Raw genomic sequence first — 42,186 nt, 5'->3', positions numbered from 1 at the left:
TTGGCCTTTGAGAGAAAGTCACCCTGCAAAGGATAGTCCGCCAGCATGTGACCGAAGACGAGAAGGCTGAACAGTTCCAATTCACTCGCCATGACGGTCGCCTCCTGATGGGTGGCCAGAAACGTCGATAGCGAATACCTCGACAGGATCAGGCCCGAAATGTGGATGGGTGATTTTCTTGCGGGTAAAGCCGAGCCACGGAAGCTCCAACCGGCGTTCGGCGTCGTCGCGCTTCGGGTAGCCTTTGGTCAGGACGATGCCGTCAAACGAGCGATGAAGGATGCCACGCCTGCCACCGACGATGAGCCGCTTCGACCAGTAATCGTTCGCGAGCCGGTATTCTTCCTTCTTGGTGCCATCGCGGATTGCATCGAAGTATTCGGCTTTCAAGGGGAGGATAAGCTTACTCATTCCGCGCCCTCCGATGGTGCAGAGGGGAGTGGACGCCAGTGGGTGGGGGCCTCACTGCCTTCTAGGCGTAAGGCTTGCGGCCACTGAGTGAACCAGCCTTCCTTGAACAAGGTTTCCTCGTCTAGAAGGTCAAGTTCAGCTTCTGACATTGGGAACGCGCTACAGCTCGTGTAACTGGCAATGAACTGGCCACAGTCTTTGCGCCACGCCAATATCTCTGTTCCATCCTTCGGCGCACTTTCAATCGGCAACCACCCATCCCCCTCGACCTTACCGGCGTCGGCATGGAGAACGCTGGCAACTTCCTGCCAAATCGGGTTGTGATGTTCGCCGCCGCGCATGATTGTACCGGCAGTGATGCCCTCAATCACATAGTCACGGAAACGGGCCAGCACGTCCCGCGCCTGCGCGTGAACGGCGTCGGCATGGTCCGGGGAGGATAGGGCGCGGATGGCGGCGGCATCTTCCAGCGAGCAGTTTCCCGGGAACTGACACTCGCCTTTTCCATGAGGCAGGGCTTTACACCCGCACTCAATCAGCTTTGCAGCTGCTTCAATGCCCTGCCGGTATCCTTCCTCCAGCACAGCCGCTCTGCCAGCGGATGGCTCAAGCGCGGAGAGGATGCGAGCCATGAAGTCCTGATACTGCCGTTTGCAGTCACCTGGAACAGACTTGTTGCTTTCTGTGGTGATTGAATGCAACGGAGAAAGACGTTCCGTGGCTTCACGAGCCTTCGCACGATACCAAGACTGATCTGCCCCTGATGTTCCTGAAATATGGCAGAGCTTCTCGAACATGACTTCATAACCAAACGCCATCCGCTCGATAAGCTTTATGGCGTCGGCCTTCACAGCCCCTTGCACGGGGAGGAAGGGGAGAGCGGCGGTTATGACTTCCTTGATATCATTAGGGCCGATTGGCTGCCATTCGCCATTGATCCGGCAAAGATGATCGTAAACAGCGTCAACGACATGTTCTGTTAAATTGGGCGCGGTCATACTCGCGATCCTCCGACGATTTCTCCGGTGCGACGGTCAACTACCTCGCCGGATATGAGCTTCTTGAAGCGGGAGTTCTTGGAACCGGCCATTGATGGCTCTTTCCTGATCCCGCGATGCTTTTTCCTGATTTTGTTGACCTTTGACCGAACTGTGGCTTCTGCCTGGGTCTTGCGCTTGTGCGCGGTATCCAAAACAGCCTGAAGGTTTCCCTCTCGGTTCTCGCCACCCAGCCAAAGCGGAATGATATGGTCGTACTCGACCTTATCTCCAGGCATGAACGGGCGTCCGGTGAGGGCGCACTTGTCGCCCTGTCGGTCTCGTATCCGGTCCTTTACCTTGTCCGGTGGCATGGAGTTGTCGGACTTGCCGACCCATTCAGGTACGGTCCTCATTATTCAGCCCTCGGGAGCTCTGGAATGTCGGCAATATCAAGCCCGGTCAGATCGGCAATTGTCTGCTGATCGAACTCGACTTCCGCCTTCATCACGGACGACAGGAACTTTGAGGTTTCCAAAGCCTTCTTAACGGCTGGGTCACGCACGGTAGCCGGTGCCGACTTCAACAAACCTGCATACTGGTCACGCAATACCTGCACGTCACCATTTATAGCCGTGGCAGCAACCAGCATTCTGACAGCAGTTTTCAGCCAGTTCTTTTCCTCATCGGTTGTTTCGTCGGCTGGAATATCTTCAGACGCACCCTGTTCGCCCGTATCCGGCTCGCTGGCTGGCGTTTCGGGTTCTTCGGTAACAATCTCCGCTTCTTCGATTTTCGCGCTCTGTGGTTCGTCTCCGAATGGGTCGGCAACGGTCTGAACCGGCGTGATGTTCTTGGCATTGTCAGCGCCTTGGAACTCCTGCGCTTCTTCGCGGTCATAAACACCAAGCAGAACTTCCGGCACATACCGGCGCGCCCAAGAACGAGCGGCGAAATAGCCAAGCTGCTGCTGCGGGTCTGACTTCCAAAGCGGGCTGTTCTTGGTCGTGATCGATCCGATTGAAGGGGAGGTGTATTCATAGGTCTCGCCGTCCAGTACGCCAGAGACGGTGCACGTCATGTCGTTGCCGGTTCCGTTGTAGGCGTATTTCAACCGACCCTTGATGCCGGATCGGGTATTGACCACGGCAGCGATAAGCTGGGCCTCATAAGCAATCGTGCCGTTGACCGAATAAGACTTTGACGCCACCGCAAAAGGCGACATCTGCCATTCCAGCGCCTGCATTGCCACCGCCATACATGCACCGGCGTTATTCCGAAGGTGCTTTGGCAGGGCGATATCCGCTTTGCTCATCACTTCTGCAAATCGAACGACTTCGCCAAGGTTCTGCGGTGCGATACTTGATCCAGTCGCGCCAGCGGAGACAGAGACGGTATTGATAGACGTTTCACGTGTTGCGAGTTGGTTCATTCTACAGCCTCCAGCGCCTTCTTAAGCGCGATGTTCAGTTCTCGGATTTCTGACAGCCCCAGGGGCTTACGGTCATTATCGGTATCGCCTATGGCGGCGTTGAAACCGCACACCCAGCAAGCAATGTCTGATAGGCCGTTCTGCGCCCACTCTGCTTGCTTCTTGGTCATCCTAATGGTGACAATCGGTTCGCCTATCTCGGCATAATCTGCATCAAGGATCATCGTTCACGCTCCGATAAGCTTCTGCTGGTACCAGACCGGGAATGCGGTCTCGTCAGCCTCTTCAAGTGGTGTGGATGGAACCCATGCCGTGTCTGTACCGAACTCGCCCATGAATAGGCGGTAGTTCTCGACGGCTTGGGCAATTCGTTCTGCGGCCCTGTCGAATAGCGGGTTACCCGGCGACAGCATGATACCGTGCGATATCGGCGCGCCCTTTTTCTGCCAGAACACGAATACGAAGGCGAAAACCGGGTTGCTGACTACCTTTGACAGCCAGTCCTCTTGACCTTCCGGCAGACCGAAAACCTTCCCGGCCCTGAATAGTCCCTTCATCTGGCGGCGACCGTCCGAATAATGACCGGCGGAAACGATATAATCATAGCTGGCCATCGCATCCCGGCAGGCCTGCTTGAACTCCTTATCGCTCCTGTTCTCGATAGACTTCAGATCGACAATCGAATTGATCTGGAGGTAATCGAAGCGAGCTTTGTAGCGGATGCCATTCACGGTCCAGAACACCGAGACTTCCGGCTGCCCGCCTTCGAATGCCCGTGCCAGTGTCTTGTTCGCCTTGATGAAGGCCGATGCCGCAAGGATTTTCGAATAGTCCTTGAACTTCACCGGCACTTTACCGGCGGCGACAATCGCGGCAATTTCATCCTTCCCGGCCTTAACATTCCCTGGGTTCACGTATGCAGCGTGGTTCTCCTTGAACTTCTCCACGCCTTCGAGAACGCACATGTGAAGCTGGCGACCGAATATCTTTGCCGGTGTGTCGTCGTCATCGTCACGGGCCGGGTTCATCGGGCTATCCCACCAGAAATCCGGTGCGTTACCGATGAGCTTCTTCAGACCCGTTGAACCAAGGGCCGGATCGGCGTGATATTCTTCGTCGGACATACCGAAATAGATGCCGTCCTCATGCAAGGTGTCAGTCACGATCACCTCCACGGGCTGCTAGCATGGCGTCTGCCATACGATAAGCCAGAGCGGAGTAGTGGTTTTGGGCACAATCCTTTTTGTATTGCTCTTGGTCTTCATAAGCGTACGAAGACATGACTTCGATGGTTACTTCCTTCGGCATGAAACCATTTGTCAGCATCCCTTGCAGGGCAATCGCAGCAAAATAATCACGAAGCGTCATGCCTTCATGCGCGAACTGGAAATCTACTGGCACTGAAACGGGAAACGCCGGTCCACCTGTCTCAATCTTGCTCACATCACTCTCCCGAAAAATCTGCCAGCCCGACTTCCAGAGCGCGGACGTATTCAGCGTCTATCGCTGCCCAAAGCTTGGCGGCTGTGTCGATGACTGGCTGGGTAAACCGTGGGCGCTTCTCATCGCCCTTGACTGACTGGCGGCGCACATAGCCGCTTACTTGGAGGAGGGCGGTCATTTTGCTGGCTCCTGCTTTGCTGTTGAAGCTGGCTTGCAGTAGGCAACCGTTGACCGGCGTGTATCTCCTGGTGCGTCGGTATCGAAACGCATACTGCTAAGTATTTCAAAACAGTCGGCCTTCGGCATTGGCGGTGTGTTATCCCACGCTCCGCAACCCCATCCAGAAATACCCATGCAGACGAAAAGTATGTATGCGGGTTCCATAGCCTCACACTTTCTCGGCCAGATACCCGGCCCATACTGCAAACGTTGCGATGAAGGTTGAAACGGCTACGAAGGATGCGATGTCATGGAGAAGGTCACGCATTGAAAAGCTCCACGATTAGACGCCAGATCAAAGGTGCGCCGAAAAACAGAATGATGGCGTAGAAGGAAACCATCGGGTGAACCCCGGCCTGCGAACACCATTTCCCGAACCAGAATGAGAGCGGTGAGAGCATGAAAGTTGTCAGGCACCAGAGGGTAAAAATCTTGTCTGTGCGGCTCACGGCCTCGTCCTCTTGCTCTGGCACAGCGCGATAAAAGCGACGATCAGTGCCATGGTGATTAGGTGATCGAATGGGGAGAGTGTCATGCTTCACCTCGCGCTTTGGCGAGCAACGCATCGACTTCAGCGTAGAACCTTTTGCCCCAAGCCCCCTCGGCATCGATGTTGGTCCACCCCCGGATTTTGGCCAGTTTCTCGTAAAGCTCTGGCGCTGCGGCGATCAGGTGGGCGTTGGCCTGGGCGTTTGTTATCGCCCCCTGATGAACGTATGCTATGGTTATCCCTAGTCCGTCCGTTCTAACCGGAACACTTTCGTCGCCACGGGGTTGCCATGCCATCCAAGGCCCCGGAGTGAATTTCGTCTCAGTCATTTCACCCTCCGCTGACACACAACTTCCGTGGTCATCAGGCGAAGCGCCTCATCAGGTCCGGTCTGGTATGGCCGGAAGATCAATTCAAAGGCGTGGTTCACGATGCCCTTGCCGACGAACTCGCAATCTTCACGGTCCCAGAATGGTCCGATCTGCTCGACTACCCGGTTTTCAATCAGGACAAATCCGATATGTGGATCAGGCAATCGGGTGGCTGGCATCACGGACAGAGCCGTGGAAATCATCAGTGCAGAGAACATTAAGCCGCCCTCCCATGGACGTAATCATTGATGCGTTCGAAGGCGTCACTGGTCATATCCAGCAGGTCATCTGCGCGGTTTGCGCGGTACTGCGAGCGTTCCAGCTTCGACATTGCTGGTTGATCACCGAAGCCCCGGTAGAGGTCGATCAAGCGCATTTCAGTATCACAGCGCTGTTCGACGTACTTGCCAAGCAACCGGCGAACCTCAAGCCCGCTGTCGCCCTGATCCTTCAGCGTAAAACACGTCAGGCTGATCGAACCGAGTTGGCCAACAAGAGCTTCCAACTGCGCGATATCGTTCTTCAGAATGGCTTCGATTTCGGCTTTCGTGGACATCGCTCGATCCTTTCGGTGAGCAGTTTCACGACTTACTCAGGTCCAGTGTTCTAGTTCTTCCGGTCAAGTTGCGCGCACCGCGCTGCGGTTCACATGGCAACCTCCATCGCCTGTTTCGGCAGTGGTTGAAATCTCGCGGTCCAGATCGGCAGAGCTTCTTCGTGAACAGCTTTGACACGCTCAATGTTGCATAACTTGCAACTAACGTCAATCAGTAAAATTGCATAACTTGCAACTTTCTTGTTGCGCCGATGTGGGAGAGAGGTCTATGTCTATAGGCACCGGATCAGTTTTTCGTACCGGTTCACCATGGAATGCCTATCCCGAAAGGGACGGCCTCACGGTAGTTCGGAAGCTTCGACTTCAAGTCGCCTTCTGGTCTGTTTGTGCAGTAGGGGTGTGGTTTGCCGATCCATGGCGAATGTCGCAGGCAAGGGACACAAGCGGCTCACCGGCAATCAGGTGAGAGGGAAGGCGCAACGACAAGGGCACCGTGATAAGCCCCGCGCATGAGGCTCCTGAGCCAATAGAAACACGGCATGAACCGGACAGGCTATGCGCCGACATATGGCGTACCGGGGATGCATGGAAACCTCAGGTGCTCGTCCGAGCTTCAAGTGTTCCGGTGCAGTAGTCCTTGGGCTGGTTCGTTCCGGTCCCAAGGGATTACTGCGTCGTTTCCTAGGGTCTGAACCGTCTTCAAGTGAAGAGCAAATCCTGAAAACAAACAGATAGCGGTACGTAGAAAGGTAAGCGCTATGCAGGGATGGAAAGACAAAACACTGACGATTGATCAGCATCCACGATGCAAGGCGTACTTGGCATCGATGTGGATAAAGCAGTTTCAGGGCATGAACGATTATTGGTGCGCGGCAGCAATCGCGGAAAGCTTTTCGGACAAGCGCCTGAAAAAACTCGGCACCGTGAATTTCAACACAATGACCGGAACGCAACTGCTGGATGCGTTTGAAGCCATTCTGGCAGGATCGGCAAAGAAGCCGAAACGTCATGCGAAGAAGTCATTAAGTCCGAGACCGAAATATCAGAAACAGCAAGCCAACCAGCCCAAAGCGGCGTAGGAGGAAGTGATGATTGAAAAATTCACAAAGCACTTTGAAAAATATTTCAGGGAGCACCACAATTGCAGGCTCCCTGATAATTGCACTTACGCACCTTTGCCAGATGACTTAACGCCTAAGCAGGCTGCCGCCCTCACATGGATGCTTTTAATCGTTTGCCGAATTCCACTGCGAGAAGGGATTTCCATTTGTGAAGAGCTTCTGTGCTCAGGGAAGACGAACGAAGCTCTTGAAGTTTTTCACGAGCATTTGAGAACTGGCGTTCCAGCAAAGGCTCCTGAAGCGCCTTGTCTCTGAACATGGTGTTTTTTGTTTTTTCAAACATCTGTTCGTTGAACTTAACCAAATCGAAATCGGCGTCTCTGAATAACACAAGATCAAGAATTCCGATGATGGCAGCGCAAGCCATAGGGCCGTTGTCATCTTCGGACATTTCATCGAATATTTTGATAAATTCAGCACGATAATCGTTATCGTCATATGGAAGCATGCGGCCAAACGCCAGACACACCTGCGGAATTACCAATTCAGAAACCATTGTCGGCAAGTCATCTATGAATTTAATAATCTCTTCTTTTGGTGTCATTCTAGCCCCCTATTCACCCTTAATCCGTTCCCACTCTTCCGGCGTTAGTGCCGCTTTCAAAACCGTATCCACCTCATCCAGATAGCTTTCCCACATCGGACGGCCTTCGAACTTGATATCCGGCGGATTGTTGTGAAGCTCACACAAAGCACGGGCGGCTCGTTCGCGGGGAGGTTTCTGGCGTGGCATGGCTATCCGTCTGTGCCCGTTTTCTGGTCGTTGAACAGCAGCCTCAACATCTGGATTGCTTTCTCGCGCTGCTCCTCGGTCTTGTCCTTGAACATACGCGCTATCCAGTCATCGTCTGGATGGCGGAATAAGGAGCTTATGTCGTCGGCATGGAATAGCTCGCGTAACTTCTCCAGGTATTCCGGTTTCGGGACCGTGCCCTTAAACCACCGAGAGACCAGCCCTTTATCGGCCCCGATCTCATTCACGATATCAACCTGTTTCAGTCCGCGCTTTTCCGCCCACTCAGCAATGAAGTGAACGCGTGTCGGGGTCTTGCCTGCGTGAATTTTGATCGTGTTGTTCATGTTGCAACCATAGCGAATTGCGAAAATGAACTCGTTATCGCGACATGCAACTTTTTTGCTTGCGTTAAGTTGCAAGTTATGCAACTAATAACAGCCATGGAACGCACATCTGAAATCACCAAGTACCGCGAAGAGAACGATCGAATGAGCCTTGAGCAGTTCGGGAAACTGTTCGATCCGCCCGTCGATAAATCGACCGTACTACGCTGGGAGCGCGGACAGATTACGCCGCGCCGAGCAATCGAGATTGAGGCTGCTACTGGAATTTCTCGGTGCGCACTTCTGCCAGAGCTATTCAAAGGTGTCGAATGATCATCGAACTCGAAATCAACGGCGCTCGTGTGATTATCAGCGGCGATAATCTTACCGTGAACCTTACGCAGGACGATCAGGTAAAGAGCAACGTAATCACGCCACGAATTGTCCAGCCAAAAACGCCTTCCGCAGAGACGATCAGAGAGCTTCGCAAAAAGCTGAAGCTTACTCAGTGCGGCTTTGCGAGAATGCTTCGTGTCAACCAAGCGACAATTTCCAGATGGGAAACTGGAGCTGACGAACCGCACGGTGCCGCCGCTGTCCTGCTGGCAAACATGATCACCGATGCCGGTAATTCCTCCGGAGCGGTCGGGTTGATCGCCCTTCGAGAATGGATAAAGGCCGGACATGGCCGTCAATCCTCCCTCGCAGAGGCTCTTGGCATCACAACTCCAGCAATTCCGCAGTGGCAGGAAGTCCCCGCAGATAAACTGGTTTTGGTCGAGAAAATCACAGGAATTTCGCGTCAAGTTTTGCGCCCTGATCTGTTTGACGGGATGCGCGCCTAATCATCATTGCCTGCCGGGGACACCTCGCCCCCGCCTGTTACTCGGTAGGTAATAAGCCCGGAGATTTGATCTCCCTGACGGGTCTCCGGGCAACCCATTTCACAAAGGACTAGACCGATGAACATCACCGGAAAGGATCGAAAGGATTGTGCGCTGCAACGCTTATCCCCTTCGGCTTTCGTGGTGAGTTTTCAGGCCAAGTCCACAAGACGAGTTGGACGCCAGTGTCAGTCTTCCAGGCTTTCCGGGCTGTCCGTTTCATCTTCATCACAGTGTCCTCTTTGTAACCGGTAGCGGCTTCATCGCCGCTGACCACCGACAATCTAAACGTACTGAAGGGATTGTCGGAAATGTCCGAAAAGTTGTCGGAGAAATCAGAAATGTCTGAGTTGGTCTTTGCTTCTGAAATTCTGAAAAGCCACATCGCGCCGCCTTCTCTGGCGAGCAGCGTAGGCGCTCGAATTCTAGCTGCCTCTCGGAAACTCAAGTGGTCGTTCAATCGCACTCGTGACGTTTGGTACGCAGATCAGCGTGTCTCGATCAAACCGAAGGAGCTTCGCAAGCTAGAGGAGGTGTCCGGTGTCGAATACGGACAGCAGGAACTCAACGAAGTCGACAGGCTCATCAACAACGCAACAAAGCTCTTGGGTCACAAGGACCCGCATATCAGTGGCTCGGTCTTTGCTGCGCTCCGCTCGCTCATTGGCGCTGTGGATCGCCCCGGAGCTTAAGGAGGAAGGCCGATGACGGTTTACTTCATCCGCGAAAGAGAAAGCCGCCACGGCTACGTAAAAATTGGCGTCAGCAAAAATGTTGATCGGCGGTTGCGCGAAATGGCAACGGCCTCTCCAAGCGGATTTGATGTCTTGGGGCAATGCGTCGGCGGCATGGAGTTGGAAAAGCGCCTGCACAAGATGCTCGAAAGTGATCGAGTAAACGGTGAATGGTTTAAGCCAACAACCGATGTGCTGGCGGTAATAGATCGCGCTATTGCAGGCGAGTTCTCTGGAGTGGAGCAGTCTAACGGCCTGCCCATAACCATCAAACCAGAAGACGAATTCAGCGACAATATTGTTGTTGAAGCTCGGTTCTATCTCAATGAACTGATGAAGCGAGAATGGCGAGGCATAGGCGATACGGATGAAGGTGTCCGAAACCGCGTTGCTGACGCTTGCGGCATTAGCCACAGTTACGCTTTCCGTATCAGCTTCAAACATCAAGAGATCAACGATATTTCGGGGTCGGTCTACCGCTCTCTTCGTATCAATTATGCTGAAGCCTTAGAGGCTGAAGGCCGTCTGAACGACGGTCAGCGCAGGTTCTTGAACCTTGTCAGACGCAATGTGCCAACGAGCAGCCGAGCGGATCGCGTCTGCCCGGAGTTGGCCGATTACCCGACCCTTGAAGAAGAGTTCAACATTCCAGCACCGGGAGAAGTGAAATGAACGCAGGCCATAACGTCGATCAGGAAAAGCTTGACGAACAGCGTTTCCTCAACGGTTTCCGCGAGATCAAGGAATTGAAGTCTGACATCGGCGGAACGATGGGCACGATCAACAGTGTCTATAAGACGCTGAAAGCCGCCGGGTTTACCAAGGCAGACGTGAAGTGGGCTTTCGAGCTTGAAGAGAAGGACAGTGGCGAAGTCATAGAGACGATGAAGCGCCGTCTACGCATCGCGGCAATGCTAGGTCACGGTCTGGCTCGCCAGATTGATCTCTTCGATGAAGACCGCACCCCACTTTCCGAGCGCGCCTATCTCGAAGGGATGGCTGCAGGGCGTCTTCGTAAGGAAATGACCAACCCGCACGATCTCAGCACCGAAGCAGGTCAGGAATGGCAGCGCGGATTTAATGACGGAACGTCGCTGGCGAACATCGATCTGTCCGCATCACTGGACGGTGTCTCCGACCCCGACTTTCCTGACGTGGAGGCTGCCTGATGCTCTCCATGACCCCACGCCAGAAACAGGCATACGATTTCATCCGTTCATTCATCGACCAGAAGGGCTACGGCCCTTCGTATGAGGAAATCCAGGAGGCGCTTGGCTTGCATTCCAAGTCTGGTGTCCATCGCATCATTGAAGGGCTTGAAGAGCGAGACTTGATCGTCAGACGCCCCGGAATACGCCGGAGCATCGCTCTGAAGCCAGCCTTCAACGCTGACTATCACCTTCGGCGGGTCCTATCGGTTCTGGATGGAACGACTTACAGCGATCACCAGTCAGTGCAAGAAGCTGCTCGTTACATGGGGAGGGCTGCGTAATGTCAGAACTCAGCCTCACACCCGGCAGCCGTCGCAAACTATTGCGGCATATCGAGGAAGTCTCCGGCGTGAACGAACTGGCGAAACTGATGCAGATCAGGGTTGCGCTCCTCCGAAAGATCATCCTTGCCGATGGAGAACTGAAAGAAGCCTGCCTCGAAAGCGGTATTCTGTCTCCTGCTGGTTTCGTTCTGCCCGGCGTCGAGCAGCAATGGGTTCCTATCGGAATGAACCCGTCATTCGTCAAAAAGGTCTGGGCAAAGCGCAGGAAAGAAGAGCAGCTTCGGAAGCTGATCGAGAAAGAAACCAAGGCCGAAAAGGTCACTGCTGCATTCAAGGCAATCACTGTTCGCAACGATGAGCCTCCGAAGCCATTAATCAGCACGTCGGGTGAAACGATTGTCCTGAACAGCAAGCCAACCGTTCGTGACATTATCGAGCGGGTCATTGCCGGTACTGAATTTACCTATGAGGACATCATCGGTAAGCGCCGGACTAAGGACCTCGTTCCGTTCCGTCATCGTGCAATGGCCGACTGTGTAGCGATCCGCACGGACCTGAGCCTTCCGACCATTGGCCGTTTATTCGGCGGTCGTGACCACACCACGGTCCTTCACGCCGCCCGCAAAATGGGTGTCACTGACCGGACTGCGGCAGCCGAAGGCCGTCAGAGCGTATCCAGCAAGATCGGCATCAATTCGTATCCGGTCCAGTCCCTGGATAACAGCGCGAGGGCAGCATGAGCCAACGTATCGGAAACGCCCTCATCATCACCGGCTGTGTGCTTTTAGCTCTGGCTTGGATTTTCACCCCGGTTGCCTGCGTTATGGGGAGGTATTGAATGCTGATCCTCGGAATGGACATAGCAACCACTACCGGCTTCGCTTGGTACGATCCAAGCGCGCCAATGAGCACGATCCGCACCGGGATCATTACGGCGACCGGCGAGAATGCCGAGGAGAAAGCATCGTCTATCGGTCTCCAACTGGTCGCGATGTTGAAGGCGGAACGGCCTGACTTCGTGGCTATCGAGCAGCCAATGCGCAATGTCGTCACCTTCAAAAAGAAGCGCAATGACATGGCGGGCGAGAAGGAAGAGCAGACTATCAACCCGAACGCCTTGCAACTCTCCAGCCTGTCCGGTGCTGCCGTGGCGATCATTTCGGCCTACCGCATACCGTGGCTGACCATTCCTTCATCCACATGGCGCTCACAGTTCCTTGGATATGGCCGCAAACCAGGGTTCGCAAGTAAGGACTGGAAGAAAGCAGCAATGGAACGCTGCCAGATGCTGAAAATCCCGGTGAAGAAGCATGACGCCGCCGAAGCGGTCGGGATTGCCTTCGCTGCCACAGCTTCCCAGCAATACAAGATGCTTCAGATGAGGGCGGCATGAGCTACCACGAACGAGAAATCAGGCCAGAGCCGCCAACGTCCATCGAAGCCGAGCAGGCGCTGCTCGGTGCCATCATGATCGACAATGCATCGTATTGGCGCGTTGCTGGTATCTTGCAGCCGAAGCATTTCAGCGAGCCACTTCACCGGGAAGTTTATGAAGTGGCCGGGAAGATGATTGCCGAGGGCAGGGCGGCGAACCCCGTCACTATGAAGCAGTACCTGCCTGAGAATGCAAAGATCGGTGAACTGACGCTGAAAGAATACCTGATGCGCCTTTCGCTTGAAGCGGTCGGTTCGTTCCACGCCTACGACAATGCCCGCGTGATCCTTGAACGATGGTCCCGGCAGGAGCTTGTCAATCTCGCCTATGATCTTCGCGACATGAGCGTGAACATGCCGGTCGATATGACGCCAGAAAAACTCATTGGCATGGCATCGGATCGGCTGACCGAAATTGCGCAGGAAGGTAACGAGCGCGCCGGTTCGATGAAGTACGGCGTCCTATTGCCCAAGGCTATCGACCGAGTAGCAAAGGACAGCCTGAACGGAAACAAGCTCATCCCGTGGTTCCTGCCAGAGATTACCCAGGCAGTGGGTGATATTCGACACGGCAACCTTATCGGGTTCATGTCAGATAGTGGCGGCGGCAAGACATCCTTTTCCCTCACACAGTGCCGTCATGCCGCCTTGGCTGGATATCGAACCGCATTCTTCTCCATTGAAATCACCGATGAAGAGGCAGCTTTGCAGGCGGCTGCGCAAGCAAGCCGGATTAGCCTCGACCGTTTGGATGCCTTCGCCCTGAACACGACCGAGAAGGAGCGGATCGAAGGCGAGATGATGAAATCCACGAATATCCCATTCGACATCGTTTCGTTCGCTGAATGCAGCCTGTCTGACATTCGTATCAAGATGGAAGCGATGAAAAAATCAGTCGGGCTTGATCTGGTATTCATCGACCACGCCAAAATGATCCAGTTACCCGGCAAGGCAGGCGAGATATTCGCAGAGCGCGTCAATGCACTCTATCGGGGCCTGAAAGCCATAGCGAAGAGCCTTGATGTGGCAATCGTGATCCTGATCCAGCGTAATGACGAATGGAAGGCACGTTGGAAGACCGGCGGCAGCCTACGGCCAATGATGGGTGACGCCTACGGCGGCGGCGGCGTCAAGCAGAACCTGGATGTGTGGTTCTCCCTGTACCGGCCCGAACCGCTCTACAAGGAACTGATCCCACAGGAGTACCGGCAGGAAAAGCGCGACGACCTTGTGCGCCGATACGAAGGAAGCAAGGGCAAGGCATGGATCATCAACCACAAGCGCAGACGTGGCGAGCCGGGACAATCCGCTGAAATCGAGTTCGAAGCCGAGTTCACCCTGTTCAAATCGGGCACTCCTGAGATGCCAGCAGCTTTCGAAGGGTTCCTGCAATGAATTGCTTCGCCGCCTACCTGAAAGAAGTGCCTATGGGCTACTACGTGATGCTCCGCTTCGCCCGCGACGGCAGACCGAAGCCCGTAATGGGAGAGGGAGACAAGCCCATTGTGTACCGATCCAAGCTGGAAGCCACAGAACGGGCGCTGCAAGACCTTCTCGCCTATATGAACACCGAATACCTACGCTGCGGTGAAACAGCGTCAGCGGCCCGCACAGAGGCAGAGAAGCTATTCCCGACACTCCAGCCGATACGGAAGAACGGGAAGGTTATCCAGGTTGAGAGAAAGAAGGCGGCAGCATGACTGACAACGTGAACCGTCCAGCCCACTACACCGGCCATCCAAGCGGGATTGAATGCATCCAGATCACGGAACACATGGGCTTCAATCTGGGGAATGCCGTGAAATACATCTGGCGTTGCGATCTGAAACAGGACGCGATTGAAGACCTGGAGAAAGCCCGTTGGTACATCGACCGGGAAATCAAGAAGCGCAAGCGGGTGAGGGTGACGGAATGACAGTTGACCCTCGTGTTTATTCGATATGCGCAGAGTACGGCATCAAGATCGTGGATGCTCACCGATACCCGGATATTGGCGAAACACGGGCGGTCGCCACACTAGACCGGATACTGCGCAACCACGGAGAAGGTCATTTCCGCTTGGTCATGACCACATTGGCGGAAACCTCCAACAATCGGGCGTATCTTGATGAATACTCGTGGTGGATGGCCTCGGATATGGTGATTGCCAACCGTGGCCTGATCGAGCGCGATCCGTCCGCATGGCTTGAATTATGGGATGCAATACCGCTAGGACGCCTTCAATTCATGATGAACGACCTTTCCGGCGTTGTCCCACAAAGACACGCATTATCTGGCGTGGTATTTGAACGTATATACCGACGCTTTGGACCGAATGCAGATCAATTAGATTTGCTCGATGACAGGAGGACAGCATGACGCCGTTGGAAATAGCTGAACTGTTCATCCGAGGCGCAGAAGTTGACCGGCGGTTGCCACAGACAGCGAAGCCGAAGCAGTTGAAGGCGCAGAGCCTGGGATATGTCCATAGCTGGGCTGAAATGCGTGAATGGGGCGATGAGCGGCATAAAGAGCATCGCGCCGAGATGTTCGCCAAGACCAAGCTGACGACGCAAGACGTATCAGAGTGGGAACGGTGCAACCAGCTTATCCTTTCAGTGAAGGACGATATGCGCCGCCGTTGTCTCTGGGCATGGGCCAACGCACAAGCTGGCGGGACGCCGTTTGGCAAATGGTGCACCAAGCATTGCTTCACCAGAGAAACGGGAAGAAAGCGAAAAAACCGGGCGATTTTAGAGATTTTCGGTGAGATTGCCCGCATTAACGGCCAAAATTACAAAAAAGGCCTAGAAGGGGTGTTGCATGTTTGCCCTGAAACCGGGCAGATTGATGTCACAATCGGAGACCATGCGGGCAGCGAAAAGGTGCTGACATGGCGGGATGATTTCTCGCTAACGCACGGTGAAACCGGACCGGATTTCAGTTGGGCAGAAGCCCGAAACGAAAGACGCCGCCAGAAGTACGCTGAAAGGCGTAAGGCGGCATAAGCGGGTGCAAGTAGCAGGCGACCGAATGTCCAACCGGTTGCCGGGAGGTGCAAATCCTCCCACAGCGCCAGACACGGTGAAAGTCATGATCGCCAAGAGAGCAAGACGCATCGCTGACAAGTTGCGCATGAAGGCGAAAGCCAAGCGGGTTTATCCGCGTGATGAGAAGGCACGGAACGCCGATCATCTGAAGTGCTGCTCTTGCTTCATGTGCGGCAACCCTCGGAAGTGGTGGAAGCAGAAGACCATAGCCGAGAACATGGCCGACGACTGGCAGCGCCTACAACGTGACTGGTCGAAGGTTTACGGATAGAGGCAGCGCCTCAACAGAATGTGCGAGACGCGGTGAATGCCAAGGCCGTCCTCCCCGCAAGGGTGTAGAGTTACCGAGAGATTTGGCGCTCGGCGCACACAGAATGCGAGCAGCAAGGCGATTGCAAGGCCTACCGTGGGATATAGCAAACAGCGATAAGCCCCACGGCTCGCATATAGCTGGCGGCCAGCGAAGATAGCCGTAGTCGGTTAATGGTGGCGTAAAGACGTTGTGAGAGCCTCGCCCGAAAGGGTCCGACTAGCGCACATATCCGCCCTCATGCAGTACCGCCCCACTAATCCGGGTAGCGCGAGACATGAGGGCAAACAAATCAGAACGGCGGTCATGCGTCTGGTGTGTTTCCAGAGGGGCCGAAATAGCGGTAGCCGCGCCCATATAGCGCGGAGCCTTGCAAGCCTGCCGTAGTCCCGTTCTGACCTATCCGTATGGTGGTAGGCCACCGTGTATCAGAGGTCGCCCAGATGAAACGATGTGTCCACTTCGTCGGGTTTTGTGGTGAGGAATACTGGTCAGCGGTCAAAGCTTTCGGGCCACCACACTTCATTCATCGCGGATGGGACTTGAGGGCGCGCCGAGAAATAGCCGACGGTGACATGGTTGTCTTCGCCAGAGGGCCGCACGATCAAGCGCCGCGTACCAAGTCATTTGACGATATTCGCGAGTAATTCAGCCGTCGCCTTCGGGTGGCGGCTTTTTCATTGGAGAGAGGCACGAAACTAAAATGGGATGGCTTCATCCTGCGGCATAGACCGGAGTTTCAGGAAGTCGTCACGATCAAAGATACCGTACTTTTCTATCCAGACCTTCAAGTCGAAGGTTGCGTGTCTGACGAAATCCTGAGCAGTTTCCATTTCGGTGAACTCATGTGGCCGTGACGTACCGTCTGCGAGAAGTTCTAATACCTTGATCTGGTACATTGCTGCCCTCCTGTTTTCATCAGGATAGCGCATCTGTCTAAATATGCGACCAGCAATCAGCCCCGCCATCGTGCGGGGTTTTTCGCATCATAGGGAGCGACATCTTTCACCTAGCTCCACCGGGCGGCTAGACCATGGCTTTCACTCGCGGGTGTAGAACTCAACACTGGTCGCTCCGGGGCTGCAACCCTGCATTAAGCGGTGTGAAGTGGGCAGGCCCGGAAGATACCAACAGAGGAACGGATATGAACTGGCAGCCGATAAATATGGCAGCGACGGTCAGCTACGGAACGGTTGCCGTTCTCAAGATGAAAGACGGCACTGTCGTTAAGGCCGTATGGGGCTTCAACGGTAACGAATGCGCTTGGTGGCCGAAGACAGGCAAGCGAGAGCCGATATCTAAGTACAAACCGTCAGCATTCGCAATCATCACCGAGGGCGATGTCCCGAGCCATGATTGGCGCACCGGGTGCATTGCAAACCACGCTGGAGAAGCAGCATGAACCGTAGACGCTTCCTTTCATTCCTCGGCCTCGCTCCTGTAGCAGCTGCCGTTCCTGCAATGGCGCTGCCAAGGGCGGAGAAGCCCACCGAGATTGTGCCGCTTGATGAGGTGCACACCAACATCAAGATGGCTTATGACGACGGCACCGAGTTCATTTTCCCGGTCAGTATGCCGCAACATCAGTTCGACCTGATAATGGCGAACGCCCGTAGCTATGCGGATGGCGGGATTGTCTGACCATGCCCAAGCCCATCCAGTTCATGCAAGCCACATGGCAGGACATCGTAGGATCAAGGCATCTCCATCTCGCAGCGGTAATGCGCGGCAACATGGACATAGCCGATGAAATCCGAGACCAGATGCATGCCAGCCTAGACGCATACCTGGATCACCAGACCGAGGCAGCAGTAGCAGCAGAGCTTAAGGCGAAGGGGTAGGGATGGGTTACACACCGCGAGTAGCAGTAGCGTCATGCCCAGCTTGCCAAGGCGATCCCGATCTGAAGTACAAGCTCTTCAGTCCATATGTACGGCTTGTTTGCCAGTGCGGTGTATCCGGGCAGTGGGTGATAGTAGACGGGAGCGGCGACCAGTTCAATGTAGCTGGCCGAGGATGGGAGAAGATCGCAGGTCAGCCATTCAGCACCGTACCAAGGCCTAAGCCTTCATGCTGGTAAGCAAATATGGCTAAAATCAAAACCCTCAAGCCTCTCGTATCCACGATGAAGCCAAGGCTGACAGTGGACCGGAAGCAGCAAGAGGCAGTACGCCTTAGAGAGCGAGATCAGAACACCGAATGGAGAGCCTGGTATAAGACCAGCAAGTGGCAGCGGTTGCGTGAGCAGGTGCTGGTACGAGACGGCTACAAGTGCCAGCGTACCGGCGTCCTCCTGATCGGCAAGCACCCAGCGCCCAATAGCCCTGTAGTGGACCATATCAAGCCGCACAGAGGCGATGCTGCCCTGTTCTGGGATATGGATAACCTACAGTCTGTGTCCAAGGAGTACCACGACAGCATCAAGCAGGCGCAGGAGAGAGCGGACAAGGTAGCGGCCATTCATCCTAAGTGGTTACAGCCCTCGTTCATTCCTCTGACCATTGTGTGCGGCCCAGCCGGATCGGGCAAGAGTACCTACGTGGCTAGGAATAAAGGCCCGTTCGATCTTGTCATAGACCTGGATGTGATTGCATCGGAGATATCCGGCGAACCTACCCACGGATGGGACCGTGACAAGTGGCTTAATGCTGCGCTCTACAGGCGCAATGACATGCTCGGTTCCCTGTCTCGACCATCTAACCACCGTGCAGCTTGGTTCATAGTAGCAGAGCCAAAGGCAAAGCACCGCGACTGGTGGCAACAAACGCTCAAGCCGGAAGCCATCATCGTTCTAGAAGTGGATGAGCCTACCTGCATGGCGCAAGCAAGCCGTGATCCAGACCGAGATATGGCCAGAACCGAACAGGCAATAACCAATTGGTGGGCCAATTACGAGCCAAGGATAGGCGATAGGGTCATTCGAGGGGCGATAAACAGGAATGTCGCCCCATAATAGGATCAAAGTCCTACCGGGGGGCATCGAAAAGTCTGGAATAGGAATGCTTTCAGACCCGCGCATCCCCTTAAGGCACACAATTTTTTTGGAGCACTGAGTTTCAGCCATGGCCGGTAACAAAAACAGCGGTCGTCCCGAATTCGCGCCAACGGATGACGAACGTGAGAAAGTGCGCGTTCTCAAGGCTTGCGGCATGTCGAATGAGGCGATTGCCGAAGTTATTGGCATTTCAGAGCCAACTTTGCGTAAGCATTTTTCTTATGAGATCGACATCGCAACGGCGAAGGTCCGCGCAGACATGATAATGGCGCGCTACCACGCTGCCAAAGGCGGGAATGTTCAAGCCCAGAACAAGATGATTGAGCAGGTTTCGGCTGTCGATGTGCAAGGCCGCCGAGCGCCCGACAGGCCAGCAAAAGAACCGAAGCTTGGCAAGAAGGAAGAGCAGCAGATGGCGGCTGAGAAGGTCGGCGGTCGCTTTGCTACGCCATCAGCGCCGAAGCTTGTTGTGAGCAATAACGGATGATGTGGGATACGAGCTGCCCAGATTGGGAGAGCCGGATTGTCGAAGGTCGTTCGCTTATCCCGTTCGATCCTTTGTTCCCTGAAGAGGCTGAAGCCGCCCTTGATGTGTTCAAGTCGCTAAAGATCGTAGACGCGCCAGGAAGCCCGACGTTCGGAGAAGCCTGCGAAGAATGGGTGTTCGATTTCGTCAAGGCAATCTTCGGCGCGTATGACCATGCGACGGCCAAGCGGAATATCCGTGAGTTCTTTCTTCTGATTAGCAAGAAGAACTCGAAATCCACGATTGCAGCCGGGATCATGCTAACGGCACTGATTAGGAACTGGCGTCCATCGGCGGAACTGCTGATTTTGGCTCCTACGCTCGAAATCGCAAACAACAGCTATAAGCCTGCCGCTGACATGGTGAGGGCCGATCCAGAACTAAGCGACCTTCTGCATATCCAGGACAACTTCAAGCAGATCACCCATCGCGTGACGAGGGCCAGCCTGAAGGTGGTAGCAGCCGACACGGACACGGTAGGCGGCAAGAAGGCTGCCTTCGTCCTTGTGGATGAGCTTTGGATTTTCGGGAAGAAGAATAATGCAGATGCGATGTTGCGGGAAGCTACCGGCGGCCTTGTATCCCGCCCGGAAGGGTTCGTAATCTACCTGTCAACCCAGAGTGATGCCCCGCCTGCCGGGGTATTTAAGGCGAAACTGGACTATTTCAGGGACGTTCGCGACGGGATCACGGTAGACCGAAAGAGCCTGGGCGTTCTGTACGAATATCCCAAGGCAATGATCGAGAACCAGTCCTTTCTTGATCCAGAGAATTTCTACATCACGAACCCAAATATGGGGCGTTCGGTAAGCAAGGACTGGATTGAGGACGAGCTTCGTAAGGAGCTGGCCAGCGGGCCTGAAACCCGGAATGTCTTCCTTGCAAAACACCTAAACGTCGAAATCAGTGGCAATCTGCGCGCAAATCGCTGGCCAGGGGCTGAGTTCTGGGCTGAGCGCACTGACAAGTCGTTAACCAGTCTCGATGCTTTGTTGGATCGGTGTGAGGTCTGCGTTGTCGGCATCGACGGCGGCGGTCTGGACGACTTATTCGGAATGACAATAGTCGGACGTGAGAAAGGCTCATGGAACTGGCTCTCATGGTCACATGCATGGTGCCACACAAGCGTTCTTGAACGTCGGAAGTCTATTGCATCTCTGCTTCGTGATTTCCAGCGAGCAGGGGAATTGACGATTGTCGATGATGCGCTGGAGGACATCTCGGACATCATTGGCAAGATCGACTACGTGAAAGAGCGGGGCTTGCTCGCTTCTGTAGCCGTGGACCCGGCGGGCCTTGGCGACATGATCGAAGCTCTCGATGAAATCGGCGTATCGCAGGAAAATGGCAATCTGGAAGGCGTAGCGCAGGGCTGGCGGATGATGACTGCAATCAAGTCATCTGAGCGCCGCCTTGTGAACGGCACGTTGAGACATGCACCGTCATCGCTGATGGACTGGTGTGTGGGAAATCTCAAGATTGAGCCAACGGCAACCGGGATCAAGGCAACCAAGCAAAACGCGGGCGATGCGAAGATTGACCCGGTGATGGCGCTATTCGATGCGGTGACGGTGATGAGCCGGAACCCGGAAGTGAAGCGCGCAAAAACGTATCAGATGATGTTCGTCTGATTTCACTGACAATTTGAAAGATGGAGGTCCGTCATGGAAATGACGCGGCGCGCCTATTCGTGCATCGAAGTCAAAGCGGTGAACGAAGAACGGCGCATCATTCGAGGCGTGGCGACCAGCCCAGCCGTTGATCGTGTGGGCGACATCGTTGACCCGATGGGCGTCAAGTTCCAGAACCCACTTCCGTTGCTCTGGCAGCACAAGCACGACAAGCCGATTGGCACCGTGAAATTCGATGCCCCGACCGAGAAGGGCATCAACTTCGAAGCAGAATTGCCGGTTGTTTCCGAAGCAGGAACGCTTCGGGACCGGATCGAGGAAGCATGGCAGAGCATCAAGCTTGGCTTGGTGCGCGCCGTGTCCATCGGCTTTCGGCCCATCGAATACAGTTTCATGGAGGAAGGCGGCATTCGCTTCATCGAAAGCGAAGTGTTCGAGCTTTCAGCCGTGACCATCCCGGCCAACGAACAGGCCGTGATCTCCAGCGTTGGCAAGAGCCTTGATGCTGATGCCATCGCCCACATCAAGAAATTCGAGTTTCCGACTGAGGAAAAGCAGGCTCCGGCTCAGATGAGCAAGAAGGTGCATGTGGCTCGCTTGGCGGCGGCGACCCAGAAGCGGGTGCCATTCACCATCAACAAAATCAATCATTAATGGAGGTAGCAATGGCTACTTACGCTGAACAGATCGCCGCTTACGAAAACAAGCGAGCGGCAAACCTGAAGGCCATGGAAGACATCATGTCGAAGTCGGCAGAAAAGGGCGAAACGCTCGATGCTGCACAGCAGGAAGAGTTCGACGGTCTTCAGGCAGACAATGACGCTATCGACAGCCATCTGAAGCGTTTGCGCACTCTGGAAAAGGCTGCCGCCGAAAAGGCGGTGCCTGTTGCCGGTGGCCGTGAAGGTGATGGCGCACAGGCTCGTGCCGGTGTGGTCGTTGTCCCTCGCGCTGAAAAGCTCGACAAGGGCATCGCATTCGCCCGTATCGCCAAGGTGAAGGCACTCGCCAAGCTCGACGGCGAGAGCGTCCGCACGGTAGCAAAAGAGCTTTACGGCGAAACCTCGTCCGTTTTCGGCTTCTTTGCCAAGGCTGCCGTACCTGCTGCAACCACCACTCACGCAACTTGGGCTAGCCCACTGGTTGGTGACGAAACGTCGGCTTTCGCTGACTTCGTGGAATATCTTCGTCCCCAGACCATTCTCGGTCGTTTCGGTGCGAATGGCATTCCGTCCCTTCGTCGTGTGCCATTCCGCGTCCCGCTGATTGGCCAGACTTCCGGCGGCGAGGGCTATTGGGTAGGTGAAGGCAAGGCCAAGCCGCTGACCAAGTTTGACTTCGAGCGCAAGACGCTGGAACCGCTCAAGGTCGCCAATATCGCCGTTGCCACTGAAGAAGTGCTTCGCGATAGCTCGCCTTCGGCTGAAGCGATCATCCGTGACCAGCTTGTTGCGGCTCTCCGCGCTCGCCTGGATACGGACTTCATCAACCCGGCCAAGGCTGCGGTTGCTGGTACGTCTCCGGCATCGATCACGAATGGCGTCACGGCTATTCCGTCGGCAGGCGGCACGGCTGATGATGTTCGCGCCGACATTCAGAAACTGTTCGGAGCCTTCATTGCTGCGAACAATGCTCCTACCTCCGGCGTCTGGATCATGTCGGCAACTGTGGCTCTTGCCCTTTCGCTGATGCAGAACCCGCTTGGTCAGGCTGAGTTCCCAGGTATCAGCATGAACGGCGGCACTCTGTTCGGCCTTCCGGTTATCGTTTCGGAATACGTTCCGGTCGTGACTGGTTCGACCGATCCGGCTGATGACGGTGCATATGTCGTCCTCGTCAATGCTTCGGACATCTACTTCGCTGATGACGGCGATGTGGCTGTGGACCTGAGCCGTGAAGCATCGCTGGAAATGGCCGACAATCCGGCTCACAACTCCGGTACGCCGACCCCAGCACAGCTTGTTTCCATGTTCCAGACGAACAGCGTGGCCTTCCGCGCTGAACGTACCCTGAACTGGATGGCTCGCCGTGCAAACGCTGTTCAGGTGCTCTCCGCTGTTAAGTGGGGCCAGTAAGCCAATAGGGCGGGGCGCATCACGCGCCCTGCCTACTCTTCCATGGAGATCACCATGAAGCACCTTTCCTATTTCGATAGAGCGATGAAATCCCCGGATCGCCGGTATCTGCGCATCTTCGAAAAGATGGGCTATCGGGAAGAACCGAAGCCAGTTGAACAGCCAGCGCCGAAGCCAAAGGCAAAGCGGAAGGCGGACAATCATCAGGACGATGACGAATGATCGGCTTCATCGGTGCAACAGAGTTCATTCAATTCATCGGTGATGGTGGCGGAGGGTCAGTCGATCCGGCGTTTCTCGTCACTGTGAATGGTGAAACTGTGACGAACAGCGGCGCACCGGTCACGTATGGAACGGACATAGACCCCGCCTTACTGGTGATGAACGATGGTTCTGTCGTCACGAATAGCGGAGCGATTGTTCTGAACGGAGCATAAGAAATGGCTGAATTATCTACGCTCGGATCGGTCATCAAGACCGCTTATGAAGCTGAGGCGAACACAAATGCCTACACCGATGCTGAAAAGACGAAGCTGGCAGGTGTCGCGACTGGCGCTACTGCGCTGACAATCGGCACCACCGCGACAACGGCTAAGGCTGGGAATTATCAACCGACTTGGGCGCAGGTAACGGGAAAGCCGGTGGGTGTTGCCGTTCCAGATGCCGCCGAAGGCACGGAAGTTGCCACGATCAACGCACTCCTAGCCAGCCTTCGCACTGCCGGTTTTATCGCCACCTAAAAGGGGCTAACGATGAAGATTTTTGGCTGGGAAATTGGCCGCGCAAAGTCGCTTTCGCAGCCTACCGCAAACCGAGGCGGATGGCTGCCCATCATCCGTGAAAGTTTCAGCGGGGCATGGCAGCAGAATGTCGAGATCAATCGCGATCTTGCTCTGACATATTTCGCCGTGTTTTCGTGCATGACGCTGATTGCCAGCGACATTTCCAAACTTCGCGTCAAGCTTATGCAGCGTGGTGAGGGCGGCATCTGGCAGGAGACATCCAACCCTGCATACGATCCAGTCCTGCGCAAGCCCAACTCGATCCAGACACGCATTCAGTTCTTCGAGAACTGGCTGCTGTCGAAACTATCAAACGGCAATGCTTACATCCTGAAGCGGCGCGACGGTCGCGGCGTTGTGACGGCGCTGTATGTGCTTGACCCGCAGCGTGTTCAGCCCTTGGTGTCCGAAAGCGGAGATGTTTTCTATCGTCTTTCGACCGATAATATCAGCGGCATTGAACAGGATGTGACCGTACCGGCACGTGAGATTATTCACGATCGATACAACTGCCTATTTCATCCGCTCATTGGCCTTTCTCCGCTGACGGCGGCTGGCCTTGCTGCGATGCAGGGGATGGCGATCCAGAGCGACAGCACGAACTTCTTTGCTAATAAGGGCGTTCCTTCCGGCATCCTGACCGCGCCGGGCGAAATATCCCAGGTTACGGCTGATCGACTGAAGACTGAATGGCAGGCCAACTATTCGGGCAAGAACTCCGGCAAAGTTGCCGTTCTTGGCGACAGCCTTGATTTCAAGGCTATGGCATTCAACGCTACAGACAGTCAGCTTATCGAACAGTTGAAATGGTCTGCCGAAATGGTCTGCTCCACGTTCCATGTGCCGCCCTACAAGATCGGGATCGGACAGATGCCGACGTATAACAACATCCAGGCGCTAAACATAGAATATTATTCTCAGGGCCTTCAGAAGCTCATTGAGGATGCAGAAATCTGCCTTGATGAAGGTCTTGGCATGAAAGACGGCATCGGCACTGAGTTCGATCTTGACGGCCTGTGGCGGATGGACAGCAAGACCCAGATGGAAGTTCTGGAACAGGCGAAAAGCGTCATGACGCTGGACGAACGCCGCAGGCGCATTGATTTGCCGAAGATGAAGACCGGCGGCGATACCGTCTATCTCCAGCAGCAGGACCATTCACTGGAAGCAATCGCTGCCCGTGACAAGCAACTGATCGAGCAGGCCGATAATCCGCAACAGCCTGCCAATGACAATCCAGTTCAAGCCGAAGCCGACAAGGCCATGATTGAAATTCTCAAAGGGTTTAACCGATGACATTTGATGGCAAGGCTTTCGGCAAGGAAATCGTAGCTGTGGTCAAGGGGTTCGTCGCTGACGAACTCAAGCCAATCGTCAAGCGTCTTGATGATCTGGAACAGCAACTCAAGAGCCTGCCTACACCGAAAGATGGCAAGGATGCAGACCCTGAAACGGTTGCCGACATCGTTAAGGGTCAGGTTCAATCCGATCTTGCCGAAATTCGGGCCGCAATCGAGGCGTGGAGCGCTCCAGAGCCTGACCCTGATGTTATACGCGGCATGGTCGAAACGGCTGTCAGTGAGGCTGTTTCGGCTATTCCAGCGCCAAAGGACGGTAAAGACGGGCGCGACGGCGTTGACGGTAAAGACGGCCTGCCGGGTGAGCGCGGTGAAAAAGGCGAATGCGGGGTTGGCGTTGCAGGTGCATTTATCGAACGCGACGGTAGTCTTGCAGTCACCCTGTCAAACGGTGAGGTGAAAAACCTTGGCCCTGTTTGTGGCAAGGATGGCGCTCCGGGGCAGGATGGCAAGGACGGCATCGGGTTCGATGATCTTGATCTTGTCGAGGATGCTTCCGGCCTTTCCTTGAAATTCATCAAGGGCGATACCGTCAAGTCATTCCCCCTGCCGGTGGTCATAGATCGCGGAGTATTCCGAGACGGTCAGACCTATCACAAGGGCAGCGGCGTCACCTGGGGCGGTCGATACTGGATTGCGCAGGAAACCACGTCAGACAAGCCAGACGGCGGCAAAAGCTGGCGTCTCGCCGTTAACAAGGGCCGGGACGGCAAGGACGCGAAGAAGGTAGGTGAATAATGGCCGATCTGGTTTCGCTCCAAGAGGTCAAGAACGGCCTTCGCATCGATACTGACGATGACGATGCGCACCTGAACTTGCTGATTTCTGCCGCATCCAGTCGCGTTAAAGCTTATCTGGATGTGCGGGCCGATGAAGTCATTGACGAGAACGGCGCAACCACTGATGCGCGTGTGAAAGCCGCTGCGATCATGCTAGTTGGCTACTACTACCGCAATCCAGACCAAGACCCGGATAAGGATTTCTCGGTGGGTATGTTGCCGAAGCCGGTTTCGTCCATGCTTTACCAACTACGCGACCCGATTGCGAGGTAGCCATGGCAGACAACCGCTCCGCAGGAAGCCTTTATTACAAGGTCGCGCTGCTGAAACGCGAAGACGTTGACGACGGCATGGGCAACACTGTCGGCCAAGAATGGGTCGAGCAGTTCCAAACCCGCGCCGAGTTCATCCACCTTCGCGGGTCTGAAGCCGTTATGGCCGGAAGACTTCAAGGCAAGCACACGCAGGTTATCCGGGTCCGCAACTCGTCCAATACCCGGCTGATATCCACTGACTGGATGGTTCGGGATGTGCGTACCGGAAAATCGTTCAATATCAGAGATATAGAGCACGAAGTTAACCGCCAGTTCATCGCGCTCACGTGCGAAAGTGGCGTAGCTACGGGGTGATGTCATGGTGGACGGCATCAAAGCCCTAGAGAAACGACTGACCAAAACAATACCAGAAGCAATTCGCAAAGCCGCTTCGGATGCGATGGAGAAGGGCGCTCAGGAAGTCGTGGACATGATGAAGCGCCGGGTTCCGCGTGACACTGGCGAGTTGGCCAATACCATCGGCTGGACCTGGGGAGATGCGCCGAAAGGCTCCATGGTGATCGGTGAAGTTCAGAACCGGAAATACAACACCATGCGCATTTTGATCTTTGCAGGCAGCGAGAAAACGCGGGTCGGCAGTCGAAATCAGTTTCAGCTCGCACGGTTGCTTGAGTTCGGAACCCAGGAAATGGGGCCGAAGCCCTTTTTCTTTGGCTCATGGCGCGCAAACAAGAAGCGTGTCCGGTCAAGAGTAACGCGAGCTATCCGAGAAGCGATTAAGAGGGAAAACGGCGCGTGAATATCTCCGAAGAGCTTCAGCGATACCTATACGCGAAATTACGCACCGTCCCGGAGGTTCTGACACTTGCAGGTGGACGTGTCTATGATCGCGTACCGGACAATGCAACGTTCCCATATGTCAGTTTCGGGCCGTCAGACATCGTTGATGATGGTGCGGAGTGTATCGAAGCAGAGACGCACACAATTCAGTTGGATGTATGGTCGCGAGCGGTCGGTAAAGGCGAATGCAAGAACATCACGGATGGCGTGAAAAAGGCTCTCATTCGAGACATGCCAACGATTTCTGACAATGCAATTGTCGAAATGACAGTCCCTTATTGCCAAGTCGTCACTGACCCCGATGGCCTGACCTCGCACGGAATTATCCAAGTCGAGATAAAAGTGGAGATAGCGTGATGGCGTGGGCAATCTTCAAGGTCGAATGCAATTGGTCTCGGCCACAAAGTCGGTTCTCATTCAACGCGAAGGCGTCACAAGAGCCGCAGGAACGTCCGCAGGACTTCATCGATTATTGCGTGTCGAAGGGCTGGGCCACCAAGGTTCAAAGCCCGACACGCGATGAAAAACGCGCTCTGAGGAGCCGTAACCGGGCGAAGTAAGCCCATTCACCTGAAACCGGGCCTCAAGCCCTTTTAAGGCTGGCGAATAGCTGGCCCGTTTTCGCATGGAGAAAGCACATGGCTACCAAGCCGACTACCGCCGCATTCCCTGATTTCATCCTCGAAGTCGAGACTGAAACCGCCGGTACGTTCACGAAGGTCTGCGGCCTCACCCAGCGCGGTATCAACCGACAGCACAACATGCAGACCACGGAAGTCCCGCAGGATTGTGACGACGAAAGCCTGCCTTCCGCTATCGAGCGCGCTGTACAGTCTTCGGAAGTGACCATTTCGGCAAATGGCATCTGGGCTGCCCAGAGCCACGAAATGATGATGGACTGGTGGTACAACGGTGAGGTGAAGAATATCCGCATCCAGCACGTCAAGGCGGCTGTCGGTGATACGGAATATGAAACCGGACCAGCTTACCTCGTCAATCTCAACAATGCCGTCGAGAAGGGCCAGAAAGTCAGCGCCGATATCGAAATCCAGTTCGACGGCGTTCCGACCCGTACCGCTAAGGTTGCTCCATAATGCGGCCAGCCCGTTCATTTGTGTGGCCAGCCGGTGAGCATGATTTCTGTCTCGGCATTGGTGAGCTTCGGGCGCTTGAACAGCGCTCGGATGCCGGGTGCTTCGTCATCCTCACACGCCTTCTGACATCGCAGTGGAAGATTGACGACGTTCTGCAACCGATCCGGCTTGGCCTCATCGGTGGCGGCATGGATGAGCGCGAGGCGCAGCGAACCATCGACCGGGCGCTTGAGATAGCCAGCCCGTACAGCCTTGCGGTTCCTGCGGCGACGATCCTGCATTCCTTCCTCATGTGGGACGAGGAGGCGGATCAGCCGGGGGAGTTAAAGGCGGGGACGGAAAAAGCAGCGCGCCGCTCCCGAACGGAAAAACAAGATGGTCCCAGTTCTACATGACTGGGGCTGCTCTCGGTCTGTCGCCTCGGCAGATCGATGACATGACGCTGTGGGAATTTAACTGCTGCGCAACTGGCTTTGCCAAGGCGAACGGCGCGGAAGACAAAGCACCTGATTATAGCGACGAAGTTCTGAGCGAACTCGGTATTGCTGGGTTCGAGTGACGACTTGGAAGGATTGAAACATGGCTGACGATGCTGCCGCCTTGCTGATACGCATTGAAGCATCGCAGGCCAAGGTTGAAAGGCAGATGGCAGCTATTGCGCGTCGTGCCGCCAAGGAAGCGCAGTCGGTAGAGGACCGTTTCAAGAAGGCAAACGACAATGTCGCTAAGTCCTTCAAGGACGGCAGCGACAAGGCCGTTATGTCTATTGGCGCGACACGTGCCGCCACCGCCAACTTGTCATTCCAGTTGAACGATATCGCCACAAGCCTTGCAGGTGGCGCTTCACCGTTTACTGTGATGATGCAACAGGGCGGGCAGGTCGCGCAGGTCTTTCAGGGCAGCGGCGGCGTTATCAACGCTGTCAAGCTTCTAGGCGGTGCATTTGCATCGGTGCTTAACCCTGTTTCCTTGGCGTCGTTTGCAATCATCGGCCTGACGGGCGCTGCCTACCAGTACTTCACCAGTCTCGGCAGCGATACCAAAGATGCGGAGGAAGTGCTGAAAGGCCACTCAGAACTTATCCGACGCATCAAGGACGCCTACGGGGAGGCGGCAGCCGGTGCGGAGGAGTATAGCGCCAAAAGCCGCCAGATACTGGCATTTGATATTCAGGAGCGCATCCGCGAGTACAAAGACACAATTGCTAGCGTTGCGAGTGACCTGAACGATCAGCTTTCCTCGATACCAGCCGGAGAGTTTGAAGGCGCTACGTATATCATTCAGGAGCTTCAGGGTGCGCTTAACAATCTCCGGGAAGGCATCAAGAACGGCGATCCAGATATACGCAAGTTCATCAATCGCCTGATTGATATCGAAAACCAGACTGGTACGCCTGAAAGCATCAAGGCGATTATTCGTGAAATCATCAATTCCGGTAAAGCGGGCGAGGAAGTCCAATCCAAGCTTGAGACGCTAACAGGCGTCATTACCGGCGTCGGTACTGCTGCAAAGCGGCAGGCTGACAACGTCAGCGCTTTCACCAAGTCCGTGCGCGAGCTTGCAAATATCGCAATACCGGCACTTTCGGAAATGGAGAAGGCCGAGAAGGCGTACAGTGATGCGCTCCGCAATGCGACCACTCGCGAAGAACGGGATGATGCGTATCGAGCCTTTCAGGCAGCTCAAGACCGTATCCGTGTTGCTCAGACGATACCGACGCCAGGTCAGCGTCCGAACCCGGAAAGCTTTGCCCCAGAGCGTGAACGGCTCACAGGAGGAACGCGAAGCAAGAAGGTAAAGGACAGCTTTGATGAGCTTGATGATATCGTTGCGAAGTATGTCCGCGATGTTGTGAAGGCGGAAAGTGGCGGGCGCGCCAATGCGAAGAACCCACTTTCTTCCGCAACCGGCCTCGGCCAGTTCATCGAAAGCACTTGGCTTGATCTGTTCAAGAAGAACTTCCCGGATCGCGCCAAGAACATGTCCGATCAGACAATTCTTGCGCTGCGCAATGACGCGGAGATTTCAAAGAAGCTGATTGAGGCATATGCCCGCGAGAATGCGGCGATCCTTCGTCAAGCTGGTGTATCGGTCAATGAAGCTGCACTTCAGCTTGCCCACTTCCTCGGCCCGAAAGGTGCCATCTCGGTTCTGACTGCGAAGAGCGGCACGTTGGTCAGCCAAGTTCTGCCTCAGTCTGCCATATCGGCAAATCAGTCGATCCTCGGAGGCGGCAAGACCGTTGATGACGTGATCGCCTACGCACAGAGCCGCGTATCAGCCTACGACCAGATGAAGGAAGCGGCGCGGGCCTATAAGCTTGAACAAAAGGAGTTGAACCGGGAGGCGAAAGAGTTTGCCAACCTGGGCAAAGACCTTCTGGGCGGGTTCATTGATGACCTTCGCAATGGCGCGAGCGCGTCCGAAGCTCTGGCGAATGCGCTCCAGAAAGTTGCCAGCAAGCTTATCGACATCGCGTTGAACAATATCTTCAGCGGTGGCGGCTTGTTTGGCGGTGGCAAGGGTGGACTTTTCGGCGGCGCTATCATTCCCGGCATTCTGCATAGTGGCGGCGTGGCCGGTACGCACGGATATGGTCACGGTCGCGCAGTATCACCTTCGGTCTTTGCCGGTGCAAAGCGCTACCATACCGGCGGCGTTGCTGGCCTTCAGCCGGGCGAAATTCCGGCCATTCTTCAGCGTGGTGAAGTTGTCCTTCCTCGCGGGGCAGGGATGGTGAACAAGGCGAGAAGCACGGAAACCATCAACGTTGTTCTTCGGGATGACAGCGGACGGATGGCCCAGATTGCCGATCAGCGCATTCAGACTGCATCAGGTGCAATTGTCCAGGTTTCGGTGCAGCAAAGCGCCAAGGCCGTTCAATCAAACTTCCCGACCATGTTGGCAGACGCACAAGCGAGAAAAATGTAATGGCAACCATTCTCTGGCCCCGTTCGGTGCTCAAGCCGAAGCGTGACCCGTTCAATATTGCCCCGCGTACACTCGCAGGCCCTTCCAGCGTGTCGGGCGTGACGCAGGTTACGGCTTCTGACGCCGGTATCTGGAAGGCGACGTTCAGCGACATCATTATTCGTCGTGGATCGCCTTCCGTTCTTGCATTTCGGGCTATTGCAAATCTGCTGGAAGGTCGTTTGCGTCCGATCCTGGTTCCTCGCTGTTGCGCTTATCAACCGTTCGATCCTGACGGGGATGGCGCGGCTGATAATGTGCCTCACTCCGATACCAGCCCGTTCAGTGATGGCGGGCTGTACCGCTCCCGATCAATCGATATCCGCCTGACCAGCAACATACCGCTGCGCGGGACGACGGCGAACATATCGCTTGTTACGGCGGGCCAATTGCAGCCGGGGATGGATTTCTCCATCGGAGAACGAATGTACCGCATCCGCACAGTGCAGATGACAGGCGAGAACACGGCTACCATCACATTCCGTCCTCCGGCCCGCGAAGCCGCGCCAGCTGGTAGCGATATGGAGTTCGACTATCCAGTGTGCAGGATGCGCCTGGCGTCTGATAGCGAAATGGACCTCGATCTTGATCTCATTTCGCAGTGGTCATTCCCGACAGTGAATTTCGTGGAAGATGTCTGATGTCTTTCTTTGATCCGACGCAACTGGCCGAGTTCGCCAAACATGAAGTGAGGCTGGATTTCCTTGTCGAGTTCCGCTTTGCGTCCGAGACAATGCGTGTCTGGAACGGCAACACGGCGCTGGAAACCGGAGGCAATCGCTATGAACCGATGTATGGCTATGGCTCGATTGACGGCATCGGCATGGCTTCGACCACTGCCGCGCAGAATGTCACGTTCCAGCTTTCAGGCTTGCCGGATGCGACACTGAACTTCCTCGCTATGGCGCTTGATGCAAATGATGAGGTAGATCAGCGCATTGTCGTAATCTCGATCCAGCTTTTCGATGAGGAATGGCAGCCGCTTGGCGGTCCCGCGCCGATCTGGTGGGGCTTCATGCAGCCGCCCCGCATCAGCCGCACCGAAATGCAAGGCACAGAAGGCGCTATTCAGTCGATCAGCATGACGGCAGAAAACGCATTCTTCAACCGATCACGACCAGCATATGGCCGCTATACCGACCGAGACCAACAGCGCCGTTCGCCCGGTGACAAGTTCTGTCAGTTCATCGGTTCGCTGCTCTTCAAGAGCTTTAAATACCCGGATTACTGATCCCATGAACATTGCCGAGTTTGTAGCTGCCGAGGCGCAAAAGCCTTTCCGGTGGGGAGAGACTGATTGTGTTTCGACCGTTGATCGCTGGATCAGGTCTTGCACAGGTCTGTCGCCGCTGGCTTGGGTAGACAGGGAATATTCGGATGCTGCAGGGGCTGCATCGGTACTGGCAGATCGTGGCGGGCTGGCTGTGCTGGTCAACCGGGCAATGCGCTCGCAAGGGTTCATTAAGACCGGCGAGCCTGTGACCGGCGATGTCGGTTTGATCATCCATAACGGCAAACTGTGCATGGCAATCCATGCCGGGAATTGCTGGTTCTCGCACGATGAACATGGGCTGATTGGTGCGCCACTGTCCGCTGTCTGGAAAGCTTGGAGAATTAAATGCCAGTAGCTCTTTCCGGCATCATTGCGTCTGTGGTGGGCGCTGGCGCGCTTGGCGCTGCCTTGCAGACAGGTCTTGCCCTGATCACGCTTGCCGCCGGTACGACGCTTGGCAGCTTGGCTATAGGGCTGGGTATTTCTTATCTGGCATCGTCGCTGTTTCGCCCGAAGCAGCCGAAGCCAGAAGATGTGCAGCAGCAGGTTCGCCAGCCTACGCCGCCCCGCATTCGCCACTATGGCCGCGTGAAAACTTCCGGTGCCTGGATATTCGCCGAAACCCAGAGCGGTGGCTTCTTCAAGGTTCTTGCCTTGGGGCAGGGGCCATTCGATGCCATTGAGGAATACTGGCTCGATGATCAGAAAATCGATTTGCTGCCAGATGGCTCCCCGACACCGCCGAGCAAATGGCGCGAGGGATCATCTGGAAAAACTCTTTTGCGCATTCAGTCGCGCCTCGGTGCGCCTGTCGAGACGGCATATAGCGAATTGACATCGAAGTTCCCCCAGTGGACCGCATTGCACCGGGGGGACGGCATAGCCTCCTTGCTCGCTTGCCAGTATGCAGTCGGTGACGAGTATTATCTAAGCCTCTTCCCGAACGGCGTGAACACGAACTATCGCGTCGTGGCTCGCACATCACTCGTCAAAAATCCGGTCACGGGTGCGGTCGCGTGGAACGATAACGCCGCCGCAGTGATCCGGGATTACATGACCCACAAGGACGGCATGCGCCTTCCAGAAAGCCTCGTTTCAACGCCGCTTGCTCAGGCTGGTTGGGTTGCAGCGTACAACCGCGCCGCCGAAGCAATTCCTATTGCTGTTGGCGGTACTGAACCTCGCTATCGTCTCTGGGGTTCATACAGCCTTGATGAGCGTCCCGCTGACGTGCTGGGCCGAATGCTGGGATGCTGCGATGGCAGACTGGTGCCGACGCCAGACGGGGGCTTGACGCTTGATATCGGCGCGTGGTCCGAACCTACTGCTGTCCTGACCGCTGACGCGATCACCGGCTTCAGCGACGTGGGCCGTGGCCGTGACGTGATGACAACGGCAAACACGATCCGGGCCACATTCTTCGACCCCAACCAGGATTATCAGGCATCTGACGCCGACCCGTGGGCCGATGAAGATGACGTGTCCGAACGTGGCGAAGAAGCCAGAGATGTACAATTCAACATGGCTCCGTCACACAGCCAAGCCAGACGGCTGATGAAGCTCGAATGGTTCCGCGCAAATCCGAACTGGGTGGGGACCTTCAATACAAATCTGATGGGCCTTGCTGCCTTCGGTGAACGGCTTATACGCATTCAATACCCGCTATTTGGCATTAACAGTGTTTTTGAAGTCCTTGATTTCAAATTCATTCTAGGCGAAGGCGGTATCCTTCAGGGGGCGACCATTCAGGTTCAATCCATGCCGCAAACTGCCTACCAGTGGGATACCTCGCAGGAAGGCACAGAGCCGGTATCGGATGAGACCACTTCGGGTGATGACTTGCCGGTGCCGGATGCGCCCGATGTTCTGATCGTCGCGGGACCGGCTGCTGAACTGAGCTTTCCGCCAACGGGAAACATCCTGTTGAACTACATGGTTCGCTGGAAAAAAACGGCTGATACCGAATGGCGTGTAGCTGGGCCACTCGAAAACGATGCCGAGAGCTTTGGGACGCCCCCGCTTGCCGCCTTGACTGAATACGAGTTCCAATTGGCCGTTCGCACCCAGAAGGGGCGCATTGGCGCTTACTCGGCCAGCACGATCAAAACGACGCCCTGACCAAACCCACAAACTTAGAAACTTACACCCTGCTTTGGCGGGGCGTTTTGCCATGGAGCATTCGCATGACCGTTCGCACGATTGACGAGATTTTCCGCGATTTCGTTACCGATGGCGTTCCCGCGTCGGGGCCATTCAACCCTCACAAGCCGGACATCCGCGACACGCTGAAGGCGCTGACAGAGGGGAGCGAGAATTTCCCCGACAACCGCGTCATTCGCCTTAACAATGCCAACGAAGGCACGGCTAACAATATCGTTGTTACGGCTTCTGTCGCGATCCCGGCGGCGGCATATCAGGTGCTCTATATCCTGAATGTCACACAAGAAAATACGGGGCCGGTGACAGTATCAGGCGCAATCAATCGCGATCTGGTTACAAACATTAATCAGCCAGTTCCGGTAGGCTATCTTACGCCGGGCATGGCCCTACTGTGCATCGACACCGGGTCAGAATTGCGCCTCCTGTCTTATGGAGACGCGGAAACAATCGCGCAGGCCGCCGAAGATGCAGCGGCGCGAGCTGAGGATGCCGCCGCAGTCGCGGAAAGCGCCGCAGGCGGGTTGCTGTCAAATTTTGATACTGCGTCTGCCGTTGCAGCAGCAAACATACCAGGGCCGGTGAACTATGCCCGCACCGCTGGATATTCCACTGTCGGCGATGGCGGCGCGGCGCTCTACAAGCGCGTTGGGGCTAATCCTAATGTCGGGCCAGCATTGCAGACGAACGGCAGTTTCGCTTCTGACACAGGATGGACGAAAGTTAATAGCGCCGTGATTGCTGATGGCAAATGCACATTTAGCGGCACATCGGCAACAATTGCGCAGACAATTGCAGGAATGGCAGGGGGTAAGCTCTACCGTGTGCAGTACAGGATTGTTGATGCCTTCGCAGTTGGCGGTGGTGTGGCTGCGCAATTGTTCGGAGGCGCGGATAGCTCGTCCAGTGCACCTAATAGGACTGCTCCGGGTACGTATATCGAATACCTTGTAGCCAAAGGGACACATACGTCTGTTAGGTTCTTTACCTTCAATGCAGGGGGTGGTTCCATTGATGACGTTATCGTCCAAGAAGTCACAGCCGGTCAAATCCAGTCGGCTGACGGTGCATGGTGGGAAATTGCTGACCGTGTTTTGCGACCGGAGATGTTTGGCATCAAGGGTGATGGCAGCAATGAAAACACGCTGTTGCAGGGGATGTTTGATTTCGCTGCGGGCAAGGAGGTTGTACTTCCTTATGGCGCTACCTACGGCATTAGCACCATCACTCTCCCGATCGGTATGCGATTGAAGGCGAAGGGTGCGAGCTTCAATAAGCTTGTCGCTTCAACGTCATACGCGATCAACATCCCGGGATATGTGACGTTTGATAATATCATTCTGTCCACTCCGGGCGGTGGTAGCGATATGGGCATTCGTATCAATGGTGACTTTGTGGCTGGTGAAGTTATCCAATCAATAGCTACTGCGGAAGCTAGTGGGTTTGCCGTACGCATCGAAGGCCCTTCCGCTGCGGCTCGTATCGGGAATGTCCGTATAGCTAAGATCACAGCCGGAAATTTCTCGTCTCAAATTCAGGCGTTCTATGTCTCACGTCTGTGGATTGGTGACATGAGAATGACGAACTACGTCACCGGGTTTTATATCCGTGATGTTGTTATATCTCAGTTCGATAATATTTTGGCATCTGGTCTGCACTCAGCCGCGACAGGAGGCGCTGGCAATAACGGCGTTCTCCTCGAAAGTGTCGATGGTGATTACGGAACTGATAATGTGACGTTCGGTAAGGTCACTGTGAAAGACAGCGCGGAACATGCAGTGCGCATAGGTGGCCAGTTCATCATGCGAGATATTCACTTCGATAAGATTTCCGCTTTCAATACAGGTTCACTGGGAAACACGTCTACTGGCGGCGCTGCGTTCAAGGCTCTGCTTGGTGATACAAATCCAGGTAGGCATGAGAATATTACGGTTGATAACCTGTATTTTGAAGATTGTTCTGATAGTACTAACGGCATTCGAAACCATGCCGCTGTTCATATCAGCCGGTGTAACCAAGGATATGTTAATAACATCGTAGGTAGGCGCAATAACAAAGCCTACTCATGCAAAATAGGAATATTGATTATAGGATCAAATAGGTTCCATTTCGACAATCCAGATATTATATATGCAGCTAATTTCGGATTTAATGCTGCAGCGGAGAGCCTGCAAGATAATATCAGTAACGTAACCGTAAATGGCGGTATTTTGCATTCCGCACAAGCGTCCCCGGTATGTTATTTTGAGCCTGATGCAGACGCTACTTTTACGAGGGTGAATATAAAAGGAACCGTTCTGTATGGTGGGCGAACTGCCGCAAGATACAACGATCCTACTGGCACTGGAAATTATGTGAACTGTTCGTTCGATGCTGATTACTCAAGTCCTGTGGCTACGCCTTCTGGCGGAGTAGTCGAAGTAAGTAATCCTGGCGTACAAATGACGCTTAGAACAAACATTCCTACACCAGTAGGTGCCTCTCCTGCGAACGGTTCTACGTGGCAGGATTACGGACGTGGCGAGTTTTATGTGCGCCGTGCAGGCAATTGGGTTGCAGCGTAAATTTCAAAGAAGCTTTCTGGCTTCTCGTTTAATTCGCCCCGCGATCCGTCGCGGGAGCGATCTTTTTGGAACCGCGGTCACGGGCGTGGCAGGCGGCACTGATTTTATTTGTGATTGAAGTTCGCGCTCGTTTTCTACCATGGTCGCGATGCAAGCTTCGGCATCATCCAGCTTTTTCTTGTACCCTTCGATTTCTTCGTTCTGAGTTGTGCCTTTGGTCTTCGAAGCGTCAAACAACGCGGAAATCTCTTGAGCAAGCAGAGGACGTTTTTCGAAGTTGAATAGATAGTCATCTTTCGAGAAATGGTGCAACAGACAGGCTTTGAGTAAGCCAAGATGATAATAGATATCAGAAATAACCAACCCATCGACGGGGCGATCTGCCAGAGTTTTCATTTTATCCAGATTGACGAAATCGAAGAATGAAGAGTTGTCGTTGACATAATGCCACACAAATTCTTTTGTCCTTTCGATGAGGTCGAGCCTCCAAGAGTACCCGCCAAATACTTTCTGAGAGGGGAAGTAAGGCTTGAACTCATACGGCGCAATCGGTTCACCACGGAACGGAACCCCGATAGATTTGGCTATCTCTCGTGTTTTTTCTGGCCAGCGATCAGCGGCGAACGCTGCAGTTTCCAACGGAGCAGGGCTGTGTCGCATCATTGCATAGTGGATAATCTGATTATCAAGTGCCTCATCAGAAACACCCATCAGCAAGCGAAGCATCCGGCCATCAAGGAACGGATGAACTTCGCTTCTAGTAATGTGTGCATTACCTTGGCTCCCGGTCAATCGGGTGGCAATAAGGAAAATCAGGGCTTCGACTTGTGGATACCGAGATACCGGCGCGTCTGCCAGCAGTTCACGCAGCTTGGACACGTACCAGCCGTTGATTTCGGAATAGGCATCAGGGACAAGTACGCTTTTCGTGTCCGGCCAATATCGGCGGCTTTTTAGATATTCATCCAGAGGCAGAGCGTTAGGCTTGGTTTTATAACCGTTTTCGTGGCCGCCAAATATCAGCAGATCGGATCGTGAAATACTACGGAAATCGGCAAGCGATGTTCCAGCCGGGTCCGATACAAGATCGTTAGCGATAGAGCTTGCGATGTCCACGGATGGCTGTGCCAACCCTTGGCGCATTGTCGAGTAGTTTTTGGAAACGCCAAGCATTTCCGCAACTTTGGTCGCGGCCATTATATCGGGAGAGAACTTCTCACCATGGGTGCTGAACGAAAGATCGGCAAAACGGGGATGCTTCGAAAGAAGGCCCGCAATAGCTCGGCTGTCCTTTCCACCGCTTAGCCATAGTCGAGCATCGCGCGTGTTATTGGTCAATACGGTGCCGAATTCGTCAGCCAGTCGCGATATATGAGAAGGTATGTCCGCCGTCTCGATAGGATCAAACAGGTTGGAAAAGCTGGCTCCATTTTCATGGAGATGACCACCATCCACGAAATAGACGCTTCCTTGGTGTGTGCGCTTTATGCCTTCCCAATAGGTGTTGAAATCTCCGCCGTGTGATCGCCCAACAATCCAAGCAAATGTTGTCTTCTGTAGCGGGCGACCGATAGCCCAAGGGGCGAGAAGGTTATGCCGGTTCGTCGCGACAATCTCGCTATCGGTTTCAAGGTAATAAATCGCATCCACGCCAACGCCAGAGCCTGCGAATTGCATACCGTCTTTTGACAGACGAATTGCGCAAAAAGCTTCCGGGAATGAAATAAGGTCAAGGGGGGTGCGTGACCTGAAATTCGCGGTGATACGATCTTCAAGGCTTCTGTCGCCGTACCCATGACAGAACAGAATGCTTCCGTCTTCATTACGAGCAATTTGCCGATCTAAAGCCGCATCAAAATAGAAAGTCAGCATCTCGGAATTGCCGACAGCATCGTGATTTTGATCACGTGGCGCAAAAGGGAGATACTTCAGGAGATCAGGAGCGAGCACCTCCAGCTTGTTACGCTGTGTGTTTTTCGAATAACGAGCCAGAAATATCGCCAAACCTACACCCCCGTTTAAAAACAGCCTGCCTTGTCGATAACCACGAGTTGCCTAAAAAGTCGATAACAAACCGCCCTCCGATCTGGCTTTCCTTTACCAAAACAAAACCCCGGCTGGAGGCCAGACCGGGGCGGCACACCGATCTAGCGGGGGCTTCGATCAGTATGCATTAGCTGAATAGCATATAAGGCTGAAAAGAAAACCCCGCCGAGTGAGCCGCCGGTAGGGGTTGCAATTTGATGTTTAATTCACAATTATGGTGAAGCCCACCGAATGGTGGGTAAAGGAGAAACGAAAATGTCCCTCAACGCAGTACCTGTTGCAAAAAATGATGGCGTTCAGTTCCCGCCGCGCCCGCCACAGGGCCCGGTGGATTTCGCTGCTGTGCGTAAGGACGTTATGAGCCGTTTCCCCAAGGTGCGAGCCGAGCTTGCAAAGTGAGCCTGTATGGCTACCAAAAGGGTATCTTGCTTCTTACCAACATTTTGCACCATAAGCGTGTATGCTTGTGTTTATCGATGAGTCGGGGGACCCCGGCTTCAAAATTGCAAAAGGTTCATCGGATCATTTCGCCGTCGCATTGGTCGCATTTAAAGATGTAGATCAATCCGTACGCACGATAAAGGCTATTAGCGATCTGGCGAGAGGGTTGAGGTCGTATTCTGAGTTTAAATTTAGCCGAAGTCGGCCAGAGATAAGGGACGCATTTTTTGAAGCGGTAAGTCCGTTTGACTTCTGCGTCCGCGCCATCGTTATCCGCAAGGAAGACTTGTATAGTCAGAAACTTCGGACAGATAAGTCCAGCTTCTACAGTTTTTTCGTAAAATCTATGCTCAAGTTTGACAACGGTCTTTTGAAAGATGCGAAAGTTGTCATAGATGGTTCTGGAGAGCGTTCATTCAGGAATGAACTTGCCGCATACCTTCGCAAGCATACAGGAGAAGGGTCCATAAAGAAGGTTATTTTCTCAGACTCGAAAAATGACCGGCTTATACAATTAGCGGATATGTGCGTTGGCGCTATTGCGAGATCGTATTCTCCAGAAAAGAAAGACGCAGACCGTTGGATGCGTAAGCTCTCTCCAAAGATAGAAGATGTCTGGAATTTTAGATAGGATGCGCCCCGACAACCTATCTTGGTGAATACCAAGCACGCACACCATCCGATGACAGTTCGGTGTGCCGGGGCGACTTTTCAGCGCCTAAGATGGCTACTTTCTCTAAAAAGTCAAGATAAGATTGACTCAATGGCCCTGAATTGCGGGGCCTTTTTCTTTGCCGAAAGGAAACACAATGACACGACGCATAAACGCGGCGGGGCTTTCGCTCGTCAAGCAGTGGGAAGGCCTGCGCACGACTGCTTACCGAGATGTGGCAGGCGTACTCACTATCGGGTACGGCCACACAAGCGCTGCCGGATCGCCAAAGGTCACGCCGGGAATGGCAATCGGTGACAAGGAAGCAGAGCGTATCCTGAAAGCCGATCTGGCGAAATTCGAAGCGAGAGTAGACAGGTTGGTCAAAGTCCCGCTGACTGACAATCAGTTTTCGGCGTTGGTTTCATTCGACTTCAACACAGGCGCTCTGGACAAGTCCACCCTGTTGAAGAAGCTGAACAATGGCGATTATGCCGCCGTTCCTGTAGAACTCATGAAATGGGTGCACGCTGACGGGAAGAAGGTTCAGGGCCTTGTCAATCGTCGCGCAGCCGAGGCTGGTTTGTGGGCGAAGGGCGATTTCGTTTCGTCCAATTATGTGCCTGCAAAAACCGCAGCGAATAAGACAGATGTGGCGACCATCGGCGGTGCTGGCGCAGCCGGTGCTGCGGCGGCAATCGGACCTGTCATCCCGGAAGTGACCAAGGCCATCACAGATCAACAGGACGAACTATCAAGCGGCCAGTGGGTGCGAGTTGCGATTGCTGCCGTCATCGTCGGTCTGACGCTATATGGTGTTTATCGAAAGATCAGGCCATGATCTGGGCGCTAATTCCCTCATGGCTGAAATCCGCGCTCGCTGCCCTTGTGGCGGCGATTTTAGTTTTTGGAGCCGGTTACACTATCGGAACGATGAAAGAGCGCCAGCGAGCCGCATTGGACGCGGCACAAGCCACAGCAAAGGCAATTCAGGAAAGGGCGAAGATCGATGAGAAAGTGGGCGGTCTTGATGTTATTGGCCTCTGTGTCGAGCTTGGCGGCTTGCAGTCAGACTGCGAGCAATTGCGCCGGGTGGAAGGAAATTCCCGTTAAACCGGCAACGGCAGTCTATCTCTCCGGGAACGATGCGCCAGCCGGGCAGGGGATTGCAGCGCATAATCGATACTTCAAGGATACGTGCCTATGACGGAAGCGGGGCAGGAGAGAGCTATCGGTCGCATTGAGGGAAAGCTTGATCTTATTATCTCGGATCAGGAGAAAGCGCGGCAGGATCGGAAACAGCAGTATGAGCGGCAGGAAAAGACAGATCGATCACTGGATGAAGTCAAGCGCACGGTCGATAGCATTGATATGCGTCTGCAAAAGGTCGAGGAGCCAGTAGCTGATTTCAACCGCTGGCGTGAGCGTGGCGTCGGTGCTGTAATGCTCGTTAGTTTCTTCGCGGCAACATTCGGAGCCGTGATTGCGACATTCTGGAAGAAGCTTGTTGCCATCATCACAGGGTGATCAGTCGGGCGCTTGTCAGGCATGAGAACATAAGGTAATCACGGACCGATTGCGGACCGAAATAACGGTCCGAGGCGGAACAAAGGGTGATAATCGCAAATCGGTTTTGTTGAAAACATTGCGCTTTATCGAAGCCCACGCCGTTCGGGACGAGGGGGTCGGAGGTTCGAATCCTCTCACTCCGACCATTATATCACTCTGATATCATTATATTATTTGTTTCACCCAATTTTGGG

At 54.5% G+C, this 42,186-nt stretch carries 60 protein-coding genes and 1 pseudogene; 44 read left to right on the top strand and 17 right to left on the bottom strand.

Annotated features, from left to right (window positions below; translation table 11 throughout):
• Positions 1 to 81 precede the first annotated feature (81 nt).
• The 12 genes from FHS76_RS20780 to FHS76_RS20725 all read right to left on the bottom strand — a co-directional run bounded on the left by FHS76_RS20780 (position 82) and on the right by FHS76_RS20725 (position 5,899).
• Positions 82 to 411, bottom strand: a complete 330-nt coding sequence (locus FHS76_RS20780) for an ASCH domain-containing protein (protein WP_183657595.1) — start codon at positions 409 to 411, stop codon at positions 82 to 84.
• Positions 408 to 1,409 (bottom strand): DUF551 domain-containing protein, encoded by a 1,002-nt coding sequence (locus tag FHS76_RS20775; RefSeq protein WP_183657593.1) that lies wholly within the window; start codon positions 1,407 to 1,409, stop codon positions 408 to 410. Before FHS76_RS20775 ends, FHS76_RS20780 begins: the two co-directional genes overlap by 4 nt.
• Positions 1,406 to 1,804, bottom strand: a complete 399-nt coding sequence (locus tag FHS76_RS20770; protein WP_183657591.1) for an HNH endonuclease — start codon at positions 1,802 to 1,804, stop codon at positions 1,406 to 1,408. Before FHS76_RS20770 ends, FHS76_RS20775 begins: the two co-directional genes overlap by 4 nt.
• A complete protein-coding gene (locus FHS76_RS20765) occupies positions 1,804 to 2,820 on the bottom strand; it encodes a recombinase RecT (protein WP_183657588.1) in 1,017 nt (338 codons plus the stop codon). Before FHS76_RS20765 ends, FHS76_RS20770 begins: the two co-directional genes overlap by 1 nt.
• Entirely contained in the window at positions 2,817 to 3,044 is a 228-nt protein-coding gene (locus tag FHS76_RS20760; RefSeq protein WP_183657586.1) for a hypothetical protein, read from the bottom strand. The genes FHS76_RS20765 and FHS76_RS20760 overlap by 4 nt, the downstream gene beginning before the upstream one ends.
• 3 nt (positions 3,045 to 3,047) lie before the next feature.
• Complete coding sequence (locus FHS76_RS20755; RefSeq protein WP_183657583.1) at positions 3,048 to 3,983, bottom strand: PD-(D/E)XK nuclease-like domain-containing protein; 936 nt, start codon at positions 3,981 to 3,983, stop codon at positions 3,048 to 3,050.
• Entirely contained in the window at positions 3,976 to 4,263 is a 288-nt protein-coding gene (locus FHS76_RS20750) for a hypothetical protein (RefSeq protein WP_210306187.1), read from the bottom strand. The genes FHS76_RS20755 and FHS76_RS20750 overlap by 8 nt, the downstream gene beginning before the upstream one ends.
• 1 nt (position 4,264) lies before the next feature.
• A complete protein-coding gene (locus tag FHS76_RS20745) occupies positions 4,265 to 4,441 on the bottom strand; it encodes a hypothetical protein (RefSeq protein WP_160292314.1) in 177 nt (58 codons plus the stop codon).
• Between the two features lie 301 nt (positions 4,442 to 4,742).
• On the bottom strand, positions 4,743 to 4,931 hold the full coding sequence (locus FHS76_RS20740; RefSeq protein ID WP_183657582.1) for a hypothetical protein: 189 nt from the start codon (positions 4,929 to 4,931) through the stop codon (positions 4,743 to 4,745).
• Between the two features lie 82 nt (positions 4,932 to 5,013).
• The gene (locus FHS76_RS20735) at positions 5,014 to 5,301 is read right to left on the bottom strand and encodes a hypothetical protein (RefSeq protein WP_183657580.1); all 288 of its coding nucleotides are present in this window, start codon (positions 5,299 to 5,301) and stop codon (positions 5,014 to 5,016) included.
• On the bottom strand, positions 5,298 to 5,561 hold the full coding sequence (locus tag FHS76_RS20730) for a hypothetical protein (RefSeq protein ID WP_183657577.1): 264 nt from the start codon (positions 5,559 to 5,561) through the stop codon (positions 5,298 to 5,300). The genes FHS76_RS20735 and FHS76_RS20730 overlap by 4 nt, the downstream gene beginning before the upstream one ends.
• A complete protein-coding gene (locus FHS76_RS20725; RefSeq protein ID WP_183657574.1) occupies positions 5,561 to 5,899 on the bottom strand; it encodes a hypothetical protein in 339 nt (112 codons plus the stop codon). The genes FHS76_RS20730 and FHS76_RS20725 overlap by 1 nt, the downstream gene beginning before the upstream one ends.
• A 758-nt stretch (positions 5,900 to 6,657) precedes the next feature.
• Between FHS76_RS20725 and FHS76_RS20720 the strand changes: the two genes are divergently transcribed.
• Positions 6,658 to 6,978: a hypothetical protein gene (locus FHS76_RS20720; protein ID WP_183657571.1), complete on the top strand. Its 321-nt coding sequence runs from the start codon at positions 6,658 to 6,660 to the stop codon at positions 6,976 to 6,978.
• A 133-nt stretch (positions 6,979 to 7,111) separates the two neighbouring features.
• Here the strand turns inward: FHS76_RS20720 and FHS76_RS20715 are convergent, their stop codons facing one another.
• Genes FHS76_RS20715 through FHS76_RS20705 form a run of 3 tightly spaced genes read right to left on the bottom strand, consistent with a single transcriptional unit; the run spans position 7,112 to position 8,100 of the window.
• Positions 7,112 to 7,564: a hypothetical protein gene (locus FHS76_RS20715; protein ID WP_183657568.1), complete on the bottom strand. Its 453-nt coding sequence runs from the start codon at positions 7,562 to 7,564 to the stop codon at positions 7,112 to 7,114.
• Between the two features lie 9 nt (positions 7,565 to 7,573).
• Complete coding sequence (locus FHS76_RS20710; RefSeq protein WP_183657566.1) at positions 7,574 to 7,753, bottom strand: hypothetical protein; 180 nt, start codon at positions 7,751 to 7,753, stop codon at positions 7,574 to 7,576.
• A gap of 2 nt (positions 7,754 to 7,755) precedes the next feature.
• A complete protein-coding gene (locus tag FHS76_RS20705; RefSeq protein WP_176588396.1) occupies positions 7,756 to 8,100 on the bottom strand; it encodes a helix-turn-helix domain-containing protein in 345 nt (114 codons plus the stop codon).
• Positions 8,101 to 8,196: 96 nt separating this feature from the next.
• Here FHS76_RS20705 and FHS76_RS20700 point away from each other — a divergent pair, with 96 nt between their 5' ends.
• The 14 genes from FHS76_RS20700 (at position 8,197) to FHS76_RS20635 (ending at position 15,926) form a co-directional block, all read left to right on the top strand.
• Positions 8,197 to 8,412, top strand: a complete 216-nt coding sequence (locus FHS76_RS20700) for a helix-turn-helix domain-containing protein (protein ID WP_183657564.1) — start codon at positions 8,197 to 8,199, stop codon at positions 8,410 to 8,412.
• Complete coding sequence (locus FHS76_RS20695) at positions 8,409 to 8,924, top strand: Cro/CI family transcriptional regulator (RefSeq protein ID WP_183657562.1); 516 nt, start codon at positions 8,409 to 8,411, stop codon at positions 8,922 to 8,924. Before FHS76_RS20700 ends, FHS76_RS20695 begins: the two co-directional genes overlap by 4 nt.
• A 380-nt stretch (positions 8,925 to 9,304) precedes the next feature.
• Positions 9,305 to 9,655, top strand: a complete 351-nt coding sequence (locus FHS76_RS20690; protein ID WP_183657560.1) for a hypothetical protein — start codon at positions 9,305 to 9,307, stop codon at positions 9,653 to 9,655.
• 12 nt (positions 9,656 to 9,667) lie between these two features.
• Complete coding sequence (locus FHS76_RS20685) at positions 9,668 to 10,369, top strand: GIY-YIG nuclease family protein (RefSeq protein WP_183657558.1); 702 nt, start codon at positions 9,668 to 9,670, stop codon at positions 10,367 to 10,369.
• Entirely contained in the window at positions 10,366 to 10,866 is a 501-nt protein-coding gene (locus FHS76_RS20680; protein WP_183657556.1) for a hypothetical protein, read from the top strand. The genes FHS76_RS20685 and FHS76_RS20680 overlap by 4 nt, the downstream gene beginning before the upstream one ends.
• Positions 10,866 to 11,189 (top strand): LexA family protein, encoded by a 324-nt coding sequence (locus FHS76_RS20675; RefSeq protein ID WP_183657553.1) that lies wholly within the window; start codon positions 10,866 to 10,868, stop codon positions 11,187 to 11,189. The genes FHS76_RS20680 and FHS76_RS20675 overlap by 1 nt, the downstream gene beginning before the upstream one ends.
• Positions 11,189 to 11,932, top strand: a complete 744-nt coding sequence (locus FHS76_RS20670) for a helix-turn-helix domain-containing protein (protein ID WP_183657550.1) — start codon at positions 11,189 to 11,191, stop codon at positions 11,930 to 11,932. The genes FHS76_RS20675 and FHS76_RS20670 overlap by 1 nt, the downstream gene beginning before the upstream one ends.
• 98 nt (positions 11,933 to 12,030) lie before the next feature.
• The gene (locus FHS76_RS20665; protein ID WP_176026509.1) at positions 12,031 to 12,585 is read left to right on the top strand and encodes a hypothetical protein; all 555 of its coding nucleotides are present in this window, start codon (positions 12,031 to 12,033) and stop codon (positions 12,583 to 12,585) included.
• The gene (locus FHS76_RS20660) at positions 12,582 to 14,021 is read left to right on the top strand and encodes a DnaB-like helicase C-terminal domain-containing protein (RefSeq protein WP_183657547.1); all 1,440 of its coding nucleotides are present in this window, start codon (positions 12,582 to 12,584) and stop codon (positions 14,019 to 14,021) included. The genes FHS76_RS20665 and FHS76_RS20660 overlap by 4 nt, the downstream gene beginning before the upstream one ends.
• Positions 14,018 to 14,326 carry a hypothetical protein gene (locus tag FHS76_RS20655; RefSeq protein WP_183657544.1) on the top strand — a complete coding sequence of 103 codons (309 nt, stop codon included), beginning with the start codon at positions 14,018 to 14,020 and terminating at the stop codon, positions 14,324 to 14,326. The genes FHS76_RS20660 and FHS76_RS20655 overlap by 4 nt, the downstream gene beginning before the upstream one ends.
• Entirely contained in the window at positions 14,323 to 14,541 is a 219-nt protein-coding gene (locus FHS76_RS20650; RefSeq protein WP_183657541.1) for a DUF3310 domain-containing protein, read from the top strand. Before FHS76_RS20655 ends, FHS76_RS20650 begins: the two co-directional genes overlap by 4 nt.
• Complete coding sequence (locus FHS76_RS20645; RefSeq protein ID WP_183657538.1) at positions 14,538 to 14,984, top strand: hypothetical protein; 447 nt, start codon at positions 14,538 to 14,540, stop codon at positions 14,982 to 14,984. Before FHS76_RS20650 ends, FHS76_RS20645 begins: the two co-directional genes overlap by 4 nt.
• On the top strand, positions 14,981 to 15,613 hold the full coding sequence (locus FHS76_RS20640; RefSeq protein WP_183657534.1) for a hypothetical protein: 633 nt from the start codon (positions 14,981 to 14,983) through the stop codon (positions 15,611 to 15,613). Before FHS76_RS20645 ends, FHS76_RS20640 begins: the two co-directional genes overlap by 4 nt.
• A gap of 85 nt (positions 15,614 to 15,698) precedes the next feature.
• Positions 15,699 to 15,926 (top strand): hypothetical protein, encoded by a 228-nt coding sequence (locus FHS76_RS20635; protein ID WP_183657531.1) that lies wholly within the window; start codon positions 15,699 to 15,701, stop codon positions 15,924 to 15,926.
• Positions 15,927 to 16,663: 737 nt separating this feature from the next.
• On the opposite strand, the gene FHS76_RS20630 is transcribed toward FHS76_RS20635, so the two are convergent.
• Positions 16,664 to 16,864, bottom strand: coding sequence for a hypothetical protein (locus tag FHS76_RS20630; RefSeq protein ID WP_162929844.1), 201 nt, complete (start codon positions 16,862 to 16,864; stop codon positions 16,664 to 16,666).
• 245 nt (positions 16,865 to 17,109) lie between these two features.
• Here FHS76_RS20630 and FHS76_RS20625 point away from each other — a divergent pair, with 245 nt between their 5' ends.
• The 25 genes and pseudogenes from FHS76_RS20625 to FHS76_RS20510 all read left to right on the top strand — a co-directional run.
• The gene (locus tag FHS76_RS20625; protein ID WP_151682434.1) at positions 17,110 to 17,367 is read left to right on the top strand and encodes a hypothetical protein; all 258 of its coding nucleotides are present in this window, start codon (positions 17,110 to 17,112) and stop codon (positions 17,365 to 17,367) included.
• On the top strand, positions 17,364 to 17,606 hold the full coding sequence (locus FHS76_RS20620) for a twin-arginine translocation signal domain-containing protein (RefSeq protein ID WP_183657528.1): 243 nt from the start codon (positions 17,364 to 17,366) through the stop codon (positions 17,604 to 17,606). Before FHS76_RS20625 ends, FHS76_RS20620 begins: the two co-directional genes overlap by 4 nt.
• Positions 17,607 to 18,051: 445 nt before the next feature.
• Entirely contained in the window at positions 18,052 to 18,918 is an 867-nt protein-coding gene (locus FHS76_RS20615) for an AAA family ATPase (RefSeq protein WP_183657525.1), read from the top strand.
• A 196-nt stretch (positions 18,919 to 19,114) separates the two neighbouring features.
• Positions 19,115 to 19,447: a hypothetical protein gene (locus FHS76_RS20610; RefSeq protein ID WP_183657522.1), complete on the top strand. Its 333-nt coding sequence runs from the start codon at positions 19,115 to 19,117 to the stop codon at positions 19,445 to 19,447.
• Positions 19,444 to 21,117, top strand: a complete 1,674-nt coding sequence (locus FHS76_RS20605) for a terminase large subunit (protein ID WP_183657519.1) — start codon at positions 19,444 to 19,446, stop codon at positions 21,115 to 21,117. The genes FHS76_RS20610 and FHS76_RS20605 overlap by 4 nt, the downstream gene beginning before the upstream one ends.
• 33 nt (positions 21,118 to 21,150) lie before the next feature.
• Positions 21,151 to 21,771 (top strand): HK97 family phage prohead protease, encoded by a 621-nt coding sequence (locus FHS76_RS20600; protein ID WP_183657516.1) that lies wholly within the window; start codon positions 21,151 to 21,153, stop codon positions 21,769 to 21,771.
• A gap of 11 nt (positions 21,772 to 21,782) precedes the next feature.
• A complete protein-coding gene (locus FHS76_RS20595; protein ID WP_183657513.1) occupies positions 21,783 to 23,192 on the top strand; it encodes a phage major capsid protein in 1,410 nt (469 codons plus the stop codon).
• A 54-nt stretch (positions 23,193 to 23,246) separates the two neighbouring features.
• Positions 23,247 to 23,414 (top strand): hypothetical protein, encoded by a 168-nt coding sequence (locus FHS76_RS20590; protein WP_183657509.1) that lies wholly within the window; start codon positions 23,247 to 23,249, stop codon positions 23,412 to 23,414.
• The gene (locus FHS76_RS20585; RefSeq protein WP_043062367.1) at positions 23,411 to 23,629 is read left to right on the top strand and encodes a hypothetical protein; all 219 of its coding nucleotides are present in this window, start codon (positions 23,411 to 23,413) and stop codon (positions 23,627 to 23,629) included. Before FHS76_RS20590 ends, FHS76_RS20585 begins: the two co-directional genes overlap by 4 nt.
• A gap of 3 nt (positions 23,630 to 23,632) precedes the next feature.
• Complete coding sequence (locus FHS76_RS22480) at positions 23,633 to 23,932, top strand: hypothetical protein (protein WP_210306186.1); 300 nt, start codon at positions 23,633 to 23,635, stop codon at positions 23,930 to 23,932.
• 12 nt (positions 23,933 to 23,944) lie between these two features.
• Entirely contained in the window at positions 23,945 to 25,270 is a 1,326-nt protein-coding gene (locus tag FHS76_RS20575) for a phage portal protein (RefSeq protein ID WP_183657507.1), read from the top strand.
• Positions 25,267 to 26,070: a hypothetical protein gene (locus tag FHS76_RS20570; RefSeq protein ID WP_183657504.1), complete on the top strand. Its 804-nt coding sequence runs from the start codon at positions 25,267 to 25,269 to the stop codon at positions 26,068 to 26,070. Before FHS76_RS20575 ends, FHS76_RS20570 begins: the two co-directional genes overlap by 4 nt.
• Positions 26,070 to 26,384, top strand: coding sequence for a head-tail connector protein (locus FHS76_RS20565; protein ID WP_183657501.1), 315 nt, complete (start codon positions 26,070 to 26,072; stop codon positions 26,382 to 26,384). Before FHS76_RS20570 ends, FHS76_RS20565 begins: the two co-directional genes overlap by 1 nt.
• A gap of 2 nt (positions 26,385 to 26,386) precedes the next feature.
• Positions 26,387 to 26,740, top strand: a complete 354-nt coding sequence (locus FHS76_RS20560; RefSeq protein ID WP_183657499.1) for a phage head closure protein — start codon at positions 26,387 to 26,389, stop codon at positions 26,738 to 26,740.
• A 4-nt stretch (positions 26,741 to 26,744) separates the two neighbouring features.
• Complete coding sequence (locus FHS76_RS20555) at positions 26,745 to 27,185, top strand: HK97-gp10 family putative phage morphogenesis protein (protein ID WP_183657497.1); 441 nt, start codon at positions 26,745 to 26,747, stop codon at positions 27,183 to 27,185.
• The gene (locus FHS76_RS20550) at positions 27,182 to 27,583 is read left to right on the top strand and encodes a DUF3168 domain-containing protein (protein ID WP_183657495.1); all 402 of its coding nucleotides are present in this window, start codon (positions 27,182 to 27,184) and stop codon (positions 27,581 to 27,583) included. The genes FHS76_RS20555 and FHS76_RS20550 overlap by 4 nt, the downstream gene beginning before the upstream one ends.
• A gap of 281 nt (positions 27,584 to 27,864) precedes the next feature.
• Positions 27,865 to 28,320, top strand: coding sequence for a phage tail protein (locus FHS76_RS20545; RefSeq protein WP_183657493.1), 456 nt, complete (start codon positions 27,865 to 27,867; stop codon positions 28,318 to 28,320).
• Positions 28,320 to 28,715, top strand: a complete 396-nt coding sequence (locus FHS76_RS20540; RefSeq protein ID WP_011982440.1) for a gene transfer agent family protein — start codon at positions 28,320 to 28,322, stop codon at positions 28,713 to 28,715. The genes FHS76_RS20545 and FHS76_RS20540 overlap by 1 nt, the downstream gene beginning before the upstream one ends.
• Positions 28,716 to 28,756: 41 nt before the next feature.
• Positions 28,757 to 28,879, top strand: a complete 123-nt coding sequence (locus FHS76_RS22755; protein ID WP_268902801.1) for a hypothetical protein — start codon at positions 28,757 to 28,759, stop codon at positions 28,877 to 28,879.
• A gap of 20 nt (positions 28,880 to 28,899) precedes the next feature.
• Positions 28,900 to 31,251 carry a phage tail length tape measure family protein gene (locus FHS76_RS20535; protein WP_183657491.1) on the top strand — a complete coding sequence of 784 codons (2,352 nt, stop codon included), beginning with the start codon at positions 28,900 to 28,902 and terminating at the stop codon, positions 31,249 to 31,251.
• Positions 31,251 to 31,931, top strand: coding sequence for a hypothetical protein (locus FHS76_RS20530; protein WP_183657478.1), 681 nt, complete (start codon positions 31,251 to 31,253; stop codon positions 31,929 to 31,931). Before FHS76_RS20535 ends, FHS76_RS20530 begins: the two co-directional genes overlap by 1 nt.
• Positions 31,931 to 32,521, top strand: a complete 591-nt coding sequence (locus tag FHS76_RS20525) for a hypothetical protein (RefSeq protein WP_183657475.1) — start codon at positions 31,931 to 31,933, stop codon at positions 32,519 to 32,521. Before FHS76_RS20530 ends, FHS76_RS20525 begins: the two co-directional genes overlap by 1 nt.
• Before the next feature lie 4 nt (positions 32,522 to 32,525).
• Positions 32,526 to 32,918 (top strand): DUF6950 family protein, encoded by a 393-nt coding sequence (locus FHS76_RS20520; protein ID WP_183657473.1) that lies wholly within the window; start codon positions 32,526 to 32,528, stop codon positions 32,916 to 32,918.
• Positions 32,909 to 34,681 carry a phage tail protein gene (locus FHS76_RS20515; protein WP_183657471.1) on the top strand — a complete coding sequence of 591 codons (1,773 nt, stop codon included), beginning with the start codon at positions 32,909 to 32,911 and terminating at the stop codon, positions 34,679 to 34,681. The genes FHS76_RS20520 and FHS76_RS20515 overlap by 10 nt, the downstream gene beginning before the upstream one ends.
• A gap of 65 nt (positions 34,682 to 34,746) precedes the next feature.
• Positions 34,747 to 35,220 (top strand): annotated as a pseudogene (locus FHS76_RS20510) (hypothetical protein); the annotation flags it as partial.
• Between the two features lie 2,067 nt (positions 35,221 to 37,287).
• Here the strand turns inward: FHS76_RS20510 and FHS76_RS20505 are convergent.
• The gene (locus FHS76_RS20505; protein WP_183657469.1) at positions 37,288 to 39,288 is read right to left on the bottom strand and encodes a hypothetical protein; all 2,001 of its coding nucleotides are present in this window, start codon (positions 39,286 to 39,288) and stop codon (positions 37,288 to 37,290) included.
• A 502-nt stretch (positions 39,289 to 39,790) separates the two neighbouring features.
• Here FHS76_RS20505 and FHS76_RS20500 point away from each other — a divergent pair.
• The 4 genes from FHS76_RS20500 to FHS76_RS20485 all read left to right on the top strand — a co-directional run bounded on the left by FHS76_RS20500 (position 39,791) and on the right by FHS76_RS20485 (position 41,950).
• Positions 39,791 to 40,402 (top strand): DUF3800 domain-containing protein, encoded by a 612-nt coding sequence (locus FHS76_RS20500; protein WP_183657467.1) that lies wholly within the window; start codon positions 39,791 to 39,793, stop codon positions 40,400 to 40,402.
• A 178-nt stretch (positions 40,403 to 40,580) separates the two neighbouring features.
• The gene (locus FHS76_RS20495) at positions 40,581 to 41,264 is read left to right on the top strand and encodes a lysozyme (RefSeq protein ID WP_183657465.1); all 684 of its coding nucleotides are present in this window, start codon (positions 40,581 to 40,583) and stop codon (positions 41,262 to 41,264) included.
• On the top strand, positions 41,261 to 41,536 hold the full coding sequence (locus FHS76_RS20490) for a hypothetical protein (protein WP_183657599.1): 276 nt from the start codon (positions 41,261 to 41,263) through the stop codon (positions 41,534 to 41,536). Before FHS76_RS20495 ends, FHS76_RS20490 begins: the two co-directional genes overlap by 4 nt.
• Before the next feature lie 90 nt (positions 41,537 to 41,626).
• The gene (locus FHS76_RS20485; RefSeq protein WP_183657463.1) at positions 41,627 to 41,950 is read left to right on the top strand and encodes a hypothetical protein; all 324 of its coding nucleotides are present in this window, start codon (positions 41,627 to 41,629) and stop codon (positions 41,948 to 41,950) included.
• Positions 41,951 to 42,186: the final 236 nt, after the last annotated feature.

Source organism: Brucella daejeonensis (assembly GCF_014199265.1).
Taxonomy (GTDB): Bacteria; Pseudomonadota; Alphaproteobacteria; order Rhizobiales; family Rhizobiaceae; genus Brucella; species Brucella daejeonensis.
Note: the sequence above shows the minus strand (reverse complement) of the source record. Positions and strands in the feature narration are given on the sequence as shown.

What these genes read in the sequence shown, in the direction of transcription:
- FHS76_RS20780 (WP_183657595.1), bottom strand. Translation starts at nt 411, where the DNA reads ATGAGTAAGCTTATCCTCCCCTTGAAAGCCGAATACTTCGATGCAATC.
- FHS76_RS20775 (WP_183657593.1), bottom strand. Translation starts at nt 1,409, where the DNA reads ATGACCGCGCCCAATTTAACAGAACATGTCGTTGACGCTGTTTACGAT.
- FHS76_RS20770 (WP_183657591.1), bottom strand. Translation starts at nt 1,804, where the DNA reads ATGAGGACCGTACCTGAATGGGTCGGCAAGTCCGACAACTCCATGCCA.
- FHS76_RS20765 (WP_183657588.1), bottom strand. Translation starts at nt 2,820, where the DNA reads ATGAACCAACTCGCAACACGTGAAACGTCTATCAATACCGTCTCTGTC.
- FHS76_RS20760 (WP_183657586.1), bottom strand. Translation starts at nt 3,044, where the DNA reads ATGATCCTTGATGCAGATTATGCCGAGATAGGCGAACCGATTGTCACC.
- FHS76_RS20745 (WP_160292314.1), bottom strand. Translation starts at nt 4,441, where the DNA reads ATGACCGCCCTCCTCCAAGTAAGCGGCTATGTGCGCCGCCAGTCAGTC.
- FHS76_RS20735 (WP_183657580.1), bottom strand. Translation starts at nt 5,301, where the DNA reads ATGACTGAGACGAAATTCACTCCGGGGCCTTGGATGGCATGGCAACCC.
- FHS76_RS20730 (WP_183657577.1), bottom strand. Translation starts at nt 5,561, where the DNA reads ATGTTCTCTGCACTGATGATTTCCACGGCTCTGTCCGTGATGCCAGCC.
- FHS76_RS20725 (WP_183657574.1), bottom strand. Translation starts at nt 5,899, where the DNA reads ATGTCCACGAAAGCCGAAATCGAAGCCATTCTGAAGAACGATATCGCG.
- FHS76_RS20720 (WP_183657571.1), top strand. Translation starts at nt 6,658, where the DNA reads ATGCAGGGATGGAAAGACAAAACACTGACGATTGATCAGCATCCACGA.
- FHS76_RS20715 (WP_183657568.1), bottom strand. Translation starts at nt 7,564, where the DNA reads ATGACACCAAAAGAAGAGATTATTAAATTCATAGATGACTTGCCGACA.
- FHS76_RS20710 (WP_183657566.1), bottom strand. Translation starts at nt 7,753, where the DNA reads ATGCCACGCCAGAAACCTCCCCGCGAACGAGCCGCCCGTGCTTTGTGT.
- FHS76_RS20705 (WP_176588396.1), bottom strand. Translation starts at nt 8,100, where the DNA reads ATGAACAACACGATCAAAATTCACGCAGGCAAGACCCCGACACGCGTT.
- FHS76_RS20700 (WP_183657564.1), top strand. Translation starts at nt 8,197, where the DNA reads ATGGAACGCACATCTGAAATCACCAAGTACCGCGAAGAGAACGATCGA.
- FHS76_RS20695 (WP_183657562.1), top strand. Translation starts at nt 8,409, where the DNA reads ATGATCATCGAACTCGAAATCAACGGCGCTCGTGTGATTATCAGCGGC.
- FHS76_RS20690 (WP_183657560.1), top strand. Translation starts at nt 9,305, where the DNA reads ATGTCTGAGTTGGTCTTTGCTTCTGAAATTCTGAAAAGCCACATCGCG.
- FHS76_RS20685 (WP_183657558.1), top strand. Translation starts at nt 9,668, where the DNA reads ATGACGGTTTACTTCATCCGCGAAAGAGAAAGCCGCCACGGCTACGTA.
- FHS76_RS20680 (WP_183657556.1), top strand. Translation starts at nt 10,366, where the DNA reads ATGAACGCAGGCCATAACGTCGATCAGGAAAAGCTTGACGAACAGCGT.
- FHS76_RS20675 (WP_183657553.1), top strand. Translation starts at nt 10,866, where the DNA reads ATGCTCTCCATGACCCCACGCCAGAAACAGGCATACGATTTCATCCGT.
- FHS76_RS20670 (WP_183657550.1), top strand. Translation starts at nt 11,189, where the DNA reads ATGTCAGAACTCAGCCTCACACCCGGCAGCCGTCGCAAACTATTGCGG.
- FHS76_RS20665 (WP_176026509.1), top strand. Translation starts at nt 12,031, where the DNA reads ATGCTGATCCTCGGAATGGACATAGCAACCACTACCGGCTTCGCTTGG.
- FHS76_RS20660 (WP_183657547.1), top strand. Translation starts at nt 12,582, where the DNA reads ATGAGCTACCACGAACGAGAAATCAGGCCAGAGCCGCCAACGTCCATC.
- FHS76_RS20655 (WP_183657544.1), top strand. Translation starts at nt 14,018, where the DNA reads ATGAATTGCTTCGCCGCCTACCTGAAAGAAGTGCCTATGGGCTACTAC.
- FHS76_RS20650 (WP_183657541.1), top strand. Translation starts at nt 14,323, where the DNA reads ATGACTGACAACGTGAACCGTCCAGCCCACTACACCGGCCATCCAAGC.
- FHS76_RS20645 (WP_183657538.1), top strand. Translation starts at nt 14,538, where the DNA reads ATGACAGTTGACCCTCGTGTTTATTCGATATGCGCAGAGTACGGCATC.
- FHS76_RS20640 (WP_183657534.1), top strand. Translation starts at nt 14,981, where the DNA reads ATGACGCCGTTGGAAATAGCTGAACTGTTCATCCGAGGCGCAGAAGTT.
- FHS76_RS20635 (WP_183657531.1), top strand. Translation starts at nt 15,699, where the DNA reads ATGATCGCCAAGAGAGCAAGACGCATCGCTGACAAGTTGCGCATGAAG.
- FHS76_RS20630 (WP_162929844.1), bottom strand. Translation starts at nt 16,864, where the DNA reads ATGTACCAGATCAAGGTATTAGAACTTCTCGCAGACGGTACGTCACGG.
- FHS76_RS20625 (WP_151682434.1), top strand. Translation starts at nt 17,110, where the DNA reads ATGAACTGGCAGCCGATAAATATGGCAGCGACGGTCAGCTACGGAACG.
- FHS76_RS20620 (WP_183657528.1), top strand. Translation starts at nt 17,364, where the DNA reads ATGAACCGTAGACGCTTCCTTTCATTCCTCGGCCTCGCTCCTGTAGCA.
- FHS76_RS20615 (WP_183657525.1), top strand. Translation starts at nt 18,052, where the DNA reads ATGGCTAAAATCAAAACCCTCAAGCCTCTCGTATCCACGATGAAGCCA.
- FHS76_RS20610 (WP_183657522.1), top strand. Translation starts at nt 19,115, where the DNA reads ATGTCGAATGAGGCGATTGCCGAAGTTATTGGCATTTCAGAGCCAACT.
- FHS76_RS20605 (WP_183657519.1), top strand. Translation starts at nt 19,444, where the DNA reads ATGATGTGGGATACGAGCTGCCCAGATTGGGAGAGCCGGATTGTCGAA.
- FHS76_RS20600 (WP_183657516.1), top strand. Translation starts at nt 21,151, where the DNA reads ATGGAAATGACGCGGCGCGCCTATTCGTGCATCGAAGTCAAAGCGGTG.
- FHS76_RS20595 (WP_183657513.1), top strand. Translation starts at nt 21,783, where the DNA reads ATGGCTACTTACGCTGAACAGATCGCCGCTTACGAAAACAAGCGAGCG.
- FHS76_RS20590 (WP_183657509.1), top strand. Translation starts at nt 23,247, where the DNA reads ATGAAGCACCTTTCCTATTTCGATAGAGCGATGAAATCCCCGGATCGC.
- FHS76_RS20585 (WP_043062367.1), top strand. Translation starts at nt 23,411, where the DNA reads ATGATCGGCTTCATCGGTGCAACAGAGTTCATTCAATTCATCGGTGAT.
- FHS76_RS22480 (WP_210306186.1), top strand. Translation starts at nt 23,633, where the DNA reads ATGGCTGAATTATCTACGCTCGGATCGGTCATCAAGACCGCTTATGAA.
- FHS76_RS20575 (WP_183657507.1), top strand. Translation starts at nt 23,945, where the DNA reads ATGAAGATTTTTGGCTGGGAAATTGGCCGCGCAAAGTCGCTTTCGCAG.
- FHS76_RS20570 (WP_183657504.1), top strand. Translation starts at nt 25,267, where the DNA reads ATGACATTTGATGGCAAGGCTTTCGGCAAGGAAATCGTAGCTGTGGTC.
- FHS76_RS20565 (WP_183657501.1), top strand. Translation starts at nt 26,070, where the DNA reads ATGGCCGATCTGGTTTCGCTCCAAGAGGTCAAGAACGGCCTTCGCATC.
- FHS76_RS20560 (WP_183657499.1), top strand. Translation starts at nt 26,387, where the DNA reads ATGGCAGACAACCGCTCCGCAGGAAGCCTTTATTACAAGGTCGCGCTG.
- FHS76_RS20555 (WP_183657497.1), top strand. Translation starts at nt 26,745, where the DNA reads ATGGTGGACGGCATCAAAGCCCTAGAGAAACGACTGACCAAAACAATA.
- FHS76_RS20545 (WP_183657493.1), top strand. Translation starts at nt 27,865, where the DNA reads ATGGCTACCAAGCCGACTACCGCCGCATTCCCTGATTTCATCCTCGAA.
- FHS76_RS20540 (WP_011982440.1), top strand. Translation starts at nt 28,320, where the DNA reads ATGCGGCCAGCCCGTTCATTTGTGTGGCCAGCCGGTGAGCATGATTTC.
- FHS76_RS22755 (WP_268902801.1), top strand. Translation starts at nt 28,757, where the DNA reads ATGACGCTGTGGGAATTTAACTGCTGCGCAACTGGCTTTGCCAAGGCG.
- FHS76_RS20535 (WP_183657491.1), top strand. Translation starts at nt 28,900, where the DNA reads ATGGCTGACGATGCTGCCGCCTTGCTGATACGCATTGAAGCATCGCAG.
- FHS76_RS20530 (WP_183657478.1), top strand. Translation starts at nt 31,251, where the DNA reads ATGGCAACCATTCTCTGGCCCCGTTCGGTGCTCAAGCCGAAGCGTGAC.
- FHS76_RS20525 (WP_183657475.1), top strand. Translation starts at nt 31,931, where the DNA reads ATGTCTTTCTTTGATCCGACGCAACTGGCCGAGTTCGCCAAACATGAA.
- FHS76_RS20520 (WP_183657473.1), top strand. Translation starts at nt 32,526, where the DNA reads ATGAACATTGCCGAGTTTGTAGCTGCCGAGGCGCAAAAGCCTTTCCGG.
- FHS76_RS20515 (WP_183657471.1), top strand. Translation starts at nt 32,909, where the DNA reads ATGCCAGTAGCTCTTTCCGGCATCATTGCGTCTGTGGTGGGCGCTGGC.
- FHS76_RS20500 (WP_183657467.1), top strand. Translation starts at nt 39,791, where the DNA reads ATGCTTGTGTTTATCGATGAGTCGGGGGACCCCGGCTTCAAAATTGCA.
- FHS76_RS20495 (WP_183657465.1), top strand. Translation starts at nt 40,581, where the DNA reads ATGACACGACGCATAAACGCGGCGGGGCTTTCGCTCGTCAAGCAGTGG.
- FHS76_RS20490 (WP_183657599.1), top strand. Translation starts at nt 41,261, where the DNA reads ATGATCTGGGCGCTAATTCCCTCATGGCTGAAATCCGCGCTCGCTGCC.
- FHS76_RS20485 (WP_183657463.1), top strand. Translation starts at nt 41,627, where the DNA reads ATGACGGAAGCGGGGCAGGAGAGAGCTATCGGTCGCATTGAGGGAAAG.